Genomic DNA, 55,034 nt, shown 5'->3' with positions numbered 1-55,034 from the left:
TCCTGACTGGATCCCGGCGACTACCATCGGTCTGTGGGCGAGTATTTCGGGTCATATGCCGTGGTCGCGGTCCTACTCCTCATCGGCGTGGCGATCTTCGCTGGGGGACTGCTGGCCAATCGCGCCCTCCGGCCGCACCGGCCGACGCCGGAGAAACTGCTCACCTACGAATGCGGGATCGATCCCGTCGGCGAGGGATGGGCGCAGTCGCAGATCCGCTACTACGTCTTCACCTATCTCTACGTGGTCTTCGCGGTCGACGCGGTCTTCCTCTTCCCCTGGGCCACGATCTTCGCCGCGCCCGGGTACGGCATGGCCACCCTCGTGGAGATGTTCGTCTTCCTGGGCTTCATCGCCCTCGGCATCCTGTACGCCTGGCGGAAGCGGGTGCTCACCTGGACCTGACGGTCCGTACCGGGCACGGCCATTCGCCGGGAGGCCCGCCGGAAGAGCAGAATGAGGATATGGCGGTGAGCGACCTTCCGACGCCGACTGTCGGGCCCGGATCCCGGCTGGCGCCCAAGCCCATGAAATTCGTGCTGAACTGGGGGCGCCGCTATTCGCTGTGGGTGTTCAACTTCGGCCTGGCCTGCTGCGCCATCGAGTTCATCGCGACGTCGATGAGCAGGCATGACTTCATCCGGTTCGGGGTGATCCCGTTCGCGAACGGCCCCAGGCAGGCCGATCTCATGATCGTGTCCGGGACGGTGACCGACAAGATGGCCCCGGCGGTCAAGCGGCTCTACGAGCAGATGCCCGATCCCAAGTACGTCATCTCGTTCGGGGCCTGCTCCAACACCGGCGGGCCGTACTGGGACTCCTACTGCGTGACCAAGGGCGTCGACCAGATCATCCCGGTCGACGTGTACGTCCCCGGCTGCCCGCCCCGGCCCGAGGCGCTGCTCCAGGGCATCATGAAGCTCCAGGAGAAGATCGCCGACGAGACGCTGAGCGACCGGTACCTGCCGGGCGGGCAATCGTGAGCGCCACGCCCGCTTTTACGGCTGCGGTCCGGGAGCGTTACGGCTCGGGCACGCGCGTGCAGCTCTCCGACTCGTTCGGCGAGCTCGTGGTGGACGTGGCGCCGGACGACTGGGTCGAGATGCTGTCCTTCGCCGGGGCTCAGGGCTTCGGGTTCTTCGACTGGTTGACGGGCGTGGACGACCCGCCGGACGGCTTCCACGTCGTGGCGCACGTCTTCGACCCGGTCGCGATGGCGCACCTGCTGGTCAGAACACGGGTGCCGCGCGCCGATCCCCGCCTGCCGACCGCGACCGGCGTCTTCCGCGGAGCCGACTGGCACGAGCGGGAGACGTTCGAGATGTTCGGCGTGGTCTTCGACGGCCACCCCGATCTGCGGCCGCTGCTGCTGCCCGACGGGTTCGAGGGGCATCCGCTGCGCAAGGACTTCGTGCTCGCCGCCCGGGTCGCCAAGGCCTGGCCGGGGGCCAAGGAGCCGGGCGAGTCCGGTCATGGGTCACCCAGCCGCCGCAAGATGCTGCCGCCTGGCGTCCCCGCCGACTGGGCCGGCGGCAGCGGGAGAGCCGTACGCGAGCCCGCGCGAGGGGAGGAGCAGGCGGGCGGTGGCTGACCTGCTCGGCATCGCGGTACGGCTGGCCGTCATCGTGGCGGCGTTCCTGCTGCTACCGCTGATCGTCGGGCAGATGGAGCACAAGGCCATGGCCCACATGCAGTCCCGGCTCGGGCCGATGTACGCCGGGGGTTTCCACGGGTGGGCGCAGCTCATCGCGGATGGGGTCAAGTTCGCCCAGAAGGAGGACGTGATCCCGGCCGCCGCCGACCGACGGGTGTTCGCCATCGCGCCGGCCGTGGCGCTCGTGCCGTACCTCGTGGTGATGGTCGTGATCCCGGTCGGCCCCGGGCTGGTGGGGGTGGACCTCGACGCCGGGCTGTTCTTCGCGCTGGCCGTGATGAGCATCGGCGTGCTCGGCGTGATCATGGCGGGGTGGGCGTCGGCCAACAAGTACAGCGTGCTGGGCGGCATCCGGGCGGCGGCCCAGCTCATGTCGTACGAGCTGCCGCTCGTGCTCGCGGCCTCCAGCGTGGCGATGGCCGCCGGCACGCTGTCGCTGCAGGGGATCGTCGAGCAGTGGCGGTGGTGGTGGCTGCCCTGGCAGGCCATCGGTGCGGTGGTCTTCTTCGTCGCCGGGCTGGCGGAGCTGCGCAGGCCGCCGTTCGACATGCCGATCGCCGAGTCGGAGATCATCATGGGCCCGATGACCGAGTACACGGGCCTGCGGTTCGCCTTGTTCATGCTCGCGGAGTACGCCGGGATCGTGGTGCTGTCGGCGCTGACCACCGTCCTCTTCCTCGGCGGCTGGCACGGTCCGCTGCTTCCGGGGCCCGTCTGGACGCTCGTCAAGGTCTTCGCCCTGGTGTTCGTGGTGATCTGGCTCCGGGTGAGCTATCCCCGGCTGCGGGAGGACCAGTTGCAGAAACTCGCCTGGATCGGCCTCGTCCCCCTTGCCCTCCTCCAACTCGCCCTCACCGGCGCCACCAAGGTCCTCATGACCTGACCGAACGCCCATCCCACCGACGGCAGACGTCCTACGGTGGCTGGTGGGAACTCTGGCGTGGGCACTGCGAAACGATGCCGCGGCGGTTTTTGGGAGGAGTGGATAGAGATGGCTGGGGATGATGACACCGTCGCGAAGTCCATCCCGGTCGAGCGGCGCCGCCGCTGGGTGCCCGCCACGGAAATCGTCGGCGAACTGCTGCTACCGGTCATGACCAGGCAGGCCCTCGCCGAGGAGTTGCGGGGCATGCTCGACGACACCACAGACGATCTCCCGTGGTGAGGCTTGTTATTGCCGATGGCTCACGAGCAGGGCCCGAGTGACTGCCGCTGCAGACGTACGGCAGTAGGTGCCCGCCTACGCGGAGTCAGTTGCCGAATCCGCCGCCTCCGGATCGTTGCTCTCAACCCCGTCCTCCTCGCCCCCATCGCCCTGAGGACTGACGAAGCTTCCGAGGGCGGGAACTGTGTAGAGCAGGCCTTCTTCGCGGAGTTGGCGAATGGACTTGCGGACCGTGTCCCGAGCTACACCGAACTCCTGCACGAGGCGGATCTCTGAGACGAGATATTTGGTCGGATACGTTCCGTCTTTGATGCGTGTGCGGAGGATGTCGGCGATCTGCTGCCAACGTGGTCTGTCCGGCTCGAACTCCATCACGCCCAGAACAGTAGCGAACCGGTGCCAGGCACCCATCTTCGCATATATCGGCCCACGTGAGCTCCTGTGAGTGCATGGGGGTAGACAGGGGTAGCTCGGCTCTGTAGATTGTGAGCATGACGAGTTCCCTCGACGCGCAACTCGATGAGGTTCGTGCGACATTCCCGGCGTGGGCGATGTTCCGTAGCGACGAAGGGGCGTACTACGCCACACGACGTGGTGTGATTTTGAGCGGCGAGCAGCTCAAGATGGGCATGCACAGGACAGTGGCCGCCGAGGACCTGCCAACCCTGGTCGAACTCCTCCATGAGCAGGCGAAGCTCAATTGACCTCATTCAGCGGGCTGCTCACAAGTCTCCGGCGGTCATCAAAGTGGGCACCTCCATGCGCTCCCAGCCTTCTCGGCTTGATCGGTCCAGGCGAGCAGGGACTGTCCTCTGTATTTGGCATTCTCGTGAGTGCTGTACCAGTCAGTAAACGCAGCATTGGGTATAAGTCTTCGACCGTCCAGCCATTCTACTCCCCTCAATTCGTCTTCAGGGATGGCGTGGTTATCCACAAGGCATTGAACCGCTTTTATTATGGCTGTCTTGTGCAGGGATATCGGATCCGGGGACTCTGTATGGCGAGGATTATTGTTGCAGGCGGTTGTGCTGAGCAGGGTCATCAGCGTGATCGCGATCGAAAGTCTGGCCGCCCGTTCAGAGCTACCTGTCAACGCTGTATCTCCATGGCATGCTCGGCATCTCTGACCCACTCCTCCAGACGACGATCGCCGTATTTAACCCTTTCGTGGGTGCTGAACCAGTCCGTGAATTCGGCATTGGGGATGATTGCTCCATCCTTGTACCACGACGTATTCGGGGGGAGGTTGACGGCGCCGGCACTCACAAGGCCCTGGATGACGGGAATCTTCACATGCAGTAGGCGGTCTCGGAACTCATCCTCGTTAAGCTTGAGGGTCCTGACGGTATGGTCGGTGTCGATGGTCTCGGCGAACATGGGCTGTGCTACGGCGACGAAAACTTGGGAGATCGTCCCCTTGGCCAGTGGATTGCTGAAACTGAGCGCGCCGTAGCCTCCAGATATGATGGACAAGAAGGTCTGAAAGCGCTGCGCCTTTTGGTCGGCTTTCTGTGCGTTATCGTAAGCGAAGTCCTTCTCGATTCGCGCCAGGAGGCCATTGAGGCTGCTCATGTCGGCCAAGTAGTTCGAAAGGGGGTCGCGTATCGATGCTGCGACGCTGGCGCTGATTCGGGCATTCATCTTCCCTTGGAAGATGCCGAGATCCTTGGGATCATGTAGCGCCTGTTTAAAATAGGCGGCCAAGTCGTTGCCGTCGACGTAGGCGACCCATGGGCCGTTCGGGTCGCGGCCGCGCAGGCGGGCTTCGTAGCCTGCCCCGTTCAAAGACGTGGCGAAGTCGGGGAGGTAGCGGTCGGCGATGTAGATGAAGGAGTTGCGGATTTCCTTGGGAAGGGTGGCCTGAGGGTGAGCCTTGGCGAACTCAGAATTTGCCTGAACGATGTGGACGACGGACCAGGCGGATTCCTTGGCGTCGTCGGAGGCGCCTCGAGTGGCGGAAGCTGCCGCCTCGAGGAACCTGGCGACGTGAGACGAGGTGTCTATCTTTCCAGGTGGCGTAAGGTAGTCCGGATCCGATTCTCTACTTTTCGAGTCCAGATACTTACTGAGATAGAGGCTGTGATCGTAGCCTGGCGTGTGCCAGGAGTCGTTCACCAGCATTCGGGCATAGGTGAGGCCGGTGGCGGGATCGCCCAGCACGTGTCGAGCCGCCCTACCGTTTTCGGCCGCCCGGTCGAGAACCGCTCCCATCGCGTCGAACTCCGCCAGGAGACGTTGACGACGAGACGCGTCAATATCGGTCTCGGGATCCTTACCAGGCGGTGGCCAGCCCGCCTTGCCGGCGGCGCGGGCGTCGAGCATGGAACGGGTGACCTCGGCGAGGAAGCGGGAGTCCCAGGATTTGCCGTCGGGGCCGTACTTGAAGAGCATGCCGACCGACCAGGGGTCGGAACTCTTGGTGATCGCGGCCCTGGCCTGCGGGGACAGCAGTGGACGGCTGTCCTTGCCCGTGCCGACGCGCATCTGGCCGGCCGCAGCCAGCGACGAGCCGAGCGCCCGCAGGATGCTCGTGCTCTCCACGCTGAACAGCGTGGCTCCCGTTCGGTTGTAGAGCGCCCGGGCGGCCTGGAGGGCCAGCGGACCGGCCTGCGCCCAGAACGCGGCGAGGTAGGGCTTGTCGTGGAGATGCTGGGTGAGGTGCTCCCGCACTCCCGACAGGCTCACCCGGACCGCCTCCGGGTCCTTGCCGGCGAGGGCGTCCTTCATCGCCTGGACGTCCTGCTCGGCCTGATAGCCGCTCTCACCCGTGGTGGCCCAGTCGAGTTGCACGTACGGCGAACGCGGGCCGATGAAGCCGGGTTTGTCCGCCGGGGAGGGCCGACGGCCGGAGAACAGCAGTTCCGACAGCGTCGCGGGGTCCCACCCGCTCTCGTTCGCCAGGCCGTACGCCTTGGTGGTGCGGGCGTCCATGTCCCGGGTGTCGTTCAGCGCCGAGTCGATCAGGCGCGGCAACGGGGCGAAGCTGACGTCGCTGCCCCACTGCTGCATGTTCTGCTGAATTATCGGCCCATTTCGGATCAGCACCTCATGCAGCCGTTGCAGACGCTTGGCCAACTCCGCGAGGTTGACGGGGTTGACGCCGACGAATTCCCCCACTACATCCCCTTCTCGGCACGACGTACCTATAGGGCGGCTCTTCGGCGCGTCGCCTCCTCCAGTCGGGCGACCAGGTGCGGCTGCTCGCTCAACACGGCGTGCAGCAGCGCGGTGAGCTGGGATTTTCGAGCGTTCCAGTCGGCCGCCCAACGATCGGCGGCAGGTCCCTTCCAGGTGGCGTCGCCGAACACCCCCGGTACGGCGCCGAGCGCGTCGAGGACCTCGTGTACGGCGGCGGCCGCGGCGGCCATGTCCGTTCGACACTGCACGACCTCGGGTGACGGCACCGGTTCCTCCAGCGAGACGGCTGACGCTTTGTCAAGCGTAGGGAAGCGTCGGAGGATCAGCCAGGGATATGCGCCCCGGTAATGGTGATTACCCGATTACTAGGGGAGATATATGGTGTATTCGGCGAGTTCGGGGGTCAGATTGGGCGGCAGGGACGCCGCGGCGGAGAGGTCTTCGGCTGAGACGAAGGAGCCGACCGTTTCGCGGACCTTCACCACCTGCTCGGCCAGGGCGGGAGTCATCCCGGGCAGGTCGGCGATCACCCGCGCCGGGACGTGATTGACGTCGACGAGCCCACCGTCGTCGTACTGTCGGGGCAGGTCGGGCCGTCCGATCCGCAGTTCGCGTGCCATCGAGGGGTCGCGCTCGGCGAGTTCCCTCGCCTGCTCCCGTAGGGCGCGCCGGTGCTGGGCGTACGCGACCGCCTGGTCGTTCGCACTCGCCCCGGACGCCCCGAACACCTGGCGTCTGATGATGAAGGAGTGCACCGTCGCGCCGGCCCAACTGCCGAGGAAGCCGGCGAACATGAGGAGGCCGGGCCCGGCCGGGATGTCCTCCGATGATTCGTAGGAGTCGACGATGACGATCCACAGCGCGATGGCCATCGCATAGGCGGCGGAGGCCAGTCCAAGCCAGGCACTACGGCGCTTCACCGCTGCGAACAACATCGTGAACGGGGAGCCGAAACCGCAGGTGAGCAGGGGTGTCAGCGCCCAGAGGACGCTTCCGACGCCGGGACCGCCCTGCGGCTGGGGCTGTGGTGCCTGTGGCGGCGAAGGAGGAATGAACGGCTGCTGCTGTGGAGGAGGGGAGAACGGCTGCTGCTGCGGGGGCATCGGTCGCGGCGGCCGCTGTCGCAACGGCTGCGGAGGCGGCACCGGATAGGCCTGGTAGGGATTCGGAGAGCCGTTCTGCTGCCCGGATGGGTATGGTCGCTGCCCCCTATAGGGCTCGTAGGGCCCTTGTCCTCCAACACCGGTCATGTGCCGACCCTACGTATTTGCCGCGAACTTTGCTGGATCCATCCAGCAACATTATGAACAACCTGTGGACAACCATGCGACAGGCTGTGGACATGTGGAGACCAGGGGGCGCGCATTCACCTCGGGCCGATAGTGCGCCATGATGTTCCATGTGGCGCGCATACCAGGAGAAGGGCTGGCCAAGGGCCTCGCCGTGACCCTCCGGCACATGCTGCGCAAATCGGAGACGCAGCAGTACCCGGAGGTCCATCCCGATCTTCCTCCTCGCAGCCGGGGCGTGATCGCCCTGGTCGAGGAGAACTGCACCGTGTGCATGCTCTGTGCCCGAGAGTGTCCCGACTGGTGCATCTATATCGACTCGCACAAGGAGACGCTTCCCGCGCCGGAGGGCGGGCGCCCCCGTGCGCGCAACGTCCTCGACCGGTTCGCGATCGATTTCTCGCTGTGCATGTACTGCGGGATCTGCGTCGAGGTCTGCCCCTTCGACGCGTTGTTCTGGTCTCCGGAGTTCGAATACGCCGAGTACGACATTCGCGACCTCATCCACGAGAAGGACCGGTTGGGCGAATGGGCCCAGACCGTTCCTCCTCCACCGCCGCACGAGGTGGGCGCCGGGCCGCCCAAGGAGATCGCCGCGGCATCCCGTCCCGCCACCCGTACGGCACCGCCGGGCCGTACGGCGGAGGCGGAGAAGGGAGGAACGGCGGCCGGGGCGCGGACGGAGTCCGCCGATGAGGCGGCGACAGCCGTACCGTCGGGCACGGCCGAGGCCTCCCCCGGCCCGAGCGCTTCGGTGCGCCGGGAGCCGCCGAGGGCGATGCGCGACATCCGCTCCATCCGACCGCCGGGAGCGCTGCCGAAGGCTCCCAAGAACCCGAAGCCGGACCCACAAGATCCACAAGACTCACAAAACTCACAGGAACCGTCGACGAGGAAGAAGGACGGGCCTAAGGAGGAGTCGTGACATCCCAGGCGCAGCCGGGGTTCTGGCCGCCGTCCGGGCCCGAGATCGTCTTCCTGCTGCTCGGGGTGGTGGCGCTCGGCTCCGCCCTGCTGGTCGTCACGACGCGGCAACTCGTCCACGCCGCGCTCTGGCTGGTCGTCTGCTTCGGTGCGCTGGCCGGGGGATACCTCGTGCTGACCGCCGAGTTCGTCGCCTGGGTGCAGGTGCTGATCTATGTGGGCGCGATCGTCGTGCTGCTGCTGTTCGGCATCATGCTGACCCGCGCGCCGATCGGACGGTCGGCCGACCTCGACTCGGGCAACCGCTGGGCGGCCGCGGTGGTGGGAGCCGCGACCGCCGGCGTGCTCGTGAGCGCCGTGGTGTCCGGATTCCACGCGGCCTACACGCCACTCGAACCGGGTCGGGGAACGGCAGGGACTCTCGGGTCGAGCCTGTTCCGCACCTGGGTGCTGCCGTTCGAGGCCCTGTCCGTACTGCTGCTCGCCGCCCTGGTCGGCGCCATCGTCCTGTCCCGCACCGACATCGGGGCGCGCGAGTGAGACCGGTCCACCGCGAGTCGGCCACGAGCCCGCCGTACGGCCCGGGGCGGTGAACCCGGGTGCACATCGTCTATCCGGTCGTCGTGTCCGCGCTGCTGTTCTCGATCGGTGTGTACGGTGTGCTGGCCCGGCGCAACGCCATCCTCGTGCTGATGTCGGTTGAGTTGATGCTCAACGCGGTCAACCTCAACCTGGTCGCGTTCGACGTGTGGCTGCGGGACCGGCTGCATTCCGGGCAGGTGCTCACGCTGTTCGTCATCGTGATCGCCGCCGCCGAGGTGGGGTTGGGGCTGGCGATCGTGCTGGCCGTGTTCCGGACCAGGCGGACGGTCGACGTGGACCGTCTGCGGGCCCTGTCGGAATACGCCGCCGAATACGCCGCCGAGACCGGGAGCGGAGGCGGAGACAGAGACGGAAACGGGGGCGGAAACGGGGGCGGGGAGGCTGCGACGTGATCGCGATCGTGGCCCTGATCATCCTGTTGCCGTTCGCCGCGGCCGTCGCGGGCCTGCTGGGCTCCCGCGTCGGGTGGCGATGGAGTGCGGGCCGTGTCGGCGGCGGGAGCCGTACGGAACCTCGCGACCTGGCGGCCGGCCGCCGGGCGGCATGGTTCGCGGTCACCGCCGCGGCCGTGTCGACGGCGCTCACGTTGTGGCTCACCCTGCGGCAGGCCCTCGACCTGCCACGAAGCGTCGCCCCTCTCCGGCCCGGAGGGTCCGGGTTCTGGGGTTCCTTCCTGCCGGGCCGGGTGGAGGGCACACTGACGCTGGTCGAGACGGGATCGGTCCCGATCTCCGTGTCACTGCGCGGTGACGGATTGTCAGTGCTGACCGGCATCCTTGTGGTCGTGGTGGCGCTGGCCGTGCAGGTCTACTCGGTGGGGTACATGCGGGGTGATCCCCGCTATCCGTCGTACAGCGCGTTCATCAGCCTGTTCACCGCCGCGATGCTGCTCGTGGTCTACGCGGGCGACCTGATCGTCCTCTACGTCGGCTGGGAGATCATGGGCCTGTGCTCGTACCTGCTCATCGGGCACTGGTGGGAGGACCGGGCGAGCTCGCGGGCCGCCGTCAAGGCGTTCCTGGTCACCCGGCTGGGTGACGTCGGGTTCCTGTTCGGGATCTTCACGCTGGGCATGGCGGCGGGGAGTTTCCAGATCGACGACGTGCTGTCGGCCGACATACCGACCGGCACGCTGATCGTCGCGACGCTGCTGCTGCTCATGGGGGTCGCGGGCAAGAGCGCACAGGTGCCGCTGCAGACCTGGCTGCCGGACGCGATGGCCGGTCCGACCCCGATCAGCGCGCTGATCCACGCCGCCACCATGGTCGCGGCGGGCATCTTCGTCGTCGCCCGGCTCTATCCGCTGTTCCTCGGGGCGCGGCCCACGCTCGACGTGCTGGCCGTGATCGCCGCGATCGGCATGCTCGGGGCGGCGCTCGCGGCCCTGGCGCAGGACGACCTCAAGCGTGTGCTCGCGTACTCCACGATCAGCCAACTCGCCTACATGGCCGGGGCGCTCGCCGCCGGGGTCGGCGTCGCGGCGCACGGGGATGCCGGCGGCGTGGGCAGGGTCGGCGGCGACCAGGCGGCGATCTTTCATCTGCTGTCGCACGGCGCGTTCAAGGCGCTGCTGTTCCTGTGCGCGGGCGCGGTCATCCACCACGCGGGATCGAACCTGATGAGTCGCATGGGCGGGCTGCGCACGGTGCTTCCCGTCACGTTCTGGACGATGACGATCGGTTTCGCCGCGCTGATCGGGCTTCCCCCGGCCAGCGGCTTCTTCAGCAAGGACGCGGTGATCTCGGTCATCGAGCATTCGAACGGCGCCGCTCAGCCGTTCCTGTACGGCTCGGCGCTGCTGACCGTCGGCGTCACCGGCGCCTACGCCGCCCGTGCCTGGCTGCGCACCTTCTTCGGGCCGATCGGCGTCCGACCGCCGCCGGTGCCCCGGTCGTTGTCCCGGTCGTTGCCCCGGTCGTTGCCTCGGTCGATGGTCTGGCCGATCGTCGTGCTGGCCGTGCCCGCCCTGCTGTTCGGATTCGCCTGGCTGTGGCTCACGTGGCAGGGCGGCGTGGGCTCGGGAGTCGGCTGGGGCGTCGACTGGGGATCGGCGGCGGTGAGCCTCGTCGTGGCGCTGCTCGGCGCCGGCATCGTCTACGCCCTGTGGCGCAGCGACCCTGCGCAGGATCCCGCCAGGCTGCTCGGCCCGTTCCGGGTGCCGTGCGAGCGGGCGTTCTATGTCGACTCCGCGTACGCGGCGCTGGTCGCCCGCCCGATCCTGCGGCTGGCCCGGGGGGTCGTGCGTGCCGACGCACAGGTGATCGACGGTGCGGTCCGCGGCTCGGGCCGGGCCACGATGGGCCTGTCCGGCCTGGTCCGGCTCGCCCAGAACGGCAACGCCCAGCTCTACGTCACCGGTCTGGTGGCCGGGCTGCTGCTGATCGCGGTGATGGCGGCGGTGATCCTGACATGACACGCAGGACCGACCACGGCGCGATCAGGGGGATGGGGGAGGGCGCATGGGCTGGCTCCTGATCGTCCTCGTGGCCGTGCCCCTGGCGGGAGCGGCGGTCCTGGCCTTGCCCGCCTTCCGGGCCCGCGGCATCGCCGTCACGTTCGGGACCACTGTCTCCGGGGTGGCCCTCGCTCTCGCTCTGGCGGCCGTGGCGGCGTTCGCCGTGCCGTACGGCCAGGGCGGTTCCAGCAGTCCTAGCAGTCCCAACAGTCCCGGGGGCCCCAGCGGTTCCGACGGGGGCGGACTCGGCGGGGACATGCGGCTTCAGACCGACCTGCCGTGGATCCCCGGTCTGGACCTGCGGTTCCATCTCGGGGTCGACGGCATTTCGCTGCCGCTCGTCGTGCTGACCACGCTGCTCACGTTCCTGTGCTTCGTCCACCTGACCCGTCACCCCCCGGTGGGCGGACGGCCGAGGGCCCTGGTCGTCACGCTGCTCGTGCTGGAAGTCGGAATGGTCGGCACGTTCCTCGCGCTCGATCTGCTGCTGTTCTTCGTGTTCTTCGAAGTCGTGCTGGTCCCGATGTACTTCGTGATCGCCCTCTGGGGCGGCACGCGGCGGCGGGCGGCGGCGGTGAAGTTCATCCTCTACACGCTGCTCGGTTCCGCCGTGCTCCTGATCGGCCTGCTCGTGGTCTGGACCCAGGCGGGGACGCTCGACATGGTCGTGCTGGCCGAGCGCCATGGCGGCGGGATGTCCCGATCGGCACAGATTCTGGCGTTCCTCGCCATCGGGGCGGGGCTCGCGGTCAAGACGCCCATGTGGCCGCTGCACACGTGGCTGCCCGACGCGCACACCGAGGCCCCCACCGTCGGCTCCGTGCTGCTGGCCGGTGTGCTGCTGAAGATGGGATCGTACGGCTTCGCCCGGATCGCCATCCCGGTTCTTCCGGAGGGTGCGGCGGCGTTCGCCCCCTGGCTGGGCGCGCTGGCGGTGATCGGCGTCATCTACGGTTCGCTGGCCTGCCTCGCCCAGTGGGACCTCAAACGGATGATCGCCTACTCGTCCGTCGGCCACATGGGTTTCGTGCTGCTCGGGTTCGCGACCCTCACTCCCGTCGGCATGAACGCCGCGCTGTTCGCCAACGTCGCGCACGGGCTGATCACGGGGCTGCTGTTCTTTCTCGCCGGCGCGGTCAAGGAGCGGTACGGCACGGCCGACCTGGCCCGGCTCGGCGGGGGAATGCTCCGCCGGCTGCCGCACATGGGGTCGCTGCTGACCTTCGCGTGCGTCGCCTCGCTCGGGCTGCCCGGCCTCGCCGGGTTCTGGGGTGAGATGCTCGCGCTTCTGGGGGCGTTCCAGCCGGCAGCAGTGCTGCCCCGCCCGCTGTTCCTGGCGTTCATGGCGGTGGGCGGCGCCGGAGCGGTGCTGACGGCCGCCTACTTCCTCCGCATGCTGTCGCGGGTCACCCACGGCGTTCACGGGGTCGAGCCCGGGGGAGCGGTCGACGTCACGTCGCGTGAGCTGGCGGCCTGGGTGCCGCTGGTCGTGCTGATCGTGCTTCTCGGCCTGTGGCCCAAGGCGCTGCTCGCCGTCACCACGCCCGCGGTTCAGGCGGTCTTCACCTCGGGGACGGTGGCGCCATGAACAGCGCCCTGAACAGCGCCCTGAACAGCGCCCTGAACAGCGCCCTGAACAGCGCACTGAGTAGCTCATCGGGCAGCGCCCTGGGGACCGGAGCGGCTCCGGTAATCCAGTCGATCGACTACGCCGCCATCGCCGCGCCGCTGATCCTCGCGATCGCGGCAGGTCTCGTGCTGCTGCTCGACGCCTTCCTGCCGCGGCGGCCCGGCATGGGGAGGGCACTCGGACTGGTGGCGCTCGGCGGTGTCCTGGCGGCCCTCGTCGTCGTGGCGGTTCAGGCGGCGGCGAGCTCACGCCTTCCCGGCGGAGCGCGGCGCACGTTCTGCGTGCCGTCCTCGCTGGGCGGAGCGGGCGACGCCGTTTCGTGCTCATTCGTGGCCGACAGGTTCGCGCTGCTGTTCGCCGGGCTGGTGCTCGCCGCCGGAACGGTGATCGTGCTGCTGTCGATGACCGAGTTGTCCGGCGGGCGCATCCCGGTCGGGGAGTGGCACTTCCTGCTGCTCGCCACGCTCACCGGGGCGGTCCTGCTGCCGGCGTCCCGCGATCTGATCATGCTTGTGGTCTCGCTCGAGTTGGTGTCACTGCCGGTCTTCGCGCTGATCGGCCTGAGGCGTTATGACGGGCGGGCCTCCGAGGCCGCTCTGAAGCTGTTCCTGGTGTCCGTCGTCTCCACCGCGATCACGCTGTTCGGCGTGTCTTTGCTGTACGGCAGCACCGGCTCGGTGCATCTCGGCCGTCTCGCGAGAGCCTACGAAGCCGGACACGCCGCCGGGACGACCTCGGCGGTCACGATCGTGGCGGTCGTGCTGGTGGTGGCCGGTTTCGCCTTCAAGATCGCGGCTGTGCCGTTCCACACCTGGGCCGGGGACGTGTACCAGGGGTCGCCGGTTCCGGTGGCGGCGCTGCTGTCGGTCGTCTCGAAGGCGGCCGGTTTCGCCGGGCTCATTCTCGTCCTCACGACCGCACTGCCGAGCCTCGCCGGGGTGTGGACCCCGGTCGTCGCGGTCGTCGCGGCGTTGACCATGACCGCGGGGAACGTCCTCGCCGTTCGGCAGCGCCATGCCGTACGGCTGCTCGCCTGGTCGTCGGTCGCCCAGTCCGGGTACATCCTGACGCCGCTCGCCGCGGTCGCTTCCATCCGGGCCGAGACGTCCGGAGCTGGGATGAACATAACCGGGGCGTCCGAGATCGGGGCGTCGGTCGACGCCGCGGGCGGGGACAAGATCGGCGGGGCGGTAGCCGCGTCCGTCGCGTATCTGGTGTTCTACGCGGCGATGAACCTGACCGCCTTCGCGGTGGTCATGGTCGTCTCACGACGCCATGGCCGGAACGAGATCGACGATTATCGGGGACTCGTCCACCGGAGCCCGGCGGCGGGTCTCGCGCTCGCGTTCGCGCTGGTCTGCCTGGCCGGTCTGCCGCCCGGGCTCGCCGGACTGTTCGCGAAGATCGTGGTGTTCCGGGAGGTCGTCGGCGCCGGGCTCGGCTGGCTCGCCGTCGTGATGGCGGTCAACACCGTGATCGGGCTCTATTACTACATCGCCTGGACGGCCCGGCTCTTCACACCGGAGGCCGTGGGCGAGAGCCGTACCGGCTCCGTCCCCGGGACGTACGAGACCGGAGAAGGGGCCGGTTCCACCGTCTCCACCGTCTCCACCGTCCCCGCCGTCGTCGCCTTCGGCGTGGCCGTGCTCGTCTCCGTCGTTTTCTCCGTGGCCCCGCAGGTGGTGCTGTCCGCCGTCGGCTGAGCACGTCCCAGGACGCCGACGGGAACGTTCGCCCAGGCCATGCACGTTGGTATGGCGGAACACACCGCATCGGAAGGAGGGGGCGTGCACCGCAACGGTTTGCGCACGGCGGTCCTTCTGGGGGCTTTGTCCGCGTTGATCCTGCTGGCGGGGGCCTGGCTCGGGGGTGGCACGGGGGTACGGATCGCCCTGGTGGTCGCATTGGTGACGAACGGCGTCGCCTACTTCTTCTCCGATCGGATCGCGCTTTCCGCCATGCGGGCGCGGCCCGTGTCCGAGGTCGAGCAGCCGGTGCTCTATCGGATGGTCCGGGAACTGTCCTATGACGCCCGTCAGCCGATGCCCCGGCTCTATCTGTCCCCGACGATGCAGCCCAACGCGTTCGCGACCGGTCGTAACCCGCGCAACGCGGCGGTGTGCGTCACGCACGGCATTCTCGGCATACTCAACGAGCGCGAGCTCAGGGGGGTCATCGGGCACGAGCTGTCACACGTCTACAACCGGGACATCCTGATCTCGTCGATCGCCGGCGCGCTGGCCACGATGATCACGTACTTCGGCTATCTCGGGATGTTCTTCGGCTCCGATGACGACGAGGGGCCGGGTTTCCTGGGCACCCTGCTGTTGATGATCCTCGGTCCGGTGGCCGCGAGCATGCTCCAGATGGCCATCTCGCGATCACGTGAGTTCGCGGCGGACGAGTCCGGAGTCCGGCTGACGGGCGACCCGCTCGCGCTCGCCTCCGCGCTGCGCAAGATCGAGATGAGCGTCCGCCGGTTGCCGCTGCCGGAGAATCCCCGGCTCGCCTCCGCCGGTCACATGATGATCGCCAACCCGTTCCGAGGCGCCGGGATCGGACGGATGTTCTCAACCCACCCCCCGATCGCCGAGCGCATCGCCCGCCTCGAACGGATGGCCGGTTACCGTCGTTGAATGCCCAGGCGAGAGGGCATTACGGGTCACCCGGGCAGGTACCAGTTCCAGAGGTCGGACCGCAGCTTGAAGGAGTCGATCTTGATGGTGGCGCCGGTGGCCGGATCGAGGCCGCGGAGAGTTACGCCACGCAAGTTCATCTCGCGGTCGTAGCGCAGGGCCCAGAGAGTCAGGCCGCCCTCCGGCGTCCACCGGAGGCTGTACGGGTACTCATCCTTCGGGGCCGTGACGTTCACGTAGTCGCCGACCGTGTCGCTGGCGAGGTCGTAGGTGCGCAGCCGCTTCTTGGTGTCGGACACGTTGATGATCAGCGCCATCGAGGTGCCGTCGTCGGCCAGCGCGATCGGGGAGTTGTTGGCCACCACCTGGGGGACGACCTGGCTGTTCGTCCTGTTGCCGTTCAGGTCGTAGGCGGCGAACTCCGTGGTGTTCTCGCTCGTGACCCGTCTGGTGAGAACGTGCTTGCCGTCCGGGCTGAAGCCCTCGAACGTGAGGTTGCCCTTCAACTTTCCGATCTTCTTGCTGCGCAGGTCCACGAGCAGGCTCGGCAGCTTTCCCTTGCTGTCGCCATAGTCGATCATGATGATCTCGCCGTTCGGCGACAGGGTCAGCGCGACGTCGGTCATGGTGAGGCCCTTGGGCGGCTTGGCCGATGAGCCGGGCAGCATGTGGACCCGGCCCTTCGCGACGTCCCGGACGACCAGTTTGCCGTCCGGCTTCCGGAAGTACGCGATGCGGTTGCCATCGCCGCTGACCGTCAACGGAGCCATCGCTCCCTTGTCGACCTTGCCTTTGGCCGTCAGGGAAAAGACCAGCGCGTCGGTCAGGCGGACGTCCTTGCCGTTGGTGAGCGTGACGGTCCACGGGCCGCATGGAACGGTGGCGTCCCCCTTGCCGCACTGCTTCACCCAGACGTACCGAATCCGCTTGTCCGCCGAGGCGGTGGCGGTGCGGGCGGCGGATGCGGTGGAAGATGCCAGGGTGTTGCGTGCGGCCGAGGCGGTCACCGAGGTGGCGGAGGCGGAAACCGTGAGCGCCTGTGCCTGCGTCCCACCGACCAAGGCGACGGAGGCGACGGAGGCGGCCGCTGCCGCCAGGGTGAGGAGGGCTGGCTTTTTCATGGCGAGTCCTTTCGTTATCTCGGTAGATGCGGCTACCGGGCGAAAGGTTGCGTCACGAATGAGCCACGAAAGCCGTCGCCACGTACTCGCTTGTGCGGCTGCCCACTGCGGCCCACCGCGGCCCACCGCGGGTCACTATGACTTCCGCTTCTGCTTCGCATGGCAGCTGTAACCCTCGGGACGATCGGGTTCGAGGACGATCTGCTGGAGCACGGTCGCATCGATCGATCTGCGGAAGGTCTCCTGGTTCGCGCAGTCGTACAGCGCATAGGCGCCCTCGCGTTCGCCGAGCAGCAGCAGTTCCTCGCCGTCCCGCAGCGGCTCGCCGCTCTCGCGGTCGGTGGCGACGACCCATTGGTCCTGGAATCCGACCATGCTGAGCAGCAGGCTGGCCGGTTCGCCCTTCTCGGCGACGGCGAGCGCGTCGCTCTCCATCTGGCCCATCAATGCGAAACCCAGGCCGATGCCGGTGAACGCGGCGGCCACGATCTTCATCCCGGCTCGGCCCACCGGGCGCGAGCGCAGCAGCCGGAACGGCACGAGGAACGACAGTACGCCGATGGACACCGCGGTGATCACGATCGCGGTCAGCGTCGTGCCGTCGCCCAACCCCAGATAGCCCAGGAAGCCCCAGTAGGTCGCCCCGCACCACAGCGCTCCGACGGCGGCCGCCGCCCAGGGGCGCTGCCGTACGGCCTGGGCGAACCGGGCGAGCCGCCCGAAAGTGGCCTTGTCCAGCAGCCAGAAACCCGCCACCGCGACGCCGATGAGCAGTGTGCCGCCGATGACGAGCAGGATCAGGGTGCCGACCAGGCGGCCGAACATCGTCGCCTGGTCGATGCCGGCCTGTTCGGGGCTGACGTTGAAGATGCCGTAGACCTGCTGGATGCCGAGGTAGAGCAGGGCGTAGAGGGAGATGCCCACGGGCAGGATGACCGAGCCGCTGCGCTCGAGCAGGTCGACGACGCCGGCCTTCTCCTCGAGTTCCGGGTTGTTCATGGTTTTTTGTTCCACCTAGTGATCGTTTGTGCCGGAACATGATTGCATTCGGCATTTGTGATCACTAATCGGGTCTGCCGGAAAGACCCGGGTGGCCAGGCGCGTGTGTGGCGGAACGTCGGGCAAGCGTGGCCGACGGCCACGGCGACACCCGGCAGGATCTCCACCGCCGGGTATCGCCGAGCCGCCTTTGAGCTGGGCCGCCTTTGAGCTGGGCCGCCTTTGAGCTGGGCCGCTTTCGAGCTGGGGTTGCCTTTGCGTTGGTTCGCCGCGGAGCCGGGGACCTCAGTCACCGGGGTGGAGGACGCGGCGGAGGAACTCGCGGGTCCGCTCATGCTGAGGGTCGCCGATGACCTGCTGAGGCGGGCCGTCCTCGACGATCACGCCCTGGTCCATGAACACCACGCGGTCGGCGACCTCGCGGGCGAACGCCATCTCGTGGGTGACGACCAGCATGGTCATGCCGTCCTCGGCGAGTTGGCGCATGACCCCCAGCACGTCGCCGACGAGTTCGGGGTCGAGCGCCGAGGTCGGCTCGTCGAAGAGCATCAGCGTCGGGTTCATAGCCAGGGCCCGGGCGATCGCCACGCGCTGCTGTTGACCGCCGGACAGCTGGGCCGGATAGGCGTCAGCCTTCTCCAGGAGGCCCACCTTCTCCAGGTTCTCCCTGGCGATCCGCTCGGCCTCGGCGCGCTTGCGCTTGAGCACCCGCTCCTGCGCGATCATGATGTTGCGCACCACGGTGAGGTGCGGAAACAGGTTGAACTGCTGGAACACCATGCCGAGCCGCCGCCGCGCGGCGTCGATGTCCACGTCGGGATCGGTCAGCTCGATCCCCTCGACGACCACCCTGCCGGAGGTCGGCTGCTCGAGGAGGTTGACGCAGCGCAGAAGCGTCGACTTGCCCGACCCGGACGGCCCGATGACGCAGACCACCTGACCGGTCTCGACGGTGAAGTCGATGCCCTTGAGGACTTCGAGGCTGCCGAAAGACTTGTGCAGGTCCTTGATTTCGACCGTGCTCATCTGCCCGCCCCCTGACGCGCCTCCAGCCGCCTGGCGACGTAGCCCAGCGGGATTGTGATCAGCAGGTAGGTCACGCCGGCCACGAAGATCGGCGTCGGGCTGGCGTACGTGGAGGCCTGGTCGTTGCCGAACTTGGCCAGCTCCACCTGGCCGGCCGTGAGGCCGAGGAACAGCACCAGCGAACTGTCCTTGAACAGCAGGACCAACTGGTTGGTGAGCGGCGGGATCACGATCCTGACGGCCTGCGGGATGATGATCGACACCATCGCCCGCAGGTGCGGCATGCCGAGCGAGCGCGCCGCCTCCATCTGCCCCTTCGGGACGGCCTGCAGACCCGCACGGAACGTCTCGGCCATATAGGCGGCCGAGACCAGGCCGAGGCCGAGCGCCGCCTGACCGTACACTTCTCCTGGGACCTCGAACCCGGGGAAGGCGATCGGCAGGTTGATGATCATCAGGAAGATGACCAGGGCCGGCAGGCCGCGGAAGATCTCGATGTAGCCGGTCGCGATCCACCGGTACGGTGCGACCTGCGACAGCCGCATCAGCGCCAGCGGCAACCCGAGCACGAAGCCGAGGAGGTACCCGCAGACCGTGTAGATCACGGTGTTCTTCAACGCCACCGTGAACAGATCGGGCAGGCCCTTGGCCGCGACGTCGCCGTTGAGGAAGTTCTGGCGGATCTGCTCCCAGTCGGCGATCGCGACGAGGGCGACCACGACGACGACCAGCACCGCGTACTGGGCGCCCCGCCCGATCTGCTGCCTCTTGCGCGGGCTGAGCCCTCCCTTTGCGGGGAGGGCCGCCTCCTGCTCACTCACGGAATTCATGACGAAGTGGGGGGCTCAGTGCCGAACCACTTCTTGTAGATCTCGTTGTACGTGCCGTCGGCCTTGGCCGCGTTGATGACCTCGTCGACGACCTTGAGGAGTTCGGTGTTGCCCTTCTTCATGCCGACGCCGTACTGCTCGCCGGTGTCCAGGCTGGCGACCATCTCGAACTTCTCGCCGACGTCCGACTTCTTCAGCCAGGTCAGCACGACCGGGAGGTCCTGAATGATCACGTCGACGCGTCCGGCCTGCAGGCCGTTCAGCTCCTTGGGCGAGTCGGCGAACTCGACCGGGTCGTAGCCCTTGTCCTTGACGTACATGAGACCGGTGGTGGAGGCCTGGGCGCCCAGCTTGAGGCCCTTGGCCTTGACGTCCTCGAGCGAGGTGATGCCGCTGCCCTTCTTCGCCATCAGCGCCTGGGTGGAGTCGAAGTAGGGCACGGAGAAGTCGATGTTCTGCTTGCGCTCGTCAGTGATCGTCATGCCGGCCGCGGCGAGGTCGCACTTGCGGGCGTTCATCGCGGCACCGCTCTTGATGGCGGCGAAGTCGATGTCGACGATGTCCTGGGTCACACCGAGCTTCTTGGCGACGAGATCGACGATGTCCACGTCGAAGCCGACGACCTTGCCGTTCTCGTCGTTGAACTGGAAGGGCTCATAGGGGACGTTCGTGCAGGTCGTGAGCTTGCCGGGGTTGACCAGCTCGACGCCTCCGGCGGCTGAAGGGGCGGCCGAACCCTCCGCCGTGGTCGTGGTGGACTCTCCGCCACAGGCGGAGATCAGGAGAGCCGTCGCCAGCGCGACCGCGCCGATTCCCGCCGTTTTCCGATAAGTGGACCAGGGAGCCACACGGCCTCCTCAGTTCTTGGTGCGAGCCGTACTGCGTAGTAGGCGCAGTGTAGAGGACCTGAGGTGACGGCTTGGCCCCTGGTTGGGGAGGATGTGGTAACACACGCCTAACGGGGCTTGCCTGCGGTCTTTCGCCGATCTCCCCTTACGGACTCGTCGGTTCTTGGGACGGGTCCCGAGCCGAGCCCGGCTGGGGCGGCGCCGGCGGCGTCGTCTCGGTGAGGGCGTTGAACCGCCGGAGCATCCGGGCGAGCAGCCGTACGTCCTCCTCCGGCCAGGCGGCGAGCAGGGCGTAGAGCTGCTGCTGGCGGGCGGCCCGCGCCCGGCCGAGCCGCTGCCCGCCCTCCTCGGTCAGGACCAGCAGATGGGCCCGCCGGTCGAGCGGATCGGGCTCCCGGCCGACCAGGCCAAGCTCCTCGAGCACCTTCACCTGCCGGCTGATGGTCGCCTTGCCCACGCCCACATAGGCGGCGAGATCGCTGGGCCGTACGGGCGCGACCCGGTCGATGCGGACGAGCAGCCCGTACGCCCCGGGCTCCAGCTCGGGGTGCACATTACGCCCCATCTGAGCGGAGAGCGCGTGCGCGCGCCGGAAGAGGACGCCCAACTCGTGCTCTACCTCGCAGAACGCCGCGTACTCCTCGGCCGCCGCCAGGTCCGCCGGCTCCGGCATGGTCCGCCGCCTCCTCCCGTTGGGTCCGACCGACACGCCCCAACGTAGTCGGAATGATCAAATCGGGGGTGAAGATTACGCACGTGCTTCCGCGGTGGCCCGCTGGTGGAGGGCGCCGACGGTCTTGAGTGGGACCTCCTTGATGAAGACGATCGCGATCAGGGCGAGGCACGCGACCGGCGCCGTGTAGAGGAAAAGGTCGGCCGCGCCGTGGCCGTACGCCGCCTCGACGACGGTGCGGACCGGGGCGGGCAGCGAGGAGAGCTTGGGGATCGCGCCGTCGCCGCTCGCCGTGGCGTGCACGCCCAGCGCGGCCAGGCCGTCCCGCAGGTAGATCGCGACCCGGTCGCCCATCACGGCGCCGAGTGCCGAGACACCGATGGCGCCGCCGAGGGAACGGAAGAACGAGACCACCGAGCTGCCCACGCCGAGCTCCTCCGGCCGCACCTCGTTCTGCACGGCCAGCACGAGGTTCTGCTGGGTCATGCCGACCCCGGCGCCGACGAAGAACATGTAGACGGCGGCGAGCCAGTAGTCGGTGTCGTAGCGCAGCGTGCCCATGAGCGCGAACCCGGCGGTGAGGGAGAACGCCCCGGTGACCAGGAAGACCTTCCACCGTCCGGTGTTCGTGATGATCCGCCCGACGATGGTCGAGGAGGCCGCCAGGCCCAGGATCATGGGCAGGGTCATGAGCCCGGCCTTCGTCGGCGTCTCGCCGCGGGCGAGTTGGAAGTACATGCTGAGGAACGTGGTCGCGCCGAACATCGCGATGCCGACGAGCACGCTGGCGACCACGGCCAGGCTGAGGGTGCGGATGCGGAACAGGTGCAGCGGGACGATCGGCTCACGGGCCCTCGACTCCACCAGCAGGAAGAGCAGCGTCAGCACGACGGCGACGCCGACCATCGCCCCGGTCTGCCACGACATCCACTCGTACTTGTCGCCCGCGAACGAGACCCAGATCAGGAGTAGCGAGACCGCGGCGGTGATCAGCGTCGCCCCGCCCCAGTCGATGGTGACCTTGCGTCGCTCAACGGGCAGGTGCAGGGTCTTCTGCAGCACGATCAGCGCGATGATCGCGAACGGCATGCCCACGTAGAAGCACCACCGCCAGCCGAGCCACGAGGTGTCGACGATGACGCCGCCGATCAGCGGGCCGCCGATCGTCGCCACGGCGAACACCGCGCCGAGGTAGCCCGAGTAGCGTCCGCGCTCGCGCGGCGAGATCATCGCCGCCATGATCACCTGAGAGAGGGCGGTCATGCCGCCTGCCCCAAGGCCCTGGATGATCCTCGCGCCGATGAGCATCCCGGGGTTCTGCGCGAGGCCGGCGATCGCCGAGCCAATGACGTAGATGATCAGACCGATCTGGACCAGAAGCTTCTTGCTCGTCAGGTCGGCGAACTTGCCCCAGACGGGGGTGGAGACCGTGCTTGCCAGCAGAGCCGCAGTGATCACCCAGGTGTAGGTGGTCTCGTCCGCGTGCAAATCCGCAGTGATCGTCGGGAGTGCATTCGCCACCACGGTCGAGGACAGAATCGCCACGAACATCCCGAGGAGCAGCCCCGACAAGGCCTCCATGATCTTCCGATGAGTCATCGGGACGGCCGCCTCCTGGTGGCCGGTGGCCTTCCTTGTCCGGGTGTGTCGCCCCGTCGCCATAAAAGTCCTTTCGCTGGCCGCGCCGTACGGCATGGGCATGTGCCGGTGAACGGTGTGCGGGTCGTACGGCAGAGGGCTGCGGCGCGGTGTCGCGGCCGCCGAAATTGGTTTCCCCAGGCAAGTATATAAGATCATTGCCTAAGGCAACTGTTAAGGCGTGTGGAGGTGAGGTGGCGAGGAATCGTGGCGAGAGAAGAGGCGGGACCGCGGGATGGTCGCGGCGGCAGGCCGGGAGGAAAGCGAAAGGCCCCGGACCGTTGGGTCCAGGGCCTTCGGAAGCTTGGAGGTCAGCGGTAGTTCGTGAACTGGAGGGCGATCTCGAGATCCTTGCCCTTCAGCAGAGCGATCACCTCCTGGAGATCGTCCTTCTTCTTGGAGCTGACCCGGAGCTCGTCGCCCTGGATCTGGGCCTTCACGCCCTTGGGCCCCTCGTCCCGGATGATCTTCGAGATCTTCTTGGCGTTGTCCTGGTCGATGCCCTCCTTGAGGGCGACCATCAGGCGATACTCCTTGCCGGACAACTTCGGCTCGTCCGCATCGAGGATCTTGAGCGACAGGCCACGCTTGATGATCTTCTCTTTGAAGACGTCGAGCACGGCGCTCGCCCGCTCCTCGCTGTTCGCCTTGATCTCGACATTCTGCTGCCCGGACCAGGAGATGGTCGCGCCGGTGCCCCTGAAGTCGAAACGGTGCCCAACCTCCTTGACCGTCTGATTCAGAGCGTTGTCGACCTCCTGCCGGTCGATCTTGCTGACCACGTCGAAACTGCTGTCGGCCATCGGTGTCAGTGTCCTCTCCTCGTTCCCTCCGACATTAGTGGCCTTCGCGTGGCCAGAGCTCTTTGCGCATCACAACACGGGGCGCGAGCTCGATCCCGAGCGCCCGCTCATGCTCGACCAGGGCGGCCAGTTCGGGCCCCCACTGCTCGGGAGGCAGTACGGCGAAGCCCCGGCGGGCATACCAGGGGGCGTTCCACGGGACATCTCGGAAGGTCGTCAGCGTCACGGCCGGCGCGAGGGCGGCCGCCGCCTCGCACACGGCGTCGAGCAGCCGTGTCCCGATCCCCCGACGGCCGTGCTCCGGATGTACGGCGAGCTGATCAAGGTGCACGCAGTCGTCGACGCGTCCCAGCAAGGCGAAACCCGCCGGAGGCCGGCCCGCGACGATGACCCGCCCGGGATCATCGCATTCCTCGATCATCGTCGTTCCGGGCGGGAAGACGATGCCCACGTCGGCGAACATCGCGTCCGCGGCACGCTCCAGATCCGCCAGTCCCGCGAGGTCCTCGTGTCGCGCCCATCTGATCATTTCTCCACTATGGCCCGCGCTGTCGTCACGTGCGCCGATGTGGGCTCAGCGGTCGCCGGAGCCGCATCCAGGGACAATGCATGTCACGTGCACCCGGGAAGTCCGCTATTCTTCTACCTGTCGCCGCGAACGAGCGGATGACGAGGCAGGTTGCCCGAGCGGCCAAAGGGAGCGGTCTGTAAAACCGTCGGCTCAGCCTACCCAGGTTCGAACCCTGGACCTGCCACCAGCAACACCACAGCTCAGAGGCCCTCCGGGGCCTCTTCTGCTGTCCGGACATGTGCAGCCGTACGCCACGCTGAGCCGCCGTCTGTCGCTGGTCGCGCAATATATGCGCAATGATCTTGCTGACATCTTCCCAAGTCACGTATGGATTGCATGGTCCGGGTTTCGGTGACGCCGTAGGGCTGATCAGACTCAGCGTGAGGTTGCGCAGGGTGGCCGTGACTGTGGCTCGTTACCCATGTGGCCCTGGCGGGGTGCCTTCGTCCCAGGCAGTATCGCGGTAGCGGCGTCCGAGGTTCTCCACGCTCAGTAGCCGAAGGTGCGCGCTACGCTTCCAGTCTTTCGATCTCGTAGGCGATTGCGAATACATCCTCTGCTGTGATCAAGCCAGCTGTTGCGAGTGCCTGGACATGCTCCGCTAGAGATCTCCGGACGGCCTCTTTCCCTTTGCCGGATGGGTCTCCCTTGCCCCCGGAGCGTGCCAACTCCTGCCCGTAATACGCGGCCAACAGGTCTTCGAACTGCCTAGCTTCGGCGTTAAGTCGTTCTCCAAGCCCCTTGAGTGCTGCCAGAACGGGCTGAGCCTGGTAGATACTGGCCTTACCGGCGGACGGAAGCTTGTACTGCTCGAACATGCGCTGGATCGTGCGCAAGTCCCCGGGTACTGAGGCGATGACCACGGGCTCGAAGCCCTTCTGGACGGCTAGCTGGGCGACCTGTAGAGCAACGGCCTTCATCTGAGATTCGTTGGCTACCGTACGGAGACGTAGATCCCCGTCTGAGCCCTCCTGGATGAAGAAGTTGAGCCGGTCCATGCTGCTCCGCGAGGTTGGAAGCTCGCCCAGTAGGGAGAACATTGGGATCGAGGTGCTGTGATTATAGGGTGATCGTTACAGGTGCCTGCAATTCCCTTGAGCCCGCATGCTGCGGGCAAGGCCCACTGCGGAACGGTCGCGAGAGGCGGCCTCGTAGCCCGCATCACGCCGTCAGAGCATCATCAATCCTTCGGTTGGCGATCTCCTGTTGCCCGTCGATGCACTTGGCCGTAGAGGCGACTACCCCACCCCGCTCGCTCCGGAAGAGCCGCCCGTCCAGACCGAGACCGAACTCTTCGATGTGCAGCCGAAGGATCTTGACCAGGGTCGGCGGGACGGGAACGGGCCGTACGTCGTCACGGCCGCGATGCTTGAGCCCGCGTTCCTCGTGGGCGTCGCCGGTGTCGGTCCACTGGGTGTTGACCGCAGGCCGGGACACGTCGACGAGGAGGCGCCCCCAGCCGTGCTCCGGAAGGTGGCAGTCATCCTTGCGCAGGGCGACGGCCTCACCGGGGCGAAGAGCCGCGTAATCGTGCACCGCAGGGACGGAAGTGCCTACGCGGGAAGCAGGGTGAACGCGGGTACGTGAACGAAGCGGACCGCGGCGAAGTGGCGTACGTCGAGTGTGAACACCTCGTTGACCTTCAGACGCTCGGCCACTGCGACGACTGAGGCGTCTACGGCGCTGAGGGGGAAGTCCGCGTAGCGTTCGACGAGCGTGGCGACTCTGGAGAGGTCAGGCTTGGTCAGTTTGACGAGCGTGAACAGGTCCGACTCGAGAGCGCGGAGAATCGCGGCATCCGGAGCGGCGCCCCCGAATTGCGAGATTATGTAGCAGACTTCGGCCGTGACGAAGCTGGGGACGAGGAGCTCTCGGCGCGAATCGTGGAGGCGTTTGAACTCACCGACACAGCGTTCATGATCGGCATCGTCGGAGATCGTGGCGGCCACGAGCGGGCCGGTATCGACGACGATCACTCGTCGTGTCCGAGGCCCTCGGCAAGGATCTCCTCGGTACGGGCGGCTACATCCGAGCGGCCGGCACGGACGGAGCCGAAGAACGCCGGAGGCCATGAGTCGCTTTCGGCCTGCTCGGAGGAGTGGACCAGCCGCAGCGTGTGCGTGCGGATCTCGCGGAGCTGGTCTCCGGTGAGCTGGTCGACCAGCCGATGCATGTCCTCGTACTCTTCTGGGGCAGCAGCCGTCATGGATCCGAGTGCATGTGCTGAAACTGATCGTTTCCGAGTCGTGCAATATGCGTGCAATGGTCTTGACGACCAGGGCCGGACGAGCGAGCACCGGCGCAGGTCAAGAGTATCGAGGAGCCGGGAAAGGTCACGCGCGGTACAATCGTCGACTCAGCCTACCCAGGTTCGAACCCTAGACCTGCCACCAGCAGTTGAAAGAGACCCTGACCAGTAGAGGCGCCGGTCGGGGGTTTCTTCGTTTCCTGATCCGTCAGTATCCGTGATTCCCCGTGGCTGACCCCGGCTCAGGGCACACTCGGGGCACGGCCCTGATCCTCGTGTGTCGCCGCATGCCGCCTCTGCCCTGATCTTCCTGACGCACTGAGGTGAACTCCTGCTTGCAAACGGGAGCGAGTCACGACGTAGAGGGCTGCCCGCCGTGCTCAGGCGTGTGGTGGGAGATGCCAGCGTGGGGGCTGTGCGGCCCTGTTGCTGTGTTTCCTGCCGTACAGCAGGTGCCTGCGTAACTCACACTGAGCAGTGCGAAACCTCTCACGGGCCGTTGGGCACGTGTACCGTGATCGTGTGTCGTTGCTGCCCATGACGAGGGGTGCGCTCGATCGTCTGGGAGAGCGCCTCGCTTCGCATGGCCGGATACCAGAGGGCGATGCGCAGGAGTTCGCAGCTGTAGCCGAGGCATACCAGGACGCTCTGGATCAAGTGGAGCAGCATCTCGCTGGTTTGGGTTATGCGGCCAGCACTAGAGTCAAGACAACCGGAGTCTTGATCGAGAAGCTTCAGCGCGAGAGTAGTCGTCTAAGCCAAGTTCAAGATCTCGCAGGCGCGAGGATCGTGCTAGGCGATCGCCGGCAGCAGGACGAGGCAGTGGAGCGAATCACCCAACTCTTCAACGAGCGGTGCCCGAAGCCTTGCAAGGTGAAGGATCGACGGGTGGAGCCGTCGCATGGGTATCGTGCTGTGCACGTGATCGTCTTCTTAGACGGCATCCCTGTTGAGATCCAAGTCCGGACCGAACTACAGGACGTTTGGGCGCAGATCCTTGAGCGGCTTGCGGACCACTGGGGACGTGGGATCAGGTATGGAAAGCAGCCAGAGAGCCCGGAGGCCGTCGTCCGGATAGGTGCCCGTCAGGAGACTCATCGCGAACTACTCGATTCTCTGGGAAGGCTTGGAGACTTCATCGACAGGCTAGAGGTTCTTCGTCTCGCTGCTTTCGAAGTGGAGGACCGATTCCGGGACCTTCTGGAGAACGTCAACGAACTGCAGGCCGTCCTGGACGTCGATAGCGAAGCGGGGAGAGAGTTCGACATGGATCATGATGTCTGGGATCAACTGGTGACCGCCTATCAAGAGAGTATGCGGACGCTTGGGCGGGAAGCAGTTGTGCCTTCTCCACCTGGCACTGTGGAAGCGCTGCGAAGGTTGCTTGCCAACACCAGGGAAGCCCACGAAGCCAGTAGGCAGCACGTTCGGACTGGGACGGACGAGGTCGAAGCCGCCGCACGACATATCCTGAGTGAGTTCGCACTGGCAGCAGAAGAGGTGAGCGTAGAACCATGAACCACTATCTGTTGGTCTACGATCGCCGCAAAGGGCGTATCCTCCACAAGGAGATCTTCGATGACAGACGTGCTGCCCTGCGGGGACGCTTCGCCTCCGAGCGGCAGCACAGCGGAGACATAGATATCGAGGTCGTGGTGCTTGGCGCACGCTCATGGGAGGCGCTGAAGCATACGCACGCACGCTACTTCAAGTCAGTTCAGGATTTGGCGGCCAGCGCGCTTCAGTGATCTTCCGCGTCCCGTTTGTCCTGATCTCTCGTCTGCCGCGTGTCGACGACCGCGGCAGCATGGGAAGCGGCGATCCGGTGCCCGGCAACCGTCGCAGGAGAAGGTTGCTGCTCCTGGGCGGAGTCGCCGCCGTACTCGTCGTTACAGCGGCGGTGGTCGTCGCGGTGGCATTCCCCTCCGTCGCGGCCACGATATGCCCCGGCTGTTATCGGATGAAGTGGCTGGGACCCGGCCTGTACGTCGAGTCGGGCCTGTCGGATGCGCAGCGCCGGCAGGTGGTCGCGATCGCCGAGCGGGCGAATCAGCGGGTGAGCGACTTCTACGGCGGCAGGGAGAGTTCGCCGCGCATCCTCGCATGCCTGACGGACGAGTGTTACCGCCGGATCGGCGGCGGACGGGAGCGCGGCATCGCGGTGCTGGACCGCGCGGTGATGCTGTCCCCGCGCGGCGTCGATCCGGTGATCGCCGCGCATGAGCTGTCCCACGTCGAGCTCCACGCCCGACTCGGGGGAAGCGGAAGCCGGGTCCCGCAGTGGTTCGACGAAGGTCTTGCCGTCCTGGTCAGCGATGACCCCCGATACCTCGCCCCGAAGACAGCCGGGGACCGATGCCTGGTCGACTCCCGGGAGGCGCTTCCCGCGACCATCGCGGACTGGCTGGGGGCGGCGTCCGCAGATCAGTGGATGTACGGCAAGGCCGCATGCCAGGTGAGCAGAAAACTGGGGACGGACGACCCGCGGGGGGCAGCGCTGCGGCTGATCAAGCGCCTGTCGGGGGGAGACACCTTCGCGGCGTCGTGGTGAGGGAGCTATTTCTGGTCCGGAACGACGATGGTGATCTTGTCGCGGGTGAGGTCGATGCGGTTGGCGGGTGGGGCGCCATCGGTCTCGTCGTCGCGGAGCATCGTCTCGCTCTGCTGCTGTTCCAGTTGCGTCCGTTTCGTGGCGAGGAACGCGGCCGTGAACTCGTCGAATCCGCTCGCCGAGATGGAGCGGCCGGATTTCCGTACCTTCGCCGCCCACCTCCAGAGACGTTCGAACAGGGCCAGCACGATCAGCGCGCACGCCACCAGTTCCATGTCCTGACCCTACTCACGGACATCGCTGCTGCTGGGAAATCGACGGCAAGACGAGGTTGAGCGTGTGCGATTGTGGAGTGATGACGCGTGGTGTGGTCGTCGCCTGGTACGACGAGGAGGGGTGGGGAGTGCTCGACTCACCGGAGGTTCCGGGCGAGGTGTTCGCGCACTTCTCCATGATTTCCCAGCTCGGACGAGGTTACCGGTCGCTGTCACCCGGTCAGCACGTGCACTTCACCTGGGAGGACCGCCCTCAGGACGGGTACGCGTTCAGCGCGATCGAGATATTCATCGCAGGGGAGGCCCCGTCCTGGGGCCGGGAGACCGAGAATTCCGGCCCGGGATATTCGAGCAGCTTTCACGTCGAATTCGACGACGTCTGATTCTGGTTGCGGCTGCGGCGAGAGCGACGGCGGATGAGTGGCCAGGCCATCAGCACGGCCGCGATGACACCGAGTCCGCAGCGCACTGCGAGCACACCCGCGAGGCTGGGTCCGCCCCAGTCGTTTCGATACGTCGCCGGGTCCGACATGTCGAGGACGAACGGCGCGATGATGGCACGGGCGACCAGATAGGCGCCCACGGCATAACCCAGCAACTCAATGATCTTCCGCATGACACCACCGTACGTTCTCGGTCCGTCCAGCGCGTCACGAAAAGCCTGAAATGAACTACCGCCGTTACGACATTCGTACGGTGACCGTCGTCGACGAGCCGGCCAGGTCCGCGAGACGGCCGAAGGTCAACCTGAGTCTCTCCCCGGTTATGGCGCTCACCAGGTCGTCAACCGGCGACGGGTGAACCCCGGCGACCGGCTGGTCCCAGGTGACGGTCAACCCGCTCAGATCACATCGCGGGTCCGACACGGTCAGCGTCGCCGTACCGTCGCCGATCTCCCTGACCAGAACCGCGCACGGACCGTCGGCGGTCAACCCGCCCACGGTTCCGGCGGTCCAGAAGCTGACGGCCGTGATGCCGAGCGACGGAACCCGGACTGCCTGCCGGCGGGCCGTGTTGGCGAGCACCCGCACCCATCCGGCGTCGGAAGCCCGGGCACGCGTCCGCGCCAGGCTCGCCCCCGGCAGGAGCAGGTAGAAATAGTCGGCCGATGCCGGGTCGACGCCGTGGTCGAGCCAGAGCGTCACATAGCTCCGGGTCGTCGAGTCGCCCTTACGCTCCTCGCGCAGCCTGTGCATCCGCCCGCCGCCTGACTGCGCGGGCAGGACGTAGCCGCCGTGCCCCTCCAGGTGGGCCCAACCGGCGGCCTCGTGCACGATCAACGTCGCGTCGGTCCTCCGGTTGTCCACCACGGTCTCGACGGGGACGCCGTCGGCGCAGGTGATCCCGGCGCCCAGGCAGACCACCGCGTCATCAAGGAAAAGCCACGACTTGAACGCCTCCAGGCTGCTCTCGAAGCCGTGCAGATGCTGTCCGATCATGGCGTACGTGCCATCGGTGGCACCGCCCACCCAGCGGGCCGGCGGGCAGGTTTCACCCCACTCCTCGCCGGCGCCGTCGGGCAGTCGCCGAGTGGAGACGGTCGTGCCGGGCAGTCGGTACGGATCGACCGTCTGCCAGTAGCCGTCCGAATACTGGTCGCCGTGGCCGTCGCCGGCCCACCAGCAGAGCATCCCCGAGCCGGTGTGCCAGCCCCGCAGGTTCTCGCCGTTGCCGTACTCATAGTGCGCGACCCGACTGGAGGCCATGCTGAGCGCCGCGCACCAGTCCGGCCCGCGGTGTACGGCACGGGCACTGCTCGGAAGCAGCCGGTGGCCGGCCGGCTCGCTCGCCGCCGGGAGCGCGTCATCGGTCATGATCGCGTCGAGCCGGGCATGGAACCCCAGATCGCTGTTCAGGGCCGCCTTGAGCATGGGCCTGCCGCTGTCCCGCACCGCCCACCCCTTCACCATGCCCCGCCATCGGACCCGCTCAAGCGCCGGGGCCGCCTCGCTCAACAGCAGGATCGCGGCGGCGATCTCGCGTCCCCGCCGGTGGTCGCCGTACGGCTCCCGCCCTATCCCGCGCCCCCGGACGACGTCCATGCAGAAACCGTCGTGTACGAACGGCGCATAAGACTTCTCCACGAGATCGAAAACGAACTGCCTGTTCCGGGCGTCGATCTCCCATGGTGAGCCGCGCAGCACCGCGAGCAGCGTCGCGACGCCGGTCAGCAGCACGGCGCCGTACCCGCCCTGGTAGGGGACCGTCGTGTGCTGCAGGAAGGAGCCGTCCCGGTGGAACCCGTCCCCCTCGTCGACGTAGGAGAACACCGGGGCCAGCGCCGCGACGGCCAGCGCCGCCCTGCCGGGGTCCGACCCGAGGACGGCGCGCAGCAGGGTCACCATGCACAGGTCGACGCGGTTCGCCCCGGTGCTGGTGCCGCTGTAATCGTCCAGGCGGCATTTCGGGACGAAATGGTCCACGGCCTTCGCCAGCGCCCCGCCCTGCTCGTCCGTCAGGTGGGAACCGATCAGCACTGCGGCGTCGAGCAGCCTTTTCGGGACGCCGATCTCCCAGTCCCACCAGTTGCCGACCGGGTCGGCGCCCGCGACGTACACGTGCCGCCGGTAGTGGTCGATGCCGGCCGCGACGGCGGCGCCCAGGCTCGCGTCGCCGGTCACCCCGGTCCCCGGCAGGACGTACGCGCGGGCCATGGCCAGCAGCCGCGCCGGGATCCGGGTGAAGGAGGGAAACGCCAGATCGGGCCAGAGCGACGTGCCCGTCGGTGCCATGGCGTCCCGGTGCCGGGCAGCCGTTCGCCCCAGCGCCGCCAGGCGGTTCCGGTACGGCTCGGCCGCCGCGTCGAACCCCGATCCCGCCGTCACATCCCGCCAGTTGCGGCGCAGCAGGGCGAAGGCATCCGTGAAGGAACCATCCCGCGCCCGGTCGACCATTTCTCCGACGTGTCCGGCGCATGAGGCCCGTACGGCACAGGCCACCGGGATGAGCACTCCAGCCGCGGCGACCCCGCCGAGCTGGAGAAACAAGCGCCTGGAGTGCCGGGTCCGCCCATTCAGCCGGTTCACGCGAAGATTATCACGTGAAAATCCAACTAAATGGAGCTAAAGACGGATTATCCGACTCGGCCGGGAAGTTTCAGGATGTGCTCACTGGGTGATGGTCCAGCCGCCGTCGACGGGGAGGACGACGCCGTTGATGTACGCGGCGAGCGGCGAGAGCAGGAACAGGATCGCATGCGCGATGTCGTCGGGGTCGGCCATCCGGCCCAGCGGGATCCGCTGCAGGACGCGCTGTCCGACCTCGCTCTCCGCGAAGCCGGTCAGTCGCGGCGTGTCGGTCATCCCGGGGGCCACGGCGTTGCTGCGCACCTCGTGACTGCGGTATGCCGCGAGATGCCGTGTGTACCCGGCGATCGCGGCCTTCGCCGCGCAGTACCAGTCCGATGAGGTGCCGACGACGTTGCCGGCGACGGAGGCGACGTTGACCAGGGCGGCGCCCGCGGGTGTGCCACCGGACAGCCAGGCGTCGGTCATCCGGCGCACGCTGCCCACCGCGATCCGCAGCGCCTCGTCGAACTCGAACTCGTCCGCCGAGGAGGGCCCGGCGTTGTTTACCAGGTACCGGATCGCCCCGAGCCGGCTGCGGCTCGCGGCGAACCCCGCCGCGATGTCCGCCGGGTTCGACACGTCGGCGCTGACCGCGATCGCCGTGCCGCCGCCTTCGGCGATGCGGGCGACCGTGGCGTCCGCCGCCGTCCCGTTGAGATCCCAGGCGGCCACGCGCAGGCCGAGTTCGGCGGCCCGGAGGGCGGTCGCCCGGCCGATGCCGCTCCCGGCGCCGGTGACGAGGACGACGTCCCCGGCGGTGAACCCCAGATGAATGCCGTTCGCCACGTTCACTCCTGATCGTTTCCGTCGCTTCAGACGCCGTATCCGCCGTCCACGTCGAGCTTCTGACCTGTGACGAACCGGGCCCGGTCGGAGGCGAGGAAGCAGACCGCTTCCGCGACGTCGTCGGCGGACCCGAAGGTCCGGAGCGGGATGTTGCCCATGGCGACGTCGAGGGCCCGCTGGTCGAGGTCGCCGGAGGCCTGCAGACGGGCCGACATGCCGTCGGTGAGCATGCCGGGGCCGACGCAGTTCACCCTGACGCCGAAACGGCCCTCCTCGGCGGCGAGTCCGCGGGCCAGCGCTTCCACGGCGCCCTTGGGCCCGGCGGACAGGCCGTCGCGTACGGGATACCGGCGGGTGGCCGCGGTGGTCACGGCGACGATCGATCCCCGGGTCTCGCGCAGGGCGGGCAGTGCGGCGGCGGCGATGGTGAAGAAGCCGGACACGTCGGCGTGGAGCTGGTCGGCGAGCTGCTCGGGGCTGACCCGGGAGAGGTGGATCATCGGCACGTGCGGGCCCGCCGCGTGTACGAGTGTGTGGATCGCGCCGAACCTCTCGAGGATCGATTCGACGTACGCCCGCACCGCGTCGGCGTCGGTCAGCGCCACGCGTTCGGCCGCCGCCGTGCCGCCCTGCTCCGCGATCTCGGCGGTCAGCGCCTCCGCGCCCGTGGAGTTGGACCGGTAGGTGAACGCGACGGCCGAACCCCGCCGGGCCAGGTGACGGCAGACGGACGCGCCGATGCCGCCGGTTCCTCCCGTGACCAGAGCCACGCCCGGCCTGCCTTCGAAGTCCCTCACCGCACGAGCCTCCCAGCGTCATACACAAGCAAACGCTTGGTAATAGCAGACACTAGTGGACGGCCCGAGAGCCCGCATCCCCTCCCCGGCAGACAGCCGAACGGGCCGGATCAGACCGGGGAACGGCCGCCGCCCACGGCCGCGGCCGCCTCGGCATCATCGCCGGCGGCGAGCCCGCCGTCGGACATGGTCAGTACGGTGTCCACCTTCGCCAGCGTGGCCAGGTCGTGGGTGACCATGACCGTGGCCAGGCCGTTCTGCCTGGTCAGGTCGGCCAGCAGGGAGACGATCCGCTCGCCGCGGTGGTGGTCCAGCGCGCTGGTCGGCTCGTCCACCAGCAGCACCTCGGGCCGGTTCATCAGCGCGCGGGCGATGTTGACGCGCTGACGCTCGCCACCGGAGAGCTGGTGGGGCCGCTTGTGCTCCTTGCCGGCCAGGTCCACGGCATCGAGCAGTTCGCGGGCCCGAGACGCGGCCTCGCGCGTCGATCCTCCCGACAGGTGGGTCATCACCAGGAGCTGGTCGAGGGTGGTCAGCGAGGCGAGCAGGTTGGACTGCTGGAAGACGATGCCGACGTGGTCGCCGCGGATGCGGGTCCTGGCCGCCTGCCCGGCCCGGGTGACGTCGTGCCCGGCCACCCGTACGGTGCCCGAGTCCGGGGTGATCAGGGTGGCGGCCACGGCGAGCAGGCTGGACTTGCCCGACCCGGACGGGCCGACGACCGCGGTGAACTCGCCGGGAGCGACGGAGAGATCGACGTGGTCGAGCGCGGTCAGCCTGCGGTCCCCGTCGGGGTAGGTCAGCACGATGTCGGACAGGACGAGGCTCATCGGGAGGCTCCCAGGGCGGTCAGCGGGTCGACAGAGGTGATCTTTCGGATGGCCAGCGCGGCGCCCAGCGCGCCGAGCGCGATCATCACGGCGACGGGGACGACGGTCGTCGAGATCGACAGGACGAACGGGACGGTGTCCTCGGCCAGCGCCCCCAGCCCGGCGCCGATGGCACCGCCGATGCCCGCGCCGAGCAGCAGCACGATGACGGCCTGGGCGAGCGCGTCGCGCAGCAGGTAGCCGGTGCTCGCGCCGAGCGCCTTCAGCACGGCGACGTCTCCGCGCCGCTGGATCGTCCACACGGTGAAGAACGCCCCGATGACCAGCGCCGAGATCGCGAACAGGAACCCGCGCATGAGCTGCAGCGAGCCGTTCTCCGAGGAGAAGGAGCCGATGGCCGCGGGCGCGGCGGCCAGGGGGATCGTGGTCGTGCTGAGGCGCGTGTCGACAGCGGCGAGATCGGTGTCTCCGGTGGTGCGCAGCGCGAGTACGGTGGCGACCGTGTCGGCGCCGCTCTGACGGCCCATCCACTCCCAGTCGCCGATGCCGATCCACGCGACGGGAGCGTGGCTGTAGGAGGCCTTGCCGCCGATGCCCGCGACCGTGAAGTCGCGGCCCGAGATCCGCACATTGTCGCCGGCGGTCAGCCCGGTGTCGGCGGCCAGCGCGGCGGACAGGACCACCTTGCCGGTGTCCACCGTGGCGCCCGACCCCTTGGCGAGGGAGCCGCCCGGCTCGACGCCGAACAGCGCCGTCGCCGCCCCCGTGCTTTCGTCGCCGAAGGTGAGCCGGCCCATGGTGATGCCGAGCCGTTCGACCGCGGACACACCGGCGACTTTCCGCCACTCCTGCCAGGTCGTCTCCGTGATCCGGCTGTCGGAGAACGACGGCTTCTCGGACTTCGAGAAGACGACGCGGTCGGCCGGCAGCCCTTCGATCGCCGAGATGTTCTCCTGCGCCAACCCGGCGGTCAGACCCGACAACATGGTCACCAGGAGCGTGATGAGCAGGACGACCGCGCCCATGAGGGCGAACCGTCCCTTCGCGAAACGCAGGTCTCTCAGCGCCACGAACACGGCGCATCCCCCCGTTTTGACTGGGCTGAACTGGACAGGTTCAGCCTGTCCCGGCGGCCGCTCTCACACATCGTGAAGTCGATCAGACGGGGTTCGCCCCTTCGGTCACGCGGACATCCACCTTTCGAACGATGTGCCAGGTGACGTGGGGTGCATACGCTGAGAGAAGATGATGGACTTTCCGTTCCCGCCCGCGCTCAGGCTGCTGCGGTGGGCCATCCACGGCACCTTCGCCGTCCTGCTCGTGATAGCGGTCGCCGGGGTCGTCCGCTCGGGGGGTACGGCTCTGGCGTTCGGCGGTGGCCTGCTCGGCCTGCTCTACGGCGTGGGGATCTTCATCGAGGGGCGGCTGCCGCATTTCGGCGGCTGTACGCACCTGGTCCTCGGGCGGATCTGGCTGGTCGTGATCACATTCGGTTGGGCCGCGCTCGCGCTGAACGCGCCGAAGTTCGTCTGGCTGGCCTTCCCGCTGTTCTTCGCCTATCTCCACCTGCTGCCGTTGGCGGTCGCACTGCCCGGCGTGGCCGTACTGACCGCGGCCGCGATCGCGGCGGCCGGCTGGCACGCGGGCGGCGTGCACGCCCCGCAGGTGATCGGTCCGTCCCTCGGCGCGGCGGTCGCCACGCTCATGGCGCTGGTCTACAAGGCGCTCTACTCCGAAAGCGAGCAGCGTCGCCTGCTGATCGACGATCTGGTCCGCACCCGCGGGATGCTCGTCCAGGCCGAGAGCGACGCGGCCCGCCTGGCCGAGCGGGAGCGCCTGGCCAGGGAGATCCACGACACGCTCGCCCAGGGCATGTCCAGCATCATCCTGCTGCTCCGCGCCGCCCACCGAGACCTGCGGGACCGGCCGGCGGACGCCGAGCAGCGCATCGCCGAGGCCGAGCGCGCCGCGCAGGAGAACCTGGAGGAGGCGCGCAACTTCGTCCGCGCGCTGGCGCCGCCCGCCCTGCAGCACTCCTCCCTGGTCGAGGCGCTGGGCAGGGTCAGCGACTCGGCCGCGGCCGGCACCGCCACGCGGGTGCGGTTCGAGGTGTCCGGGGCTCCCGTACCGCTGCCGGCCGACTACGACGTCGCGCTGCTGCGCATCGCCCAGGGCGCGCTGGGCAACGTCAGCCGCCATTCGGAGGCCGACAACGCCCGGGTGACCCTCACCTACCTGGAAGACATGGTCGTGCTGGACATCTACGACGACGGTCGCGGTTTCGACCCGGCGGCGCAGCCGGCCGCGGAGATCACGGACACCGGGGACACCGGCTTCGGGCTGCGTGCGATGCGCGACCGGGTGGCCGCGCTGGGCGGCGCGCTCACCGTCGAGTCCGTGCCCGGAGAGGGCACCGCCGTCGTCGCCACCCTGCCACTCGGCGGGGGAGAGGGCGAGGGAGAAGAAGGCCGATGACGACGCCGATCCGCATCCTCCTGGTCGACGATCACCCCGTGGTGCGCTCAGGCATCCGCGCGATGCTCGCCGGGCAGCCCGATTTCGAGCTGGTCGGCGAGGCCGCCACCGGCGAGGAGGGCGTCGAGGCGGCCCGCCGGCTCCGCCCGGACGTCGTCCTCATGGACCTCCAGCTCGGCGCGGGCATGCACGGCAGCGAGGCCACCAGACACATCGCCTCCCTGGACACCACCTCCCTGGGCACCGCCTCCCCGGGCACTGCCTCCCTGGGCACAGCCGCGAACGCTCCTCGGGTGCTCGTGCTCACCACGTTCGACACCGATGCCGACATCGTGGCCGCGATCGAGGCGGGAGCCACCGGCTACCTGCTCAAGGACGCGCCCTCCGACGACCTGCACGCCGCGATCCGCTCGGCCGCGACCGGCGCCAGCACGCTGGCGCCCAGCGTGGCCTCCCGCCTGCTGGGCCGGGTACGCACCCCGCGGGCCACGCTGAGCCCCCGAGAGCTGGAGGTCCTCGGCCACGTCGCCGCCGGGCTGTCCAACCGGCAGATCAGCAAGCGGATGTTCCTGAGCGAGACCACCGTCAAGACCCACCTGGTGCACATCTACACCAAGCTCGGCGTCGACTCCCGCACCGCCGCCGTCGCCACCGCCACCAAAAAAGGCCTCATCCGCCCCACCTGACCCCCAGTTCCAGGGATTGATCCGCTCCCGCCGAGGTCAGGTCTCCTTCCGGTGGTGCTGACCCTTCCGCTGCGACCGCCCCGAAGACTCGGGCAGCCGGTCGGGCAGGCGGAAGAAGCGGAAGAACAGCAGGACTCCGCAGATCGCGAGCGCAGCCATGGCTAAGATCATGAGAATGGTTTTGAAGGATAGGCCAGGTTCCTGTGGGGTGTCAGTCGCAACGATGATGGATGCGCCTTGCTCGACGGCCTGCTGCTGGTAGACGCGGTCGGCCAGGTCCTTCGCCGCCTGCTGGGGATTGTTCCGCCCCACCTCGATGCCCTTCTGATCAAGGTTCCCTGAGATCCTGGTCAGGATGCTGCGAAGCGTGACATCCACGGAGGTGTTGGCGAGGACGATCAGCTGCCGTTTCGGCAGCCGGTCCTGCAGCAGGTCTGAACGCAGGTAACCCTCGAAGCCGCGGTCCCCGGGCATGATCGCGGCCATCGCGCTCTTCTGCCGAAGCTCCCGCATAAGATCCTGGGCCGGTGTCGGCTGCAGCCGAAGTCCGGGATAGTGCTGCTTCAACTCCTCCTCGAAGCCTTGACCGAAGTTCTCCGGCACGAGGACATCAACCGGCACGGCGCCATCTTTCAGGTCGGCCTCCAGATCCTTCCGCGTGATCTGACCAGAGTCGAAGAGCAGGACATCTCGGCTGACCCAAGGGAGGGCCGCAACCTTGGTCAGGTGCTGCTCAGCGAGTGCGGTCGACAGCAGGTCCTCGAGTTTCTCAGGGGTCGTGGCCGGAACATCGCCGTGCCGTAAAAGGCGCAGGATGTCGAGGTCGTAGGTGATGACCACGGTCGGTTCGATGCGGAGGCCGATGGGATTCGTTTCGTCGACATCGTCAGCGACAGCCTCGTACCCCTCGTGCTGGAGCGCTTCGCCAATGAAATGGGCGACGTACGACTCCGTCGATTCGGCTGACGCCTGGACGTAGATCTTCGGCGGCGGAGCGGCTACAGGCTTTTCGGGAGGCCCGGCATCACGATCGGATAGAAAAACGATCAGGAGGGCGACGACCGCGGCCGCCACCATCGCCGTAAACAGCCACGGCAGTGGGTGGGCCAGTTTCTTCCAGAGGCGCTGATGCCACCTGTGCTGGTCGGCCCCGTCCTCGTTGTACCCGAACTGCTGCGCCATCTGGGGAAGGCCAGAGGTTCGGCCTCCCCGCTGGCCGGGCAGAGTGTCGCCTGGCTGCTGCTTCCTCTTGAAGAAGTCTGTCCAGTGACGCCCCCCACGCGTCGGCCATTGGGGCAGTTCGACCCGAGGGACAGGATCGCCCAAGTTGTACGGGAGCGTCGAGTCGGTCTCCTCGGACTTGCTTTGGTGCTCGGACTGCCGCAACGTATTACAGGCGCGCTTGAGTAACCGCACGGCCTCGTCCCGATTGTCTGAATCGGTGAACGCCAGCGTCTTCTTCTTCTGGGCGAGTTCCTGCATGATGATGCCGATCCTGTCGGCATCGAGCGATGCCAGCATGGCGAAGTAGTCCTGTGCCTGCCTCGCATCGGCTGGGATGTCTGCCCGGTGCCCCCAGGTGACGGCATGAGCCCCTTCTGGCGCATGCCTGGCGAAGAAAAGCCGGATCTTGTGCTCTGTTGTACTGCTGATCCATGTGGTAGCGGTCAGTTTCGCCCGCATTCCGTACGGCAGCAGCGCGGCGACGGTGTCGAGGAACCGTAGGCGAGCGCGCATGTCGGTTCCCTCTGCCCCCACCACGCACACCGGCTGGCCAGTCATAAGCAGGGCCGCGGCGGATAGCGCGTCCGGTCGCGGGGTTTCGATCGCCCGTGGGTCGAGCGCCGGGACGGCCACGTTCTTTGGTGGGGGCAGTTCCAGCGTGTGCCTTGAGAAGGCGTCGTAGAGGGACTCGTACGTCACCGGATGCCCGGCGAGCTCCTTGTACGACACGCAGAACCAGCGGGTGTGGGCGATCCTTCGATTGGTGCCGTCTCGGTACCGGGACCACACCTGGACTGCCAGCACCATGTAGTGGACATCTTGCGCGGTCTTCACCCTCGCGATCGTCACCTGGGGCAGTTGGGGGGAGATGCCGGTGGCGTACCAGCTTCTCATTTGCTCGAAGGCCGTCCTGCCGAGGGGCTCTTCGCTGTCGTGGGGCTGTTCGCTGTCGTGGGGCTGTTCGCTGTCGATAGTCTTTTTGCTGTGGTCCAGGATTTCGTAGTCGTCGAAGCTGCCGGGCCATTTGCCTTCGAGAGCCCACTCGAAGGGGATCATCCGTACGACGCGGGTGTCGTCGTTCAACGGGGGATCACCCCGGCCGGGTTGGTGGCGGCGAGGCGCTGGCCGAGCCAGAGCATGGGCTCGACCACGTTGATCGGGCGGACCTGGCCGCGTACGCGCAGGCCCTGGCCGGGCTCCTGGGGCAGCAGATTCTCCGAGTCGTCCCAGTCGAAGACGTTCCGGTGCCGGTCCATGAAGAACCCGATCGACGAGGTGACGAAGAACTGGATGCGGTCGGGGTGGAAGAACTTGCCGAGCGTGTTGAGGACCAGCTCGGCATGGCCGTTCCGCGAGATCCGGCACAGCTCGCGGAAGAGCGTCGGGGCGTCCTCGTCGCTCACCTTGGGGAAGCCGTACGGATCGTCGGGCTCGACGTTGATCAGGTGCTGGCCCATCGCCGTGTCCAGCACCCGGCGGTCGTCGAACTTGGTGATGCAGACCGCGATGTGGTGGGGGAGCTTCCCGTCCTGCATCTCGTCGGCGGCGAGCATCCGTTCGGCGAGCCGGGTGAGCGGCGCGTGCAGGTGGTCGAAGGCGTCCCCGACCTTGAACTCCCGGATCGGATCGAAGAGGAAGACGATGCCCCGGCCCTGCGTCAGGCTGTCCAGCAGTTCCCGCTGGCGCAGGTCGGCGAGACCTTCGGCGGTCCGCCCACCCGAGGCGTAGAGGCCACCGGGCGCGTCGATCATGTTGATGCGGATCCGGGGCTGGGCGCCGAGCTTCGGCTTGCGGCTCCACCACCTGGTCTTCTTGGTCGTGGGGCCGATCAGCATCCAGTGATACCGCTCCACGACCTTGCTCGCTTCGGGGAAGACCCGGCCGCCCGACAGCTCACTCGTCTTGTCGATGAGGTAGTCGGTGGACGCCGGGTCGGAGCCGACGATCTTCCAGTCGTCGTTCCGGCGGGACAGGGCGATGGACAGGGCGGCCAGGAAGGTCGTCTTGCCGCTGCCGGGGGCGCCCCACATGGAGATGCCGTGGGAGCCTCCATGGGAGATCTGCCCCGGCGTGACCTCAACGGGCATGCGTGGTCTCACTCCGTATCGTCGATGAGGGGGAACGGGATGCGGCCGACGACGGGTGCGGCCAGTCCGAGGTCGGCGGTCAACTCCCGGACGTCGAGGGCGTCGAGGTGCGCGAGCGCGCTCGTCCCCAGGTAGCGCCAGATCAGGTGTGCGGTGCGTGCCCGGTCAGGTGACTGGTCCCAGATCGCCCCGAACACGGTTCCCGGCCGGCTTCCGAGGTGCTGGAACATCGTCCGCCAGTCGTGCCGATGGGGGCACGGCAGGACTCCCGACCGGTCGGCCCGGGCGGGGTGCGGTGGCCGATCGCCCACGGTGAGCAGGACTGTCGGCGCGGGACGATGCTGGTCGAGGCCGTCCACGGCCGACCCGTCCCGAAGGAGCCGCCGGACCACCGTCGCCAGCATGTCCTCGAGCTGCGCGGCATGCGGATGGTAGGGGAAACCTCGGGTGATCGCCCCACGCTCCTCCAGCAGGCGCAGGCCGGCCAGGGCATGTTCTGGCGTGGCCCGCCATGCGGTGACCTCGACCGGATGCTCCGGGGCGGACTGATCGAATGAGTGCGCGCCGTACGCGAGGAGGGAGACCCGCAGCCGGTCGCCGAGCTCGGCGGCGAGGAACGCGATGACCTGGTGGGCCCGTCCGAGCCGCTCGATCACCTTCTCGTCCGGGCCGCAGATCTCGACTCCGCAGATGAGGTGCGCCGCACGGGTCGCGGGCGGCAGCAGGGACGGTACGGACGCGATCAGCTCGTCCCAGCCGCGCGGATCTTCGACCAGCCCCGGCAGACCGGTGAAGCGGACCTTTCCGGCACGCACCAGCTCGGCCGTCACCGTGTAGGTCCCGGGGACGAGACGGGCGGACGCGACGGAAAGCAGACGCGGCTCCCGGCCCTGCCAGGTGACCACGGCGAAAGCTGTGCCGTACTCGTCGCCGGGCTCGCATCGGACGGTGACGTCGGTGAGTGTGCCCGGGCGTGTGCCGACGGGGAAGAGTTGTCTGCCCGCCAGATCGAGTCGGCCGGTCGCGGGGTCGGGCCGCAGGACGACCAGGTCGTACGACCGCGTCAGCGGGTCGTCGCGGATGGCCTCCTTGACGAGCCCGGCGACCGGTGCGTCGGTCGAGTAGACGTCCGGGGGATGGTCCTGGCACAACCACTCGAGCGCCTGCTCGGCCGCCGGGTTCCCGGCGACAGAGCGGACGAGGATGACCTCGGTGGTGTCTCCGGGGTGCGCCTGGGAGACGGCCGTGACGGTCTGGAGCACGGCATCCCGACCGGCTGTGGGGTCTTCCTGCGCGGACGCCGTGGTGAGATCGGCCCAGGAGTTGAACCAGTGGCGGGCGCGGGGCGTGCCGTGCTCGTCCTGGTGGACGGCGAACGTGGCGATGCCGTCGGCGGCGGCCTCCACCACGATGAGGCAGTCGGTGCCGGTGAGCAGTGCCACGGCCCGGGCGAGGGCCTTGCGGAGCAGGTCATTGTCGGGCTCCGACACAGGGGGATCCTCCGTCATTGTGTCGAATTCGTTATGTCGCTGTCCTCCAAATTTAAACTAACTAGTGCAGAAGGTGGCGACTTGTCCCATGTGCCGAAACTTCCTGTCGTGCCATAGCCGTGGGGGCAACTACGATATCCCGAGTTAAGGGGGTTTGCGACGTTCCAAAGCGCCGCTTGAAGGTGAGACTCCATTCGCAAGGAGAAGCGTGAGGCGTTTTCTGATCAACCTGTCCGGGGCGCGGCCCGAGGTTCTGCAGCGCTGTCCGACCGAATACGGCAAGTTCGAGGGCATCGGCGGCGCCGTCCTCACCACGAGCGTCCTCGCGGTCGTCTCCATGACATTCGCGCTGCACAGCGCCCTCGGAGTCAACCTCTTCCTGGCGATCGTGGCCAGCCTCCTGTGGGGGTTGGCGATCTTGAGTCTCGACCGGTGGTTGGTCAGCACGCTCCGGGCGGACGCGTCGCTTCGCCATCGGCTGTTCACGGCCCTGCCGCGGTTTCTCATGGCGCTGCTGCTCGGTTTCGTGATCTCCACACCGTTGGTGCTCCAGATTTTCAAGGGTGAAATCGACGCCCAAATTGTGGAGATCAAGCAGCGGCGCGCCGACACGTTCACCGCGCAGCAGAAGCAGGGCAATGTGGGTAAGGACGTCACCCAACTCCGCGAGGAGGTGGCGGCCCTGGAGAAGGTGATCTCCTCCGGCGGTGACGTCCCCATCGATCCGGCCAAGGACCCGAAGATCAAAGCGCTGACCGAGGACCGGGCGAACGAGCAGAAGCGCGCCGACAAGCACTACAAGGAATGGCAGTGCCAGCTCTACGGGGGGCCGACCTGCCCGAAGAAGGGCGACGGCCCTCTCGCCCAGGACAGCAAGCGGGCGTACGACAAGAACAAGCAGCGCATCGACCGGCTCAACCGGCAGATCGACAAGCGCAAGAAGGAGCTCACCGCCAGCGACGAGGCGGCCAAGCAGACCCGATTGACCAGCGCGCAGGAGTCGCTGCCGAAGGCACGGGCGGAGCTGGACGCCGGGCTCAGGCGGCAGGCCGACCTGCAGGCGTCCTTCGACGCGGAGAACATGGCGACCAACGGCATCCTGATCCGGCTTCAGGCGCTCAACGAGGTGACCGGCACGGACACGACGCTCGGGATCACCCGGCTGCTGCTGTTCCTGCTGTTCCTGGTCATCGAGTGTCTCCCGGTCACGGTCAAGCTGATGCAGCGGCCGGGGAACTACGAGAAGGTGCTCGCACTCGCCGAGCAGCACGAGTTCCGCGACGCCCGCAGCAGCTTCACACCCGGCTTCGCCCCCAGGTCGTCGGCCGCACCGATGCCGGCGGAGCCCGCTCACGGCTCCGGGAATCTGTGGTCCATCTGGAACGAGTCCCGCCTCGGCGACACCGGTCCCCAGCCCACCGTCGTCCTGTCCGAGACCGGCCAGCGGCCGTACCGCGGACCGACGGGCACCCGCGTGGAGCCGGCGCCCGGCTTCCGGCGGGAGCCCGAGCCTGAACCCGGATACGAGCCCAGATACGAGCGCGAGTACGGGTCGCCGGACGATGAGGCGCTGCGCGGGATGACGGACACGCGGACCGTGCACCTGCCGGGCCGGGGCTCCCAGCACGCCGGCGGACATTCCGGGGGGCACTCCGGCGGGGTCGAGCTGCTCCCGGATGACGACTGAGGCAGCCGGACGTGACGGGACGGTTGATCAACGGCCGCTATGAGCTGCTGTCCCAGCTCGGCCAGGGTGGCATGGGCAAGGTCTGGCTGGCGGTGGACGGGCGACTCGGACGCAGGGTCGCCATGAAGGAGATCGTGCTGAAGCGCTCCGGCAGTGAGCCGGTCGCCGTCCAGAGGGGACGGGCCCGGCGGGAGGCGCAGGCCCTCGCCCGGATCAGCCATCCCTCGGTCGTCGAGATCCACGACGTGTTCGAGGAGGGGGACACGCTGTGGATCGTCATGGCCCGCATCGAGGGCGAGTCGCTGAGAGACCGGATCTCGGCCGGGCCGCTCGGCGAGCGGGAGATCGCCGGCATCGGGCGGGACGCGCTGGGCGGGCTGACGGCCGCGCACGCGAAGGGGGTGCTGCATCGGGACGTCAAGCCCGAGAACATCCTGATCAGTCTTGAGAGCAAGGTCTTCCTGGTCGACTTCGGCATCGCGCGGATCGACGGCACGAGCGGCCTCACGTCGCGGAATGTCTGGCTGGGAACAATGGAGTACATGGCCCCAGAGCGGTTCAACGGCACCCAGACGGGACCGCCCTCGGATCTGTGGTCACTCGGCGTCACCTTGTACTACGCCCTGGAGGGCCATTCGCCGTTCAGGCGCGACACCGAGCCGGCGACTCTGTGGGCCATCGCCACAGAACCCCTCCCGCGCCCCCGGCGGCAGGGTCCGCTGTTCGACGCGATCGCCGGGCTGCTCGAAAAGGACCCCGGGCGGCGGATGCGGGCGGCCGAGCTGGACCGGAGACTGGCCGAGATCGTGAGGCCGGCCCCCCGCCCAGATCGGTACCGGTCCCAGCGCCCGCCGCGGCCCTCAGCCAAGCCCCCCGTCGAGCACCCGGCCGCCCGGCCCGCCCGGCCCGGCCCGTACGAGCCGGCGGGGCCGGTGGAGGGCGGCCGGTCGCTGCTCGCGCGGTCCCCACACGAGGCGGCCTCGCTGCTCGCCGCCGTCGGACCGCGAGCCAGCGGGCCGCTGCTGAACGGGATGACCGCCCAGCCGGCCCGGGCGGCCGCCGTGCTCACGCTGCTGCCGAAGACGGTGGCGGGGCGGATGGTCAACCACATGTCCGCCGAGGGGGCTGCCGAACTGTTCCGGGTGCTGCCGCCCGGCCAGGGGGCGGGCATCCTGGCGTACGCCGACGAACGGGTCGTCGCGGAGGTCCTCCGTACGCTCGGCGTCGCCTCCGCGACGGTGCGACTGGTCGAGGCCATGACGCTGCAGCGGGCATGGCGCGTGCTCGAGTATGTGCCGCCGGCCCTCATCGCCGACCTGCTGCCCGAGTCCCTGGACGGTCGCGGCGATCGCCTGCTCAACGGACTCAGCGGGCCGGTGCGCGCGGAGGTCGCCCGGCTTGCCCGGCCCACCTGACCGCGCCTACATCAGGGAGGAGCCGACGAAGGACCAGCCTCGCGCAGCCCGCGACAGTGTCGTGACAGAGAGTGAAAATTTCACGTATTCTAAATTGTCCGTCTTTGATGATCAATCGGCGGGAGGGTCGGCCACCACGTCGGCGACCGAGTCGAACACGGGGAACAGGCGGGTGAGGTTGGTCCAGCGCAGGATGCGCAGGACCTGTCCGCGCGGCCCGATGAGCGCGAGATCGCCCTCCTTCTCGCGAAGGTTGTGCACGAGCCGCACGAGCAGCCCGACACCGGTCGTGTCGATGAAATGGAGCTCGCTCAGATCGAGGGCGAGCCAGGGGCCGCGGTCTGTGATCAGATCGAGCAGGGGCTCGCGGAGCTCACCCGCCGCGTGCAGATCCAACTCACCGCGCAGCCCCATCACCGCCCAGCGGGTGTGATCAGGTGTCTGTACCGTCCACGTCTCCACGGTGGTTCCTCTCGTTCTTCTCGCCGTGGACGCGTCGAACGCGCTGTTATCGCCTAAACGTTGTCATCGTATAAACAACAGGGCACCGACGAAGTAGGTCGTGCCCCGACAAAGCATGCCCTGCTGTGTGCGGAACACCCGTCCGGGTCCCCGCTCACTATGGGCAGCATTTGTCAAGCACTCTCGACCACGCGCTGTCGTCACTGAGACAAGCGCGGGACAAGCTCTGTCTTACTGAGAGTAACGCCTTTCCCCCGCAGCGTCGATTCGGGAAGGTAAAGGCTGCCATCTCTGCTAGCGAAAAATTCCCTTTAAACGCCATTGTCGCCATTTATGGGTTTTATCTGTTCTGTCCGATCGTGGCGCCACCTGTCGTGATCTCGGAGCACGTGAGTGGTGCATGGTGAGATCGCGTGCACAGGGGTGCGGCTTGGCGCTGAATCATGGCTGTGACCTGTGTCATTGCCGGATAAGAGTGGGAAAACACGATAGCTTGTCCTGCTGTGAGCAGCCGATGGGTGGGACCCGACGGGTACGAGATCGAGCCGGCGCGCCGTGGCGGCCGACAGGTCCTGCGTATCCGCCACCACGGCCGGCTCGTCGCCGACTGCCTGTCCGTCGAGGAGGTCGCCCGCCACGTCGACCTCGCCGACCTGTGCGAGGTGATTCCGTTTCCCGGACGGAACGGGGACGCGCGGACCGCCGCCCGATAGCCGGAGTATCCCTTCCAGCGTCTGGGCACCAGACTCGCGAGGGGGACTTCATGCGCCTGATCGACGCGCCTTCGGCGCACCTGTCCATGCCGGATCCGCGGCGTGTCTCTCCGGCCGCCGCCGGTCTCGGCACAGTCTTCGTGAACGCGGTCCTCGTGAGCGCGGTCATCCTCGGAGCGGTCGCCTGCGGTTCGACCGGTACGGCTCAACCGGACGGCCGGAGGACCATCCCCGAGACCCCGGTCTACGTGATGAACCTCTACGCCGCCGAGCAGGGCAGGGCGGATCAGCGGCCGACGGATCTTGTGATCTCCGAGTTCACCACGCTGAACGGGGTGACCTGGCGCACCTGGGGCCCCACGAGGGCCATCGGGGCGGGCAGGCTGAGCGGATCGTGGTGCCTCCCCGCGTGCGCCGACACGCCGTACGCGGCGACGGTGACGCTCAGCGGCGTGGTGCCGGTGCGCGGCAAGGGCTATTTCACCCGATATGAGATTGCCGCCGATCTGCCGCTTGACCTGCGAGAACAGGCCGACCTCAGGGGGGCCGTCCCCGCACCGGAGAGCACCGGACTCTGAGGCCCCAAGTGGCCGTACGGCGAGCCGAAGATCGGATTCGCGTCGTTCGTCGTGGCCGTGTATGGTTACACCTGTCCGCCAGGGCGAGAGCGCAGGCGGCCTGCCCCTATAGCTCAGTCGGCAGAGCGTCTCCATGGTAAGGAGAAGGTCAACGGTTCGATTCCGTTTGGGGGCTCTGGCTGAAAAGTCCTGTCCGGGCGTTCTCGGATGGGGCTTTCGGCTTGGCGGGGGCCCGGTTCATGTGCGCGAGTTGCCGTGCAGGTCGGGTATCCTTGCGTGGCCGGTTCGAATTCGCCGGTCCAGGCGGAGTAGCTCAGTCAGGCAGAGCAAGCGGCTCATAATCGCTGTGTCGCCGGTTCAAGTCCGGCCTCCGCTACTACCCTCGTCGGTTCCGTGTATGTCGCGGTTCCGGCTCGGGTTGTCCAGTAGTCCCAGACGCAGAAAGGCACTCCCACGTGGCTGCCACAGACGTTAGGCCGAAGATCACGCTGGCCTGCCAGGAGTGCAAGCACCGCAACTACATCACGCGGAAGAACCGGCGCAACGACCCGGATCGGCTTGAGCTGAAGAAGTACTGCCCCAACTGCAAGACGCACCGGGCGCACCGCGAGACCCGATAGCGCCGAAGGCTCCGGCCAGCCAAGACCAGCACGACCGGCGTTCCCGTACGGGACGCCGGTTTGCCATGTCCGCACCCGTCCGGGCACGCCGAGTCGGACGCTCCTCGCAGCGCGCCGCCGGTTCTCGCGGGTTCTTGCGTCGGGCGGGGACCGGGTGACTGCTACCGTCGCCTCGAAAGCTCTTGGCGTGAAGGAGCACGGGCCTGATGGCGTTGAACCGTGAGTTCGTCGGGCGGGCGTACGAGGCGTCCGCCCCCTATGAGGTATCCCGGGTGAAGATCGCGGAGTTCGCCACCGCGATCGGCGATCAGAACCCGATCTACCACCGTGAGGACGCCGCCGTCGCGGCAGGACACCCGGATGTGGTCGCACCGCCGACCTTCCCCATCGTGTTCAGCATGTCCGCGGCCGGCGAAGCGTTCGGCGATCCCGATCTCGGGCTCGACTTCGCCATGGTGGTCCACGCCGAGCAGCGCTTCGAATACGAGCGGCCCATCTACGCGGGGGACCGGCTGCACTGCACCACCACGATCACCGAGATCCGCAGTGTGGGCCGCAACGAGTTCCTGACCCTCCGCAGCGATGTCAGCACCGGCGAGGGCGAGTTGGTCTGCCGCGCCTACAACACCATCGTCGAACGAGGGGGAGCGGCGTGACCATGACGGCCAAGCCTGGGGCCGCCAAGGGCGGAATCGCGACGGTCAAGTACGACGAGGTGGAGGTCGGCCAGGAGATCCCGGCCGTCGACTACCCGGTGCGCCGGGTGAACCTCGTGATGTACGCGGGAGCCTCCGGCGACTTCAACCCCATCCACTGGAACGAGCGCCACGCCAAGGCGGTCGGGCTGCCCGACGTCATCGCCCATGGCATGTACACCATGGCCCAGGGCGGGCGTTTCATCACCGACTGGGCGGGTGATCCGGGCGCGGTGGTGGACTACGGCGTCCGCTTCTCCTCGATGGTCGTGGTCCCGGACGACGACGAGGGCGCCACGGTCTCGATCAGTGGCCGGATCGAGGAGAAGCTCGACGGCAACCGAGTGATCGTGGTCCTCACCGCGAAATCCGGCGACTCCCGGGTCCTGTCCAAGGCCCGTGCCATCGTCCAACTCGCCTGACTCCTCAACCGACCCCCGACCCGAACCCGCCGTGCCGTGAGCTTTTCCAAGATCACGCCATTGGGTGGGGTGGGGGTGGGTAGCGGTTGGGACGTGAACGAGGGAAGCAGTGAAGACGCTCGCCGCGAACATGACCGGTATGAACGCGGCGCTGAACACGATCGGTGTGAGCGTGAGGACGCGGGGACGCGCATCGAGGACCCGGTCGTCTCACAGCGGGAGAGCGAGGACGTCGCCGGTGTCGCGGCGGAGGAGCAGGTGCCCGGGAGGACCGGCGACGCGATAGGCGGAGCGATGCCGCGACCCCGGGCCGAGGCCGCTCGCGTAGCGGCGGACACCGTGGGTCATGCCGAGATCACGGAGGCCAAGCGAGACATCGCCCTCGGTGGCACGATCGAGACCGCTCTGACGCGGTCCGGGACGGAGTCCATGGTCGCCTCGCAACTGCTGTGGGACGGCAGTTCGGCGACGTCGAGGATCGACAGATCGATCGCCGAAGCGGAAACGGAAGCGGAAACCGACGAGGACGACGAGGACTCCGACTCGGACACGGGCTCCGACTCGGATTGAGGAATATCCTGGTCCGGCCGGCGTGGCCCGCGCCGGGAATCCGTGACGGGAATCCGGGCCGGGAATCCGATGAGGAGTCGCTGAGAGGACGCATGGCCGACCGGTTGGCAGGGGTACGGCTCGCGCCGTACACGACGTTGCGATTGGGCGGGCCCGCCCGAGCCTTCATCGAGGCCAGATCTCCGGAGGAGATCGTCGGCATCGTGGCCGAGGCCGACCGCGAGGGCGAGGCAGTGCTGGTCCTGGGCGGCGGCAGCAACCTCGTCGTGTCCGACGACGGATTCGACGGCCTCGCCGTACACGTGTCCAGCGAAGGGGTCGACGTCAGAGCCGACCCGGACGGGAACGGCGAGCGGGTCGTGGTCACCGCGCAGGCGGGTGAGGACTGGGATGCCCTGGCCGCCCGATGCGTCGCCGAAGGATGGTCGGGGATCGAGTGCCTGTCGGGCATCCCCGGCAGGGTCGGCTCGACGCCCATCCAGAACGTCGGCGCGTACGGCCAGGAGGTCGCCCAGACGATCACGGAAGTCCGGGTGTACGACCGGATGACCGGGCAGACGCGTGACCTGACGCCTGCCGAGTGCGGCTTCGCCTACCGGCACAGCGCGTTCAAGGACGCCCCGGGGCGCCATGTCGTGCTGGCGGTCACCTACGCCCTGCACAGGTCCGAGATGTCGGGGCCGATCGCGTACAAGGAGTTGGCGGTACGGCTCGGCGTGGAGCTCGGCGCACGGGTGCCGCTGGCCGAGGCCCGCGCCGCCGTGCTCGACCTGCGCCGGGGCAAGGGCATGGTCCTCGACCCCGCCGATCCGGACACCCGCAGCGCCGGGTCGTTCTTCACCAACCCGATCCTCACCGCGGAGCAGGCGGCCGACCTGGAGCTGCGTGCCCCCGGCCACCCCCGCTGGGAGATGCCGGACGGCTCGGGCTCGGTCAAGGTGCCGGCCGCCTGGCTGATCGAGAACGCGGGGTTCCCGAAGGGGTACGAAAAGGGGGCTGTGCGCATCTCGACCAAGCACACGCTGGCCCTCACCAACCCCACGGGCGCGGCGGACACCAGCGATCTGCTGGCCCTGGCGGGGGAGGTCCGCGACGGCGTGTACGAGAAGTTCGGCGTGCTGCTTGTGAACGAACCCGTCATGGTGGGGGTCTCTCTCTGAGCCATCGGGGCCCCGGATAAGACGTCATGAGGATGTCTTAGGGGACCTACGCCCAAAGATGGGGCGATAGATAAGGCATCCGCCCGATGTGGCAACAGGGGTCTTAGACCGAACCTTGAGTGTGTAAGCGAAGGCACACGCAAGGGGAGACCACGATGGGTCCGGAACTGCACTACCAGATGATCATGAGTCGTACGGCCGAGCTCAGGCAGGAGGCCGCCCGGCAGCGTCTCGCCCGTGAGGCGCGGGCCGCGAGGAAGGGGGGCGAGCCGTCCGGCGGCGAGCGGCATCGCTCGCGTGCCGTCTTCGGCAAGCTCCGCACGTCATGACCCGCGTTCGAAGGCCCGGCCGGATCCTCCCTCCCGGCCGGGCTCGGCAGCCTCCCTGAATGATGTCCGACATGTCGCTAAGCACCTGGCGAACCCCCGAAAAATCCAGCGAAACGCGACAGGGGGCATGACATGCTTGAGGTCATGACGCACCGCGCAGTGAGTCCTGTCTTCGTCGGGCGGGAAGCGGAACTGGAGACCTTGAAAGAGGCCTTCGACCAAGCCCGCAAGCAGGCCACGGCGGCGGTGCTCCTCGGAGGCGAGGCCGGCGTCGGGAAGACCCGGCTGATCGGCAGCTTCGCCGAACAGGCCGGTCAGCAGGACGCCCACGTGCTCGTCGGGGGCTGCGTGGAACTGTCCGCAGAGGGCCTCGCCTACGCTCCGTTCACCGCGGCGCTGCGGCAGCTCGTCAGAGAGACGAGCGCGGCCGAGGTGGCCGCGCTCCTTCCGGACGGCGCCGCCCGCGACCTGGCCCGGCTCCTTCCGGAGTTCGGCGAGCCCAGCGGGGACGGCGAGACGGAGACGGCGCGCGCCCGGCTCTTCGAGCTGATCCTCATGCTGCTGGAACGGCTCGCGGAACGGCGACCCGTGGTCCTCGTCATCGAGGACGTCCACTGGGCCGACCGGTCGAGCCGCGATCTGATCGCGTTCCTCAGCCGCAACCTCAGGACGTCGCCGGTCCTCATGGTCATGACGTACCGGTCCGACGAACTGCACCGCACGCACCCCCTCCGGCCGGTGCTCGCCGAGCTGGGCCGGGTCGAGGGCGTCGTACGGATCGAGCTGCCGCGCTTCACCCAGGACGAGGTCGCCGCGCAGATGGCCGGCATTCTCGGCGTCACACCGGAGTTCACCAAGGTGGACACGGTCTTCGCGCGAAGCGGCGGTGTCCCGCTGTTCGTGGAGGCGCTGCTCGACTCCGGGGACGACTGCACGGTCCCCGACTCGCTCCATGACCTGATCCTCGGCTCGATCGAGCGTCTGCCCGAGGAGACCCAGCGGGTGCTCCGTACGGCCGCGGCCGGAGGCATCCGGGTGGGCCACGCGCTGCTCGCCTCGGTCAGCGTGTTGTCCGACACCGAGCTCGAGGACGCGCTGCGGCCCGCGATAGCGGCCAACGTCCTGCAGGTGGCCGATGGGGGAGCGTACGCGTTCCGGCACGCGCTCATCCGCGAGGCCGTACATGACGAGCTGCTGCCGGGCGAGCACGCCCGGATGCACGCGCGATATGCCGAGGAGATCGAACAGGACCGGTCGCTCGTGCCGCCCGGCCGGGCCGCCATCGAGATCGCCCACCACTGGTACGCGGCGCGAAACGACCAGTGGGCGCTGACCTCGGCGTGGGACGCGGCGGGGAAGGCCGCCAGGTCGTTCGCGTACACCGAGCAGATCCAGCTGCTCGAACGCGTGCTGACCCTGTGGGACAAGGTGCCGGACGCCGCCGAGCGGATCGACGTCGACCACGTGACGATATTGGAACGTGCCTCCGAGGCGGCGTACGTCAGCGGTGACATGGACCGCGGGCTGAAGTTCGTCCGGGCCGCGCTGAGCGAGCTCGACGAGGAGACGGCGCCCGAGCGGGTGGCCGAGTTGCTGGTGCGCCGGGCCAACATCAACAGCCAGAAGGGCAAGACCGGCTCGCTCGACGACCTCCGGCGTGCCGAGCGCCTGGTGCCGCTGCCGACCGAGGCGCGGGTCAACGTCCTGACCAGGCTGGGCACCATGCTCATGCTGACCGAGCAGACCATCGAGGGCACCACCTTCACCGAGGAGGCACTGCGCATCGCCCGCCAGATGGGCGACGAACGCCTGGAGGCCGACCTGCTGCTCAACCTGGCGCTCGGCCACTCCGTCTCCGGAGCCCTGGACCGGACGGTCGAGACGAACGATCACGCGCTGCGCATGGGGAGACGGCTGAGCTCGCCCCGCATCGTGCTGCGCGCGCTGGCCAACAACGTGGACGCGCTCGACAAGCTCGGCCGGTCGGAGGAGGCCGTCGAGCTCGCAGCCGAGGGTGAGAAGCTCGCCCGGCAGTACGGCAGATATCGCCATCAAGGGGTGTTCATCGCCAACAACCGGGCGGAGGCGCTGACGTCGCTCGGCCGCTGGGACGAGGCGATCGAAGTCGTCGAACACGCGATGCGGATGGGCTCCACCCTGCGTAACCGCTGGCACATGCTGCGGGTGAAGGCGGAGATCGCCATCGGGCGGGGTGAGGAGGACCTCGCTCGGGAGTTCCTCACCGAGATCGGCGCTTTCGCCCCGCGCTCGGATGAAACCGCCCAGGAGCAGGCGAACAACGCGTTCCTGCTGCTCACCTGGCATCTGCTGCGCGGTGAACCGCTGAAGGCGGTCGAAGTCGCGGAGAAGATCCTGGCCGATTCGGTGCCGGCGAAGAAGGACACCCTGGGCTGGCGGCTGCTCGCCACCATGCGGCTCGTCTGCGACGCCGCCGCGCCCGTCGACGCCGTCCGGGTCTCGACCTTGCGTGCGGGGGCCGAAGAGCTGGCCGCCGACATGCGCGGCAACGGGGCGGCGTGCGAGGCCTACCGCCTCGTCCACCAGGGCGACTTCGACGCGGCGGCCCAGGCGTGGCGGCAACTGGGGCGGCCATATGTCCAGGCCGAGGCGCTGCTGCACGCGGCCGCCGGGTCCGCCGGGGCGGGTGACCGTGAGGGGGCCGCCGACCGGCTGCGCGAGGCGCATCCGGTCGCCATGTCCCTGCGGGCCACCCCGCTGGTGACCCGGATCGAGACCCTCGCCCGCCGCGTCGGCACGCCCCTCGACGACGATCCGGTACGGCAGGCCGCCGCGTCGGCGCAGCCTGTCGCATCGGCGACGCTGACCCGGCGCGAGTTGGAGGTGCTCCGGCTGGTGGCGGCCGGGCGCGGCAACCGCGACATCGCGGCCGAGCTGTTCATCTCCGCCAAGACCGTCAGCGTCCACGTGTCGAACATCCTGCCCAAGCTGGGTGTCTCCACCCGGGCCGAGGCGGCGGCCGCCGCCCACCGCCTCTCCCTCCTGGGCTGAATCACGTCAGGAGCGGCTCGGCCAGCAGGAGCAGGCCGAAGGCGGCGAAGGCGGCGGCCGCGCCGTACCTGATCCACTTCTCGGGCAGGTGGGAGCCGAGCCAGCGGCCGACGAGGATGGCCAGGGCGTCGGCCGCGACCATGCCGACCGTCGAGCCGATCCACGTGCCGAACCAGCCGTGCTGGGTGGCCAGCGTGATCGTCGCGAGCATGGTCTTGTCGCCGAGCTCGCTGAGGAAGAACGCCGCGGCGACGGCGAAGAACGCGTTCCGCGTGGTCCTGGCCGCCTTGGCCGACTCCGCCTCGGTGAGCTCGTCGCCGCGCAGCGTCCAGGCGGCGAAGCCGAGGAACGCGATCCCGCCGACGATCGAGATGGCGGTGGTCGGCATCGCATCGCCGACCACCCGGCCGAGGGCGACGCTCGCCAGGTGTACGGCCGCGGTCGCCGCCGTGATGCCGGCCAGCACCGGCAGCGGCTTGAACCTGGTCGCGAAGGTCAGGGCCATGAGCTGGCTTTTGTCGCCGAGCTCGGCCACGAAGATGACCGCCAGGGAGATCCAGAAGGCTTGCACTGGCCGCCTTTCCGTAAGGCGCGGCCGGGCCGCCGTTCCATACCGGGGGAGTTCTCCGGACAGGTCTTCGGCCCGGCAGCATGATGGACATGACTGTCGGGCCGAAGGTCTCGTCCGCCACACGGGCTCCACGACCGGGCACGACGAGCGCGAACGCCCGGGCCAGTATGTCGATCAGTGGATTACGGACTACTCCCCTTCGGGTGCCCCCGAGTCTAACCGCCCCCCGGCGGTCCCGTGGCCCCCTCCGACCTCGTGAATT

The 55,034-nt window shown here is 68.0% G+C and carries 61 protein-coding genes and 3 tRNA genes (1 of these 64 running past the window's edge); 34 read left to right on the top strand and 30 right to left on the bottom strand.

What is annotated here, in order from left to right; genetic code table 11:
- From Mth01_RS06455 to Mth01_RS06430, 6 genes are all read left to right on the top strand, one after another.
- A protein-coding gene (locus Mth01_RS06455; protein ID WP_204012958.1) for a glutamate-1-semialdehyde 2,1-aminomutase crosses the window boundary here: on the top strand, positions 1 to 6 show its final stretch. The gene continues 1,344 nt to the left of window position 1, outside the view; the window shows 6 of its 1,350 coding nt (coding positions 1,345-1,350); its start codon lies beyond the left edge, outside the window; its stop codon occupies positions 4 to 6.
- Between the two features lie 27 nt (positions 7 to 33).
- Positions 34 to 405 (top strand): NADH-quinone oxidoreductase subunit A, encoded by a 372-nt coding sequence (locus Mth01_RS06450; protein ID WP_204012956.1) that lies wholly within the window; start codon positions 34 to 36, stop codon positions 403 to 405.
- A gap of 59 nt (positions 406 to 464) precedes the next feature.
- Positions 465 to 983 (top strand): NADH-quinone oxidoreductase subunit B, encoded by a 519-nt coding sequence (locus Mth01_RS06445; RefSeq protein WP_204012944.1) that lies wholly within the window; start codon positions 465 to 467, stop codon positions 981 to 983.
- Positions 980 to 1,591, top strand: a complete 612-nt coding sequence (locus Mth01_RS06440; protein WP_239089414.1) for an NADH-quinone oxidoreductase subunit C — start codon at positions 980 to 982, stop codon at positions 1,589 to 1,591. The genes Mth01_RS06445 and Mth01_RS06440 overlap by 4 nt, the downstream gene beginning before the upstream one ends.
- A complete protein-coding gene (nuoH, locus tag Mth01_RS06435) occupies positions 1,584 to 2,537 on the top strand; it encodes an NADH-quinone oxidoreductase subunit NuoH (RefSeq protein ID WP_204012941.1) in 954 nt (317 codons plus the stop codon). The genes Mth01_RS06440 and nuoH overlap by 8 nt, the downstream gene beginning before the upstream one ends.
- Positions 2,538 to 2,645: 108 nt before the next feature.
- Positions 2,646 to 2,819, top strand: coding sequence for a hypothetical protein (locus Mth01_RS06430; protein WP_204012939.1), 174 nt, complete (start codon positions 2,646 to 2,648; stop codon positions 2,817 to 2,819).
- Positions 2,820 to 2,894: 75 nt separating this feature from the next.
- Here the strand turns inward: Mth01_RS06430 and Mth01_RS06425 are convergent, their stop codons facing one another.
- Positions 2,895 to 3,191 carry a GntR family transcriptional regulator gene (locus Mth01_RS06425; RefSeq protein ID WP_239089436.1) on the bottom strand — a complete coding sequence of 99 codons (297 nt, stop codon included), beginning with the start codon at positions 3,189 to 3,191 and terminating at the stop codon, positions 2,895 to 2,897.
- Positions 3,192 to 3,310: 119 nt separating this feature from the next.
- Between Mth01_RS06425 and Mth01_RS06420 the strand changes: the two genes are divergently transcribed.
- Positions 3,311 to 3,523 (top strand): hypothetical protein, encoded by a 213-nt coding sequence (locus Mth01_RS06420; protein WP_204012935.1) that lies wholly within the window; start codon positions 3,311 to 3,313, stop codon positions 3,521 to 3,523.
- A gap of 385 nt (positions 3,524 to 3,908) precedes the next feature.
- Here the strand turns inward: Mth01_RS06420 and Mth01_RS06415 are convergent, their stop codons facing one another.
- From Mth01_RS06415 to Mth01_RS06405, 3 genes are all read right to left on the bottom strand, one after another.
- On the bottom strand, positions 3,909 to 5,936 hold the full coding sequence (locus Mth01_RS06415; protein WP_204012933.1) for a hypothetical protein: 2,028 nt from the start codon (positions 5,934 to 5,936) through the stop codon (positions 3,909 to 3,911).
- 26 nt (positions 5,937 to 5,962) lie between these two features.
- Positions 5,963 to 6,223: a hypothetical protein gene (locus Mth01_RS06410; RefSeq protein ID WP_204012931.1), complete on the bottom strand. Its 261-nt coding sequence runs from the start codon at positions 6,221 to 6,223 to the stop codon at positions 5,963 to 5,965.
- A 99-nt stretch (positions 6,224 to 6,322) separates the two neighbouring features.
- Positions 6,323 to 7,060 (bottom strand): ComEA family DNA-binding protein, encoded by a 738-nt coding sequence (locus Mth01_RS06405; RefSeq protein WP_204012928.1) that lies wholly within the window; start codon positions 7,058 to 7,060, stop codon positions 6,323 to 6,325.
- A gap of 289 nt (positions 7,061 to 7,349) precedes the next feature.
- On the opposite strand from Mth01_RS06405, the gene Mth01_RS06400 reads away from it, so the two are divergent.
- The 7 genes from Mth01_RS06400 (at position 7,350) to htpX (ending at position 15,494) form a co-directional block, all read left to right on the top strand.
- The gene (locus Mth01_RS06400) at positions 7,350 to 8,171 is read left to right on the top strand and encodes a NuoI/complex I 23 kDa subunit family protein (RefSeq protein WP_239089413.1); all 822 of its coding nucleotides are present in this window, start codon (positions 7,350 to 7,352) and stop codon (positions 8,169 to 8,171) included.
- The gene (locus Mth01_RS06395; protein ID WP_204012925.1) at positions 8,168 to 8,710 is read left to right on the top strand and encodes an NADH-quinone oxidoreductase subunit J family protein; all 543 of its coding nucleotides are present in this window, start codon (positions 8,168 to 8,170) and stop codon (positions 8,708 to 8,710) included. Before Mth01_RS06400 ends, Mth01_RS06395 begins: the two co-directional genes overlap by 4 nt.
- Before the next feature lie 59 nt (positions 8,711 to 8,769).
- A complete protein-coding gene (gene nuoK / locus Mth01_RS06390; RefSeq protein ID WP_204012922.1) occupies positions 8,770 to 9,165 on the top strand; it encodes an NADH-quinone oxidoreductase subunit NuoK in 396 nt (131 codons plus the stop codon).
- Positions 9,162 to 11,186: an NADH-quinone oxidoreductase subunit 5 family protein gene (locus Mth01_RS06385; RefSeq protein ID WP_204012919.1), complete on the top strand. Its 2,025-nt coding sequence runs from the start codon at positions 9,162 to 9,164 to the stop codon at positions 11,184 to 11,186. Before nuoK ends, Mth01_RS06385 begins: the two co-directional genes overlap by 4 nt.
- A 46-nt stretch (positions 11,187 to 11,232) precedes the next feature.
- The gene (locus tag Mth01_RS06380) at positions 11,233 to 12,816 is read left to right on the top strand and encodes a complex I subunit 4 family protein (RefSeq protein ID WP_204012916.1); all 1,584 of its coding nucleotides are present in this window, start codon (positions 11,233 to 11,235) and stop codon (positions 12,814 to 12,816) included.
- On the top strand, positions 12,813 to 14,561 hold the full coding sequence (locus tag Mth01_RS06375) for an NADH-quinone oxidoreductase subunit N (protein WP_204012913.1): 1,749 nt from the start codon (positions 12,813 to 12,815) through the stop codon (positions 14,559 to 14,561). Before Mth01_RS06380 ends, Mth01_RS06375 begins: the two co-directional genes overlap by 4 nt.
- Positions 14,562 to 14,645: 84 nt before the next feature.
- Positions 14,646 to 15,494: a zinc metalloprotease HtpX gene (htpX, locus tag Mth01_RS06370; RefSeq protein ID WP_204012910.1), complete on the top strand. Its 849-nt coding sequence runs from the start codon at positions 14,646 to 14,648 to the stop codon at positions 15,492 to 15,494.
- Positions 15,495 to 15,520: 26 nt separating this feature from the next.
- Here htpX and Mth01_RS06365 read toward each other — a convergent pair whose 3' ends face one another.
- From Mth01_RS06365 to Mth01_RS06325, 9 genes are all read right to left on the bottom strand, one after another.
- On the bottom strand, positions 15,521 to 16,615 hold the full coding sequence (locus Mth01_RS06365; RefSeq protein WP_204012907.1) for a hypothetical protein: 1,095 nt from the start codon (positions 16,613 to 16,615) through the stop codon (positions 15,521 to 15,523).
- A gap of 135 nt (positions 16,616 to 16,750) precedes the next feature.
- On the bottom strand, positions 16,751 to 17,629 hold the full coding sequence (locus tag Mth01_RS06360; protein ID WP_204012904.1) for a hypothetical protein: 879 nt from the start codon (positions 17,627 to 17,629) through the stop codon (positions 16,751 to 16,753).
- A 270-nt stretch (positions 17,630 to 17,899) separates the two neighbouring features.
- Positions 17,900 to 18,640: an amino acid ABC transporter ATP-binding protein gene (locus tag Mth01_RS06355; protein WP_204012901.1), complete on the bottom strand. Its 741-nt coding sequence runs from the start codon at positions 18,638 to 18,640 to the stop codon at positions 17,900 to 17,902.
- Positions 18,637 to 19,470, bottom strand: a complete 834-nt coding sequence (locus Mth01_RS06350; protein ID WP_204012898.1) for an amino acid ABC transporter permease — start codon at positions 19,468 to 19,470, stop codon at positions 18,637 to 18,639. Before Mth01_RS06350 ends, Mth01_RS06355 begins: the two co-directional genes overlap by 4 nt.
- The gene (locus tag Mth01_RS06345; RefSeq protein ID WP_204012885.1) at positions 19,467 to 20,318 is read right to left on the bottom strand and encodes an ABC transporter substrate-binding protein; all 852 of its coding nucleotides are present in this window, start codon (positions 20,316 to 20,318) and stop codon (positions 19,467 to 19,469) included. Before Mth01_RS06345 ends, Mth01_RS06350 begins: the two co-directional genes overlap by 4 nt.
- A 145-nt stretch (positions 20,319 to 20,463) precedes the next feature.
- On the bottom strand, positions 20,464 to 20,991 hold the full coding sequence (locus tag Mth01_RS06340; protein ID WP_204012882.1) for a MarR family winged helix-turn-helix transcriptional regulator: 528 nt from the start codon (positions 20,989 to 20,991) through the stop codon (positions 20,464 to 20,466).
- A 75-nt stretch (positions 20,992 to 21,066) separates the two neighbouring features.
- Positions 21,067 to 22,590 (bottom strand): MDR family MFS transporter, encoded by a 1,524-nt coding sequence (locus Mth01_RS06335; RefSeq protein ID WP_239089412.1) that lies wholly within the window; start codon positions 22,588 to 22,590, stop codon positions 21,067 to 21,069.
- A 350-nt stretch (positions 22,591 to 22,940) separates the two neighbouring features.
- Positions 22,941 to 23,432, bottom strand: a complete 492-nt coding sequence (locus Mth01_RS06330) for a YajQ family cyclic di-GMP-binding protein (RefSeq protein WP_204012876.1) — start codon at positions 23,430 to 23,432, stop codon at positions 22,941 to 22,943.
- A 34-nt stretch (positions 23,433 to 23,466) separates the two neighbouring features.
- A complete protein-coding gene (locus Mth01_RS06325) occupies positions 23,467 to 23,961 on the bottom strand; it encodes a GNAT family N-acetyltransferase (RefSeq protein WP_204012873.1) in 495 nt (164 codons plus the stop codon).
- Positions 23,962 to 24,105: 144 nt separating this feature from the next.
- On the opposite strand from Mth01_RS06325, the gene Mth01_RS06320 reads away from it, so the two are divergent.
- Positions 24,106 to 24,190: transfer RNA gene (locus tag Mth01_RS06320), tRNA-Tyr, on the top strand.
- 322 nt (positions 24,191 to 24,512) lie between these two features.
- On the opposite strand, the gene Mth01_RS06315 is transcribed toward Mth01_RS06320, so the two are convergent.
- From Mth01_RS06315 to Mth01_RS06295, 5 genes are all read right to left on the bottom strand, one after another.
- Positions 24,513 to 25,001 carry a hypothetical protein gene (locus Mth01_RS06315; protein WP_204012865.1) on the bottom strand — a complete coding sequence of 163 codons (489 nt, stop codon included), beginning with the start codon at positions 24,999 to 25,001 and terminating at the stop codon, positions 24,513 to 24,515.
- Positions 25,002 to 25,164: 163 nt separating this feature from the next.
- Positions 25,165 to 25,539, bottom strand: a complete 375-nt coding sequence (locus tag Mth01_RS06310) for a site-specific integrase (RefSeq protein ID WP_239089411.1) — start codon at positions 25,537 to 25,539, stop codon at positions 25,165 to 25,167.
- A gap of 17 nt (positions 25,540 to 25,556) precedes the next feature.
- The gene (locus tag Mth01_RS06305; protein WP_204012863.1) at positions 25,557 to 25,979 is read right to left on the bottom strand and encodes a type II toxin-antitoxin system VapC family toxin; all 423 of its coding nucleotides are present in this window, start codon (positions 25,977 to 25,979) and stop codon (positions 25,557 to 25,559) included.
- On the bottom strand, positions 25,976 to 26,209 hold the full coding sequence (locus Mth01_RS06300; RefSeq protein ID WP_204012849.1) for a hypothetical protein: 234 nt from the start codon (positions 26,207 to 26,209) through the stop codon (positions 25,976 to 25,978). The genes Mth01_RS06305 and Mth01_RS06300 overlap by 4 nt, the downstream gene beginning before the upstream one ends.
- Before the next feature lie 531 nt (positions 26,210 to 26,740).
- Positions 26,741 to 26,920: a hypothetical protein gene (locus Mth01_RS06295; RefSeq protein ID WP_204012848.1), complete on the bottom strand. Its 180-nt coding sequence runs from the start codon at positions 26,918 to 26,920 to the stop codon at positions 26,741 to 26,743.
- On the opposite strand from Mth01_RS06295, the gene Mth01_RS06290 reads away from it, so the two are divergent.
- Genes Mth01_RS06290 through Mth01_RS06280 form a run of 3 tightly spaced genes read left to right on the top strand, consistent with a single transcriptional unit; the run spans position 26,909 to position 28,802 of the window.
- Positions 26,909 to 27,769: a RelA/SpoT domain-containing protein gene (locus Mth01_RS06290; protein WP_275408897.1), complete on the top strand. Its 861-nt coding sequence runs from the start codon at positions 26,909 to 26,911 to the stop codon at positions 27,767 to 27,769. The two genes, Mth01_RS06295 and Mth01_RS06290, sit on opposite strands and share 12 nt — an antisense overlap.
- Complete coding sequence (locus Mth01_RS06285; RefSeq protein ID WP_204012844.1) at positions 27,766 to 27,999, top strand: hypothetical protein; 234 nt, start codon at positions 27,766 to 27,768, stop codon at positions 27,997 to 27,999. The genes Mth01_RS06290 and Mth01_RS06285 overlap by 4 nt, the downstream gene beginning before the upstream one ends.
- Positions 28,000 to 28,058: 59 nt before the next feature.
- The gene (locus Mth01_RS06280) at positions 28,059 to 28,802 is read left to right on the top strand and encodes a hypothetical protein (protein WP_204012842.1); all 744 of its coding nucleotides are present in this window, start codon (positions 28,059 to 28,061) and stop codon (positions 28,800 to 28,802) included.
- Positions 28,803 to 28,807: 5 nt separating this feature from the next.
- On the opposite strand, the gene Mth01_RS06275 is transcribed toward Mth01_RS06280, so the two are convergent.
- Complete coding sequence (locus tag Mth01_RS06275) at positions 28,808 to 29,077, bottom strand: DUF6191 domain-containing protein (protein WP_204012838.1); 270 nt, start codon at positions 29,075 to 29,077, stop codon at positions 28,808 to 28,810.
- 80 nt (positions 29,078 to 29,157) lie between these two features.
- On the opposite strand from Mth01_RS06275, the gene Mth01_RS06270 reads away from it, so the two are divergent.
- On the top strand, positions 29,158 to 29,460 hold the full coding sequence (locus tag Mth01_RS06270; protein WP_204012835.1) for a cold-shock protein: 303 nt from the start codon (positions 29,158 to 29,160) through the stop codon (positions 29,458 to 29,460).
- Here Mth01_RS06270 and Mth01_RS06265 read toward each other — a convergent pair.
- The 6 genes from Mth01_RS06265 to Mth01_RS06240 form a co-directional block, all read right to left on the bottom strand.
- The gene (locus Mth01_RS06265) at positions 29,436 to 29,693 is read right to left on the bottom strand and encodes a hypothetical protein (RefSeq protein ID WP_204012832.1); all 258 of its coding nucleotides are present in this window, start codon (positions 29,691 to 29,693) and stop codon (positions 29,436 to 29,438) included. The two genes, Mth01_RS06270 and Mth01_RS06265, sit on opposite strands and share 25 nt — an antisense overlap.
- Positions 29,694 to 29,757: 64 nt before the next feature.
- Entirely contained in the window at positions 29,758 to 32,103 is a 2,346-nt protein-coding gene (locus Mth01_RS06260) for a polysaccharide lyase 8 family protein (RefSeq protein WP_239089410.1), read from the bottom strand.
- Positions 32,104 to 32,184: 81 nt separating this feature from the next.
- A complete protein-coding gene (locus Mth01_RS06255) occupies positions 32,185 to 32,931 on the bottom strand; it encodes an SDR family NAD(P)-dependent oxidoreductase (protein ID WP_204012829.1) in 747 nt (248 codons plus the stop codon).
- 26 nt (positions 32,932 to 32,957) lie between these two features.
- A complete protein-coding gene (locus Mth01_RS06250) occupies positions 32,958 to 33,728 on the bottom strand; it encodes an SDR family NAD(P)-dependent oxidoreductase (RefSeq protein ID WP_204012825.1) in 771 nt (256 codons plus the stop codon).
- Between the two features lie 110 nt (positions 33,729 to 33,838).
- Positions 33,839 to 34,558 carry an ABC transporter ATP-binding protein gene (locus Mth01_RS06245; protein WP_204012822.1) on the bottom strand — a complete coding sequence of 240 codons (720 nt, stop codon included), beginning with the start codon at positions 34,556 to 34,558 and terminating at the stop codon, positions 33,839 to 33,841.
- Entirely contained in the window at positions 34,555 to 35,634 is a 1,080-nt protein-coding gene (locus Mth01_RS06240) for an ABC transporter permease (RefSeq protein ID WP_204012819.1), read from the bottom strand. Before Mth01_RS06240 ends, Mth01_RS06245 begins: the two co-directional genes overlap by 4 nt.
- A 169-nt stretch (positions 35,635 to 35,803) precedes the next feature.
- Between Mth01_RS06240 and Mth01_RS06235 the strand changes: the two genes are divergently transcribed.
- Both Mth01_RS06235 and Mth01_RS06230 read left to right on the top strand, forming a co-directional pair.
- Positions 35,804 to 37,033 carry a sensor histidine kinase gene (locus Mth01_RS06235; RefSeq protein ID WP_204012817.1) on the top strand — a complete coding sequence of 410 codons (1,230 nt, stop codon included), beginning with the start codon at positions 35,804 to 35,806 and terminating at the stop codon, positions 37,031 to 37,033.
- Positions 37,030 to 37,719, top strand: coding sequence for a response regulator (locus Mth01_RS06230; RefSeq protein ID WP_204012815.1), 690 nt, complete (start codon positions 37,030 to 37,032; stop codon positions 37,717 to 37,719). Before Mth01_RS06235 ends, Mth01_RS06230 begins: the two co-directional genes overlap by 4 nt.
- Positions 37,720 to 37,755: 36 nt before the next feature.
- Here Mth01_RS06230 and Mth01_RS06225 read toward each other — a convergent pair whose 3' ends face one another.
- Genes Mth01_RS06225 through Mth01_RS06215 form a run of 3 tightly spaced genes read right to left on the bottom strand, consistent with a single transcriptional unit; the run spans position 37,756 to position 42,520 of the window.
- Positions 37,756 to 40,026, bottom strand: a complete 2,271-nt coding sequence (locus tag Mth01_RS06225; protein ID WP_204012813.1) for a hypothetical protein — start codon at positions 40,024 to 40,026, stop codon at positions 37,756 to 37,758.
- Positions 40,023 to 41,030 (bottom strand): DEAD/DEAH box helicase family protein, encoded by a 1,008-nt coding sequence (locus tag Mth01_RS06220; protein WP_204012811.1) that lies wholly within the window; start codon positions 41,028 to 41,030, stop codon positions 40,023 to 40,025. Before Mth01_RS06220 ends, Mth01_RS06225 begins: the two co-directional genes overlap by 4 nt.
- 8 nt (positions 41,031 to 41,038) lie before the next feature.
- Entirely contained in the window at positions 41,039 to 42,520 is a 1,482-nt protein-coding gene (locus tag Mth01_RS06215) for a hypothetical protein (protein WP_204012809.1), read from the bottom strand.
- 208 nt (positions 42,521 to 42,728) lie between these two features.
- On the opposite strand from Mth01_RS06215, the gene Mth01_RS06210 reads away from it, so the two are divergent.
- Entirely contained in the window at positions 42,729 to 44,207 is a 1,479-nt protein-coding gene (locus tag Mth01_RS06210) for a DUF4407 domain-containing protein (RefSeq protein ID WP_204012807.1), read from the top strand.
- An 11-nt stretch (positions 44,208 to 44,218) separates the two neighbouring features.
- Entirely contained in the window at positions 44,219 to 45,622 is a 1,404-nt protein-coding gene (locus Mth01_RS06205; protein WP_204012804.1) for a serine/threonine-protein kinase, read from the top strand.
- Positions 45,623 to 45,733: 111 nt separating this feature from the next.
- Here the strand turns inward: Mth01_RS06205 and Mth01_RS06200 are convergent, their stop codons facing one another.
- The gene (locus Mth01_RS06200) at positions 45,734 to 46,084 is read right to left on the bottom strand and encodes an STAS domain-containing protein (RefSeq protein WP_204012774.1); all 351 of its coding nucleotides are present in this window, start codon (positions 46,082 to 46,084) and stop codon (positions 45,734 to 45,736) included.
- Positions 46,085 to 46,587: 503 nt separating this feature from the next.
- On the opposite strand from Mth01_RS06200, the gene Mth01_RS06195 reads away from it, so the two are divergent.
- From Mth01_RS06195 to Mth01_RS30095, 11 genes are all read left to right on the top strand, one after another.
- The gene (locus Mth01_RS06195; RefSeq protein WP_204012771.1) at positions 46,588 to 46,797 is read left to right on the top strand and encodes a transposase; all 210 of its coding nucleotides are present in this window, start codon (positions 46,588 to 46,590) and stop codon (positions 46,795 to 46,797) included.
- 50 nt (positions 46,798 to 46,847) lie between these two features.
- A complete protein-coding gene (locus Mth01_RS06190; RefSeq protein WP_204012768.1) occupies positions 46,848 to 47,375 on the top strand; it encodes a hypothetical protein in 528 nt (175 codons plus the stop codon).
- A 102-nt stretch (positions 47,376 to 47,477) separates the two neighbouring features.
- Positions 47,478 to 47,550, top strand: a tRNA-Thr gene (locus Mth01_RS06185).
- Positions 47,551 to 47,677: 127 nt separating this feature from the next.
- Positions 47,678 to 47,751 (top strand) — tRNA-Met (locus Mth01_RS06180).
- Between the two features lie 79 nt (positions 47,752 to 47,830).
- Complete coding sequence (rpmG, locus tag Mth01_RS06175) at positions 47,831 to 47,995, top strand: 50S ribosomal protein L33 (RefSeq protein ID WP_036325591.1); 165 nt, start codon at positions 47,831 to 47,833, stop codon at positions 47,993 to 47,995.
- A 206-nt stretch (positions 47,996 to 48,201) separates the two neighbouring features.
- Entirely contained in the window at positions 48,202 to 48,651 is a 450-nt protein-coding gene (locus Mth01_RS06170) for an FAS1-like dehydratase domain-containing protein (protein ID WP_204012766.1), read from the top strand.
- Positions 48,652 to 48,653: 2 nt separating this feature from the next.
- Positions 48,654 to 49,112, top strand: a complete 459-nt coding sequence (locus tag Mth01_RS06165) for a MaoC family dehydratase (protein WP_204012763.1) — start codon at positions 48,654 to 48,656, stop codon at positions 49,110 to 49,112.
- Between the two features lie 93 nt (positions 49,113 to 49,205).
- On the top strand, positions 49,206 to 49,682 hold the full coding sequence (locus Mth01_RS06160) for a hypothetical protein (RefSeq protein ID WP_204012760.1): 477 nt from the start codon (positions 49,206 to 49,208) through the stop codon (positions 49,680 to 49,682).
- Positions 49,683 to 49,774: 92 nt separating this feature from the next.
- Positions 49,775 to 50,842, top strand: a complete 1,068-nt coding sequence (locus tag Mth01_RS06155; protein ID WP_204012757.1) for a UDP-N-acetylmuramate dehydrogenase — start codon at positions 49,775 to 49,777, stop codon at positions 50,840 to 50,842.
- A gap of 155 nt (positions 50,843 to 50,997) precedes the next feature.
- Positions 50,998 to 51,171: a hypothetical protein gene (locus Mth01_RS06150; protein ID WP_204012754.1), complete on the top strand. Its 174-nt coding sequence runs from the start codon at positions 50,998 to 51,000 to the stop codon at positions 51,169 to 51,171.
- Between the two features lie 144 nt (positions 51,172 to 51,315).
- Positions 51,316 to 54,201: a helix-turn-helix transcriptional regulator gene (locus tag Mth01_RS30095; protein WP_275408893.1), complete on the top strand. Its 2,886-nt coding sequence runs from the start codon at positions 51,316 to 51,318 to the stop codon at positions 54,199 to 54,201.
- Between the two features lies 1 nt (position 54,202).
- Here the strand turns inward: Mth01_RS30095 and Mth01_RS06140 are convergent, their stop codons facing one another.
- A complete protein-coding gene (locus Mth01_RS06140) occupies positions 54,203 to 54,772 on the bottom strand; it encodes a TMEM165/GDT1 family protein (protein WP_204012738.1) in 570 nt (189 codons plus the stop codon).
- Between the last annotated feature and the right edge of the window lie 262 nt (positions 54,773 to 55,034).

Source organism: Sphaerimonospora thailandensis, assembly GCF_016863115.1.
Classification (GTDB): domain Bacteria; phylum Actinomycetota; class Actinomycetes; order Streptosporangiales; family Streptosporangiaceae; genus Sphaerimonospora; species Sphaerimonospora cavernae.
This window is presented reverse-complemented; position numbering and strand designations above follow the sequence as displayed.

What these genes read in the sequence shown, in the direction of transcription:
- Mth01_RS06445 (WP_204012944.1), top strand. Translation starts at nt 465, where the DNA reads ATGGCGGTGAGCGACCTTCCGACGCCGACTGTCGGGCCCGGATCCCGG.
- Mth01_RS06430 (WP_204012939.1), top strand. Translation starts at nt 2,646, where the DNA reads ATGGCTGGGGATGATGACACCGTCGCGAAGTCCATCCCGGTCGAGCGG.
- Mth01_RS06425 (WP_239089436.1), bottom strand. Translation starts at nt 3,191, where the DNA reads ATGGAGTTCGAGCCGGACAGACCACGTTGGCAGCAGATCGCCGACATC.
- Mth01_RS06420 (WP_204012935.1), top strand. Translation starts at nt 3,311, where the DNA reads ATGACGAGTTCCCTCGACGCGCAACTCGATGAGGTTCGTGCGACATTC.
- Mth01_RS06405 (WP_204012928.1), bottom strand. Translation starts at nt 7,060, where the DNA reads ATGCCCCCGCAGCAGCAGCCGTTCTCCCCTCCTCCACAGCAGCAGCCG.
- Mth01_RS06400 (WP_239089413.1), top strand. Translation starts at nt 7,350, where the DNA reads ATGTTCCATGTGGCGCGCATACCAGGAGAAGGGCTGGCCAAGGGCCTC.
- Mth01_RS06380 (WP_204012916.1), top strand. Translation starts at nt 11,233, where the DNA reads ATGGGCTGGCTCCTGATCGTCCTCGTGGCCGTGCCCCTGGCGGGAGCG.
- Mth01_RS06375 (WP_204012913.1), top strand. Translation starts at nt 12,813, where the DNA reads ATGAACAGCGCCCTGAACAGCGCCCTGAACAGCGCCCTGAACAGCGCC.
- Mth01_RS06365 (WP_204012907.1), bottom strand. Translation starts at nt 16,615, where the DNA reads ATGAAAAAGCCAGCCCTCCTCACCCTGGCGGCAGCGGCCGCCTCCGTC.
- Mth01_RS06355 (WP_204012901.1), bottom strand. Translation starts at nt 18,640, where the DNA reads ATGAGCACGGTCGAAATCAAGGACCTGCACAAGTCTTTCGGCAGCCTC.
- Mth01_RS06350 (WP_204012898.1), bottom strand. Translation starts at nt 19,470, where the DNA reads ATGAATTCCGTGAGTGAGCAGGAGGCGGCCCTCCCCGCAAAGGGAGGG.
- Mth01_RS06340 (WP_204012882.1), bottom strand. Translation starts at nt 20,991, where the DNA reads ATGCCGGAGCCGGCGGACCTGGCGGCGGCCGAGGAGTACGCGGCGTTC.
- Mth01_RS06335 (WP_239089412.1), bottom strand. Translation starts at nt 22,590, where the DNA reads ATGACTCATCGGAAGATCATGGAGGCCTTGTCGGGGCTGCTCCTCGGG.
- Mth01_RS06330 (WP_204012876.1), bottom strand. Translation starts at nt 23,432, where the DNA reads ATGGCCGACAGCAGTTTCGACGTGGTCAGCAAGATCGACCGGCAGGAG.
- Mth01_RS06325 (WP_204012873.1), bottom strand. Translation starts at nt 23,961, where the DNA reads ATGATCAGATGGGCGCGACACGAGGACCTCGCGGGACTGGCGGATCTG.
- Mth01_RS06315 (WP_204012865.1), bottom strand. Translation starts at nt 25,001, where the DNA reads ATGGACCGGCTCAACTTCTTCATCCAGGAGGGCTCAGACGGGGATCTA.
- Mth01_RS06300 (WP_204012849.1), bottom strand. Translation starts at nt 26,209, where the DNA reads ATGACGGCTGCTGCCCCAGAAGAGTACGAGGACATGCATCGGCTGGTC.
- Mth01_RS06295 (WP_204012848.1), bottom strand. Translation starts at nt 26,920, where the DNA reads ATGCTGCTCCACTTGATCCAGAGCGTCCTGGTATGCCTCGGCTACAGC.
- Mth01_RS06285 (WP_204012844.1), top strand. Translation starts at nt 27,766, where the DNA reads ATGAACCACTATCTGTTGGTCTACGATCGCCGCAAAGGGCGTATCCTC.
- Mth01_RS06280 (WP_204012842.1), top strand. Translation starts at nt 28,059, where the DNA reads ATGGGAAGCGGCGATCCGGTGCCCGGCAACCGTCGCAGGAGAAGGTTG.
- Mth01_RS06275 (WP_204012838.1), bottom strand. Translation starts at nt 29,077, where the DNA reads ATGGAACTGGTGGCGTGCGCGCTGATCGTGCTGGCCCTGTTCGAACGT.
- Mth01_RS06270 (WP_204012835.1), top strand. Translation starts at nt 29,158, where the DNA reads ATGACGCGTGGTGTGGTCGTCGCCTGGTACGACGAGGAGGGGTGGGGA.
- Mth01_RS06265 (WP_204012832.1), bottom strand. Translation starts at nt 29,693, where the DNA reads ATGCGGAAGATCATTGAGTTGCTGGGTTATGCCGTGGGCGCCTATCTG.
- Mth01_RS06245 (WP_204012822.1), bottom strand. Translation starts at nt 34,558, where the DNA reads ATGAGCCTCGTCCTGTCCGACATCGTGCTGACCTACCCCGACGGGGAC.
- Mth01_RS06235 (WP_204012817.1), top strand. Translation starts at nt 35,804, where the DNA reads ATGATGGACTTTCCGTTCCCGCCCGCGCTCAGGCTGCTGCGGTGGGCC.
- Mth01_RS06230 (WP_204012815.1), top strand. Translation starts at nt 37,030, where the DNA reads ATGACGACGCCGATCCGCATCCTCCTGGTCGACGATCACCCCGTGGTG.
- Mth01_RS06220 (WP_204012811.1), bottom strand. Translation starts at nt 41,030, where the DNA reads ATGCCCGTTGAGGTCACGCCGGGGCAGATCTCCCATGGAGGCTCCCAC.
- Mth01_RS06190 (WP_204012768.1), top strand. Translation starts at nt 46,848, where the DNA reads ATGCGCCTGATCGACGCGCCTTCGGCGCACCTGTCCATGCCGGATCCG.
- Mth01_RS06170 (WP_204012766.1), top strand. Translation starts at nt 48,202, where the DNA reads ATGGCGTTGAACCGTGAGTTCGTCGGGCGGGCGTACGAGGCGTCCGCC.
- Mth01_RS06165 (WP_204012763.1), top strand. Translation starts at nt 48,654, where the DNA reads ATGACGGCCAAGCCTGGGGCCGCCAAGGGCGGAATCGCGACGGTCAAG.
- Mth01_RS06155 (WP_204012757.1), top strand. Translation starts at nt 49,775, where the DNA reads ATGGCCGACCGGTTGGCAGGGGTACGGCTCGCGCCGTACACGACGTTG.
- Mth01_RS06150 (WP_204012754.1), top strand. Translation starts at nt 50,998, where the DNA reads ATGGGTCCGGAACTGCACTACCAGATGATCATGAGTCGTACGGCCGAG.
- Mth01_RS30095 (WP_275408893.1), top strand. Translation starts at nt 51,316, where the DNA reads ATGACGCACCGCGCAGTGAGTCCTGTCTTCGTCGGGCGGGAAGCGGAA.